This window comes from Streptomyces cellostaticus, from assembly GCF_023630175.1.
Lineage (GTDB): Bacteria > Actinomycetota > Actinomycetes > Streptomycetales > Streptomycetaceae > Streptomyces > Streptomyces cellostaticus_A.
In genome coordinates, this window is the sequence record NZ_JALLIN010000012.1 from 57,672 (window position 1) to 115,342 (window position 57,671).

General features: G+C 74.0%; 48 protein-coding genes (2 of these 48 cut by a window edge). 25 read left to right on the forward strand and 23 right to left on the reverse strand.

Annotation, left to right across the window (positions count from 1 at the left end; translation table 11 throughout):
* From glgX to MXD57_RS10185, 3 genes are all read left to right on the forward strand, one after another.
* On the forward strand, positions 1 to 925 hold the 3' end of the coding sequence (glgX, locus tag MXD57_RS10175; protein WP_250401012.1) for a glycogen debranching protein GlgX. The gene continues 1,262 nt to the left of window position 1, outside the view; only the last 925 of its 2,187 coding nucleotides appear in the window; its start codon lies off the left edge, out of view; it ends in the stop codon at positions 923 to 925.
* 105 nt (positions 926 to 1,030) lie between these two features.
* Entirely contained in the window at positions 1,031 to 3,412 is a 2,382-nt protein-coding gene (gene treY, locus MXD57_RS10180) for a malto-oligosyltrehalose synthase (RefSeq protein WP_250401013.1), read from the forward strand.
* A gap of 100 nt (positions 3,413 to 3,512) precedes the next feature.
* Complete coding sequence (locus MXD57_RS10185; protein WP_250401014.1) at positions 3,513 to 4,763, forward strand: M14 family zinc carboxypeptidase; 1,251 nt, start codon at positions 3,513 to 3,515, stop codon at positions 4,761 to 4,763.
* Between the two features lie 83 nt (positions 4,764 to 4,846).
* Here the strand turns inward: MXD57_RS10185 and MXD57_RS10190 are convergent, their stop codons facing one another.
* Positions 4,847 to 5,407, reverse strand: coding sequence for an FHA domain-containing protein (locus MXD57_RS10190; protein WP_250401015.1), 561 nt, complete (start codon positions 5,405 to 5,407; stop codon positions 4,847 to 4,849).
* 176 nt (positions 5,408 to 5,583) lie between these two features.
* Between MXD57_RS10190 and treZ the strand changes: the two genes are divergently transcribed.
* Positions 5,584 to 7,329: a malto-oligosyltrehalose trehalohydrolase gene (gene treZ / locus MXD57_RS10195; protein WP_250401016.1), complete on the forward strand. Its 1,746-nt coding sequence runs from the start codon at positions 5,584 to 5,586 to the stop codon at positions 7,327 to 7,329.
* Positions 7,330 to 7,486: 157 nt separating this feature from the next.
* Here the strand turns inward: treZ and MXD57_RS10200 are convergent, their stop codons facing one another.
* The 6 genes from MXD57_RS10200 to MXD57_RS10225 all read right to left on the reverse strand — a co-directional run bounded on the left by MXD57_RS10200 (position 7,487) and on the right by MXD57_RS10225 (position 14,984).
* Complete coding sequence (locus MXD57_RS10200; RefSeq protein ID WP_250401017.1) at positions 7,487 to 8,428, reverse strand: aminoglycoside phosphotransferase family protein; 942 nt, start codon at positions 8,426 to 8,428, stop codon at positions 7,487 to 7,489.
* A gap of 53 nt (positions 8,429 to 8,481) precedes the next feature.
* The gene (locus MXD57_RS10205) at positions 8,482 to 9,609 is read right to left on the reverse strand and encodes an aminopeptidase P family protein (protein WP_250401018.1); all 1,128 of its coding nucleotides are present in this window, start codon (positions 9,607 to 9,609) and stop codon (positions 8,482 to 8,484) included.
* 274 nt (positions 9,610 to 9,883) lie between these two features.
* A complete protein-coding gene (locus MXD57_RS10210) occupies positions 9,884 to 10,474 on the reverse strand; it encodes a PDZ domain-containing protein (protein WP_250401019.1) in 591 nt (196 codons plus the stop codon).
* A gap of 201 nt (positions 10,475 to 10,675) precedes the next feature.
* Positions 10,676 to 12,838, reverse strand: a complete 2,163-nt coding sequence (gene cyc2 / locus MXD57_RS10215) for a germacradienol/geosmin synthase Cyc2 (protein WP_250401020.1) — start codon at positions 12,836 to 12,838, stop codon at positions 10,676 to 10,678.
* A gap of 291 nt (positions 12,839 to 13,129) precedes the next feature.
* Entirely contained in the window at positions 13,130 to 14,314 is a 1,185-nt protein-coding gene (locus tag MXD57_RS10220; protein WP_250401021.1) for a damage-control phosphatase ARMT1 family protein, read from the reverse strand.
* Positions 14,315 to 14,336: 22 nt separating this feature from the next.
* The gene (locus MXD57_RS10225; protein ID WP_250401022.1) at positions 14,337 to 14,984 is read right to left on the reverse strand and encodes a ScbR family autoregulator-binding transcription factor; all 648 of its coding nucleotides are present in this window, start codon (positions 14,982 to 14,984) and stop codon (positions 14,337 to 14,339) included.
* 395 nt (positions 14,985 to 15,379) lie between these two features.
* On the opposite strand from MXD57_RS10225, the gene MXD57_RS10230 reads away from it, so the two are divergent.
* Positions 15,380 to 16,354 (forward strand): lytic polysaccharide monooxygenase, encoded by a 975-nt coding sequence (locus MXD57_RS10230; RefSeq protein WP_250401023.1) that lies wholly within the window; start codon positions 15,380 to 15,382, stop codon positions 16,352 to 16,354.
* Here MXD57_RS10230 and MXD57_RS10235 read toward each other — a convergent pair whose 3' ends face one another.
* Entirely contained in the window at positions 16,355 to 17,008 is a 654-nt protein-coding gene (locus MXD57_RS10235; protein ID WP_250401024.1) for a Tat pathway signal sequence domain protein, read from the reverse strand.
* Between the two features lie 642 nt (positions 17,009 to 17,650).
* Here MXD57_RS10235 and MXD57_RS10240 point away from each other — a divergent pair.
* Entirely contained in the window at positions 17,651 to 18,343 is a 693-nt protein-coding gene (locus MXD57_RS10240) for a DUF6230 family protein (RefSeq protein ID WP_250401025.1), read from the forward strand.
* A complete protein-coding gene (locus MXD57_RS10245; RefSeq protein WP_250401026.1) occupies positions 18,340 to 18,768 on the forward strand; it encodes a DUF6114 domain-containing protein in 429 nt (142 codons plus the stop codon). The genes MXD57_RS10240 and MXD57_RS10245 overlap by 4 nt, the downstream gene beginning before the upstream one ends.
* A 28-nt stretch (positions 18,769 to 18,796) precedes the next feature.
* Here the strand turns inward: MXD57_RS10245 and MXD57_RS10250 are convergent, their stop codons facing one another.
* The 4 genes from MXD57_RS10250 to MXD57_RS10265 all read right to left on the reverse strand — a co-directional run bounded on the left by MXD57_RS10250 (position 18,797) and on the right by MXD57_RS10265 (position 22,303).
* Entirely contained in the window at positions 18,797 to 19,756 is a 960-nt protein-coding gene (locus MXD57_RS10250; protein WP_250401027.1) for an ABC transporter substrate-binding protein, read from the reverse strand.
* Between the two features lie 104 nt (positions 19,757 to 19,860).
* Entirely contained in the window at positions 19,861 to 20,529 is a 669-nt protein-coding gene (locus MXD57_RS10255) for an ABC transporter permease (RefSeq protein ID WP_250401028.1), read from the reverse strand.
* Positions 20,526 to 21,179: an ABC transporter permease gene (locus tag MXD57_RS10260; protein ID WP_250401029.1), complete on the reverse strand. Its 654-nt coding sequence runs from the start codon at positions 21,177 to 21,179 to the stop codon at positions 20,526 to 20,528. Before MXD57_RS10260 ends, MXD57_RS10255 begins: the two co-directional genes overlap by 4 nt.
* A complete protein-coding gene (locus MXD57_RS10265; protein WP_250401030.1) occupies positions 21,176 to 22,303 on the reverse strand; it encodes an ABC transporter ATP-binding protein in 1,128 nt (375 codons plus the stop codon). The genes MXD57_RS10260 and MXD57_RS10265 overlap by 4 nt, the downstream gene beginning before the upstream one ends.
* Before the next feature lie 164 nt (positions 22,304 to 22,467).
* Here MXD57_RS10265 and MXD57_RS10270 point away from each other — a divergent pair, with 164 nt between their 5' ends.
* From MXD57_RS10270 to fxsT, 4 genes are all read left to right on the forward strand, one after another.
* Positions 22,468 to 23,526, forward strand: coding sequence for a 5'-methylthioadenosine/S-adenosylhomocysteine nucleosidase family protein (locus MXD57_RS10270; RefSeq protein WP_250401031.1), 1,059 nt, complete (start codon positions 22,468 to 22,470; stop codon positions 23,524 to 23,526).
* Positions 23,527 to 23,630: 104 nt separating this feature from the next.
* The gene (locus MXD57_RS10275) at positions 23,631 to 25,121 is read left to right on the forward strand and encodes a VMAP-C domain-containing protein (RefSeq protein ID WP_250401032.1); all 1,491 of its coding nucleotides are present in this window, start codon (positions 23,631 to 23,633) and stop codon (positions 25,119 to 25,121) included.
* The gene (locus MXD57_RS10280) at positions 25,118 to 26,278 is read left to right on the forward strand and encodes an AAA family ATPase (RefSeq protein ID WP_250401033.1); all 1,161 of its coding nucleotides are present in this window, start codon (positions 25,118 to 25,120) and stop codon (positions 26,276 to 26,278) included. The genes MXD57_RS10275 and MXD57_RS10280 overlap by 4 nt, the downstream gene beginning before the upstream one ends.
* Positions 26,275 to 30,648 (forward strand): FxSxx-COOH system tetratricopeptide repeat protein, encoded by a 4,374-nt coding sequence (fxsT, locus tag MXD57_RS10285; protein WP_250401034.1) that lies wholly within the window; start codon positions 26,275 to 26,277, stop codon positions 30,646 to 30,648. Before MXD57_RS10280 ends, fxsT begins: the two co-directional genes overlap by 4 nt.
* 162 nt (positions 30,649 to 30,810) lie before the next feature.
* On the opposite strand, the gene MXD57_RS10290 is transcribed toward fxsT, so the two are convergent.
* The 8 genes from MXD57_RS10290 to MXD57_RS10325 all read right to left on the reverse strand — a co-directional run bounded on the left by MXD57_RS10290 (position 30,811) and on the right by MXD57_RS10325 (position 39,586).
* Positions 30,811 to 32,691, reverse strand: coding sequence for an HEXXH motif domain-containing protein (locus MXD57_RS10290; RefSeq protein WP_250401035.1), 1,881 nt, complete (start codon positions 32,689 to 32,691; stop codon positions 30,811 to 30,813).
* Positions 32,692 to 32,986: 295 nt separating this feature from the next.
* Positions 32,987 to 33,157: a hypothetical protein gene (locus MXD57_RS10295; RefSeq protein ID WP_250401036.1), complete on the reverse strand. Its 171-nt coding sequence runs from the start codon at positions 33,155 to 33,157 to the stop codon at positions 32,987 to 32,989.
* Positions 33,158 to 33,283: 126 nt separating this feature from the next.
* Positions 33,284 to 34,825, reverse strand: a complete 1,542-nt coding sequence (locus MXD57_RS10300) for a PP2C family protein-serine/threonine phosphatase (protein ID WP_250401037.1) — start codon at positions 34,823 to 34,825, stop codon at positions 33,284 to 33,286.
* Positions 34,826 to 35,002: 177 nt separating this feature from the next.
* Complete coding sequence (locus MXD57_RS10305; protein ID WP_250401038.1) at positions 35,003 to 35,656, reverse strand: SLATT domain-containing protein; 654 nt, start codon at positions 35,654 to 35,656, stop codon at positions 35,003 to 35,005.
* Between the two features lie 442 nt (positions 35,657 to 36,098).
* Positions 36,099 to 36,506 carry a peptide-methionine (R)-S-oxide reductase MsrB gene (gene msrB / locus MXD57_RS10310; RefSeq protein WP_250401039.1) on the reverse strand — a complete coding sequence of 136 codons (408 nt, stop codon included), beginning with the start codon at positions 36,504 to 36,506 and terminating at the stop codon, positions 36,099 to 36,101.
* Positions 36,507 to 36,520: 14 nt separating this feature from the next.
* Positions 36,521 to 37,912: a UDP-N-acetylmuramate--L-alanine ligase gene (gene murC, locus MXD57_RS10315; RefSeq protein ID WP_250401040.1), complete on the reverse strand. Its 1,392-nt coding sequence runs from the start codon at positions 37,910 to 37,912 to the stop codon at positions 36,521 to 36,523.
* Positions 37,913 to 38,179: 267 nt separating this feature from the next.
* Positions 38,180 to 38,650: an indole-3-glycerol phosphate synthase gene (locus tag MXD57_RS10320; protein WP_250401041.1), complete on the reverse strand. Its 471-nt coding sequence runs from the start codon at positions 38,648 to 38,650 to the stop codon at positions 38,180 to 38,182.
* Positions 38,651 to 38,812: 162 nt separating this feature from the next.
* The gene (locus MXD57_RS10325; RefSeq protein ID WP_250401042.1) at positions 38,813 to 39,586 is read right to left on the reverse strand and encodes a pyrimidine reductase family protein; all 774 of its coding nucleotides are present in this window, start codon (positions 39,584 to 39,586) and stop codon (positions 38,813 to 38,815) included.
* 37 nt (positions 39,587 to 39,623) lie between these two features.
* On the opposite strand from MXD57_RS10325, the gene zapE reads away from it, so the two are divergent.
* The 11 genes from zapE to MXD57_RS10380 all read left to right on the forward strand — a co-directional run bounded on the left by zapE (position 39,624) and on the right by MXD57_RS10380 (position 51,525).
* Complete coding sequence (gene zapE, locus MXD57_RS10330) at positions 39,624 to 40,727, forward strand: cell division protein ZapE (protein WP_250401043.1); 1,104 nt, start codon at positions 39,624 to 39,626, stop codon at positions 40,725 to 40,727.
* A gap of 340 nt (positions 40,728 to 41,067) precedes the next feature.
* On the forward strand, positions 41,068 to 41,463 hold the full coding sequence (locus tag MXD57_RS10335; protein WP_250401044.1) for a hypothetical protein: 396 nt from the start codon (positions 41,068 to 41,070) through the stop codon (positions 41,461 to 41,463).
* A 75-nt stretch (positions 41,464 to 41,538) separates the two neighbouring features.
* Entirely contained in the window at positions 41,539 to 42,117 is a 579-nt protein-coding gene (locus tag MXD57_RS10340) for a carbonic anhydrase (protein WP_250401045.1), read from the forward strand.
* 8 nt (positions 42,118 to 42,125) lie between these two features.
* Positions 42,126 to 43,652, forward strand: a complete 1,527-nt coding sequence (locus MXD57_RS10345; protein WP_250401046.1) for a SulP family inorganic anion transporter — start codon at positions 42,126 to 42,128, stop codon at positions 43,650 to 43,652.
* A gap of 145 nt (positions 43,653 to 43,797) precedes the next feature.
* On the forward strand, positions 43,798 to 44,628 hold the full coding sequence (locus MXD57_RS10350) for a slipin family protein (protein WP_250401047.1): 831 nt from the start codon (positions 43,798 to 43,800) through the stop codon (positions 44,626 to 44,628).
* Between the two features lie 109 nt (positions 44,629 to 44,737).
* Positions 44,738 to 45,592 (forward strand): polysaccharide deacetylase family protein, encoded by an 855-nt coding sequence (locus MXD57_RS10355; RefSeq protein ID WP_250401048.1) that lies wholly within the window; start codon positions 44,738 to 44,740, stop codon positions 45,590 to 45,592.
* A 240-nt stretch (positions 45,593 to 45,832) separates the two neighbouring features.
* Positions 45,833 to 46,552, forward strand: coding sequence for an aminoacyl-tRNA hydrolase (locus tag MXD57_RS10360; RefSeq protein WP_250401049.1), 720 nt, complete (start codon positions 45,833 to 45,835; stop codon positions 46,550 to 46,552).
* A 100-nt stretch (positions 46,553 to 46,652) separates the two neighbouring features.
* Positions 46,653 to 47,960: a DUF692 domain-containing protein gene (locus MXD57_RS10365; protein ID WP_250401050.1), complete on the forward strand. Its 1,308-nt coding sequence runs from the start codon at positions 46,653 to 46,655 to the stop codon at positions 47,958 to 47,960.
* 102 nt (positions 47,961 to 48,062) lie between these two features.
* Complete coding sequence (locus tag MXD57_RS10370; RefSeq protein WP_250401051.1) at positions 48,063 to 48,833, forward strand: DUF4142 domain-containing protein; 771 nt, start codon at positions 48,063 to 48,065, stop codon at positions 48,831 to 48,833.
* Positions 48,834 to 48,929: 96 nt separating this feature from the next.
* Positions 48,930 to 49,745 carry a TIGR04222 domain-containing membrane protein gene (locus MXD57_RS10375; protein ID WP_250401052.1) on the forward strand — a complete coding sequence of 272 codons (816 nt, stop codon included), beginning with the start codon at positions 48,930 to 48,932 and terminating at the stop codon, positions 49,743 to 49,745.
* Positions 49,746 to 49,893: 148 nt separating this feature from the next.
* Positions 49,894 to 51,525, forward strand: a complete 1,632-nt coding sequence (locus MXD57_RS10380) for an alpha/beta hydrolase (RefSeq protein WP_250401053.1) — start codon at positions 49,894 to 49,896, stop codon at positions 51,523 to 51,525.
* Positions 51,526 to 51,782: 257 nt separating this feature from the next.
* Here MXD57_RS10380 and hemQ read toward each other — a convergent pair whose 3' ends face one another.
* Both hemQ and hemG read right to left on the reverse strand, forming a co-directional pair.
* Entirely contained in the window at positions 51,783 to 52,514 is a 732-nt protein-coding gene (gene hemQ / locus MXD57_RS10385; protein ID WP_250401054.1) for a hydrogen peroxide-dependent heme synthase, read from the reverse strand.
* A 4-nt stretch (positions 52,515 to 52,518) separates the two neighbouring features.
* Positions 52,519 to 53,973 carry a protoporphyrinogen oxidase gene (gene hemG / locus MXD57_RS10390; protein ID WP_250401055.1) on the reverse strand — a complete coding sequence of 485 codons (1,455 nt, stop codon included), beginning with the start codon at positions 53,971 to 53,973 and terminating at the stop codon, positions 52,519 to 52,521.
* Positions 53,974 to 54,146: 173 nt separating this feature from the next.
* On the opposite strand from hemG, the gene MXD57_RS10395 reads away from it, so the two are divergent.
* Positions 54,147 to 55,115, forward strand: coding sequence for a DUF4349 domain-containing protein (locus MXD57_RS10395; RefSeq protein WP_250401056.1), 969 nt, complete (start codon positions 54,147 to 54,149; stop codon positions 55,113 to 55,115).
* Between the two features lie 49 nt (positions 55,116 to 55,164).
* Positions 55,165 to 56,565, forward strand: coding sequence for an FAD-dependent oxidoreductase (locus tag MXD57_RS10400; protein WP_250401057.1), 1,401 nt, complete (start codon positions 55,165 to 55,167; stop codon positions 56,563 to 56,565).
* A gap of 12 nt (positions 56,566 to 56,577) precedes the next feature.
* Here MXD57_RS10400 and MXD57_RS10405 read toward each other — a convergent pair whose 3' ends face one another.
* Positions 56,578 to 56,868, reverse strand: a complete 291-nt coding sequence (locus MXD57_RS10405) for a hypothetical protein (RefSeq protein ID WP_374114675.1) — start codon at positions 56,866 to 56,868, stop codon at positions 56,578 to 56,580.
* Between the two features lie 92 nt (positions 56,869 to 56,960).
* On the opposite strand from MXD57_RS10405, the gene MXD57_RS10410 reads away from it, so the two are divergent.
* Positions 56,961 to 57,671 carry the 5' portion of a rhomboid family intramembrane serine protease gene (locus MXD57_RS10410; protein WP_250401058.1) on the forward strand. It continues 111 nt past the right edge of the window, so the window shows 711 of its 822 coding nt (coding positions 1-711); its start codon is at positions 56,961 to 56,963; its stop codon lies beyond the right edge, outside the window.

Genomic DNA, 57,671 nt, shown 5'->3' on the forward strand with positions numbered 1-57,671 from the left:
CGCGTCCCGGCTGACCGGCTCCTCCGACCTCTACCAGGACGACGGCCGCCGTCCGCTGGCCTCGATCAACTTCGTGACCTGCCACGACGGGTTCACCCTGCACGACCTCGTCGGCTACAACGACAAGCACAACGAGGCCAACGGGGAGGAGAACCGGGACGGCGAGAGCCACAACCGGTCCTGGAACTGCGGGGCGGAGGGCGGGACCGGGGACCCGGAGGTGCTGGGCCTGCGCGCCCGCCAGATGCGGAACTTCTTCGCCACGCTGATGCTGTCCCAGGGTGTGCCGATGATCAGCCACGGGGACGAGTTCGCCCGCACCCAGCTCGGCAACAACAACGCCTACTGCCAGGACAACGAGGTGTCCTGGCTCCGGTGGCCCGGGTCCACCGAGGGGGCGCCCGCAGAGGGGCCGTCCGCCGCGGGGGTCTCCGCGGACGGGGTCTCCGCGGAGGGTACGCCCAGCGACGGGAGCCTGCCGGAGTTCGTCCGCGCGATGGTGTGGCTGCGCCGGGACCACCCGGTGTTCCGGCGGCGGCGCTTCTTCCACGGACGGCCGGTGGAGGGCACCCACGACGAGCTGTCCGACATCGCCTGGTTCACCCCCGAGGGCAGCGAGATGACCCAGCGGGACTGGGACTCGGCGCCCGCCTCGGCGCTGACGGTGTTCCTGAACGGCAACGCCATCTCCGAGCCCGGGCCGCGCGGGGAGCGGATCGCCGACGACTCCTTCCTGCTGATGTTCAACGCCTCCCCGGGACCGCTGGACTTCCGGGTGCCGGTCGACCACGGCCGGCAGTGGCAGGTGGTCGTCGACACGGCCCGCCCGGACGGGGTGCCGCCGGGCACGGGCCCGAAGGTGGCGGCCGGCGACCGCATCACCCTGCCGGACCGCAGTCTGACGGTGCTGCAGCGGCCCGCTTAGGAACGCATGCGGGGTCGCACGATGGGGGCGCGCGCACTCCGGCGTGCGCCCCCCGCGTGCGACGGGGATGACACGAAATCCGGTGCGCTGGGTACGTAGGGTCCCATGACTGCGACGCGCCCCGGCCCCGAGGCACCCACCGCCACCTACCGGCTGCAACTGCAACCCTCGTTCCCGTTCGCCGCCGCCGCCGCGGCGGTCCCGTACCTGGCGTCGCTGGGCGTCTCGCACCTGCACCTGTCCCCCGTCCTGGAGTCCGTCCCCGGGTCCACGCACGGCTACGACGTCGTGGACCACGCGCGGGTGCGCGCGGAACTGGGCGGCGAGGACGGGCTGCGCGCGCTGGCGCGGACCGCGCATGAGCACGACCTGGGCCTGGTGGTGGACATCGTGCCGAACCACATGGCCATGGCGCCCCGGCACAACCGGGCCCTGTGGGAGGTGCTGCGCGAGGGGCCCGAGTCGCCCTACGCGCGCTGGTTCGACATCGACTGGGCGGCGCAGGACGGCCGGGTGCTGCTGCCGGTGCTCGGCGGGCCGGTCGGCTCCGTGCTGGACGAGCTGGTGGTCGACGGGGACGTACTGCGCCACCACGACCACGTCCTCCCGCTCCGCGAGGGCACCGCGGACCTCCCGCTGCCCCGGCTGCTGGACGCGCAGTGGTACCGCCCGGTGTGGTGGCGGCTGGCCCGCACCGAGCTGAACTACCGGCGCTTCTTCAGCATCTCCGAGCTGATCGGGGTGCGGGTGGAGGACCCGGCGGTGTTCGACGCCACGCACGCCAAGATTCTCGAGCTGCTCCACGAGGGCGTGGTCGACGGGCTGCGGATCGACCACCCCGACGGACTCGCGGACCCCGACGCCTATCTGCGGCGGCTGCACGAAGCCACCGGCGGGCGCTGGACCGTGGTGGAGAAGATCCTCGCCGACGGCGAGCACCTGCCCGCCTCCTGGCCGGTCGCCGGCACCACGGGCTACGACGCCCTGCGCCACGTCGACGGCCTGTTCACCGACCGCACCGGGGCCGACGAGCTGCTCGGCCGCTACCGGGCGTTCGCGGCCCCGCAGGCGGACCGGGGCGGCGACTGGGACGCCACCGTCCGGCGGGCCGCCTACAAGGTGCTCACGCACGAACTGGCCACCGAGGCCGACCGGCTCACCCGGGTGGCGGCCCGGCTGTGCGCCGCCTCCCCGGACCTGTCGCTGCGCGACCGGGCGCCGTGGGCGCTGCGCACGGCCGTGGAGGAACTGCTGGTGCGGATGCGGGTGTACCGGCCCTACACCTCCCAGGACGCCTCGGCCGTACTCACCGAGCAGGCCGCCGAGGAGGCCCGCCTGGCCTTCGTGGTGCCCGAGGAGGCGGAGGCCGTCGGCATCGTGCGGCGGCTGCTGACCGGGGACCCGGGCGATCCCTCGGCCCCGGACCACGCCGACCGGTCGGAGTTCCGCACCCGGTTCGCCCAGACCGCGTCGGCGCTGCGCGCCAAGGCCGTGGAGGACACCGCGTTCTACCGGTACGTGCCGCTGCTGCCGGCGGCCGAGGTGGGCGGCGATCCGGGTTCGCCGGGAGTGTCCCCGCAGGACTTCCACGCGTACTGCGCGCGCGTGCAGCGCGACTGGCCCGCAACCGGCACGGTCGTCACCACCCATGACACCAAGCGCAGCGCGGACGTGCGTGCCGCGCTGGCCGTGCTCACCGAGTGCCCGGACCGCTGGGCGAAGGTGCTCGCCGAGGTGACCCGCGCCGGGGAGGGCGCCCCCGACGGGCAGCTCGCCTGGGCCGCCTGGCAGACGGTGTTCGGGCTCGGCCCGGCCGAGGAGGAGCGGGTCCGGGAGGCGCTGCTCAAGCACGTCCGCGAGGCGGGGATGTACACGAGCTGGACCGAGCGGGAGCCGCGCTACGAGGAGGCGGTGGCCGCCTTCCTCACGGCGGGGCCGTGCGGGCCGCCCGGCGAGCGGGTGGCCGCCCTGCGCAAGGCACTGGAGCCGCACGTCCGGGCGAACGTCCTGGGGACCGCCCTGGTCCAGCTCACGATGCCGGGGGTGCCGGACCTGTACCAGGGCACGGAGAGCGAGTACCGGGCGCTCGTCGATCCCGACAACCGGCGCCCCGTGCCCTTCCCGCCGCCGGTACCCGGTGAGAAGGACGCGGTGACGGCGGCGGCCCTGCGGCTGCGCGCCCGCAGGCCCGGCGCGTTCGGCACGGCGGCGACGTACGCCCCGCTGACGGCGGACGGGCCGGCCGCGGAGCACTGCCTGGCGTTCACACGATCGGGTGAGGTGGTCACGGCGGTGACCCGGCTGTCGCTGCGGCTGGCGGAGGCGGGCGGCTGGCGGGAGACCCGCCTGGAGCTGCCCCCCGGGCGGTGGGCGGACGCGCTCGGCCCGGGCCGTGAGTTCACCGGGCGCGCGCGTGTGGCGGACCTCTTCGGCCCGTACCCGGTGGTCCTGCTGGAGCGGACCGGCGAGGGCCGGGGGCCCCGGTGAACGCGACCGGGAGCCTCCCGCGAGGCTCCCGGCGCTGTTCTTGACAGTTCCCCCACGCCGTGCGGCACTGGGAGGGCGAAGCCGGTTGGACAAGTCGGGGGTGAGTCTCCTGCCGGAGCTGCGCTATCCCAGCGTTCCCCAATTGGTCGCCTCCGCCCGGGCGCTGGCCGCCGCGGAGCCCCGGCTGTGTGCGCTCAGGCAGGTGGGCGCCTCGCGGGCCGGCCGGCCCCTGCACCTGCTGTCGGTGGGGCACGCCCGCCGGGCGGTGCTGGTGGTGGCGGGCGCCCACGCCAACGAGCCGACGGGCGGCTGCACCCTGCGGTCGCTGGCCGAACGGGTGCTGGCCGTAACCGAGTTGCGGGCGGACGTCTCCTGGCACTTCCTGCTGTGCGCGGACCCGGACGGCGCGAGCCTCCATGTGACCCCGGCGCCGCGCGACCTGCTCGACTACCACCGGGGCTTCTACCGGCCCACGGGTGCGGAGCAGCCCGAGTGGTCGCCCGCGGTGCTGCCCCCGGACCGGCTGCCGCCCGAGACGCGGGCCCTGACCGGAGTGATCGACGAGGTGCGCCCGTACCTCCAGGTGACGCTGCACGGCACCGATCTGGGCGGTACCTGGGTGCAGTTGACGAAGGACGTGCCGGGCCTCGCCGAACCCTTCGCCAAGTCGGCGGCCGAGCTGCACATTCCGGTGGAGACGGGCGCCTCGGACGCGGCGGGCTGGCCTGCGTCGGGGCCCGGGGTGCATGTGATGCCCGGTCCCGACGGCGGCGTCGCCTACCCGAGCCTGCCGGACGACGCCCGGCGCAGCACCTGGTACCACACCCACCGCTACGGCGGGCTGACGGCGGTGGTGGAGGTGCCGATGTGGGCCAGCGACCTGGTGGGCGACCCCGCGCCGCACCCGGCGCCGACGGCGGCCATGGGGCGGCTGGCGGCGCGACTGCTGCGCGACGCCCTGGAGGTCGAGCGGGTGTTCGAAGACGCGCTGCCCCGGCTCGGGGACACGGACGGGCCGCTGCTGCGCGCCGCGCGCTGGGTGCTCGAGCTGATACCCGGCCTGGCCCGGGACTGGGTCCAGACTCCGCCGGCCGCCACGACCATGGCCTACGTCGGCAGTGTGGACGCCTTCGGGCGGCGGCTGCCGCTGCGTGCGGCGGCGATGCTGCTGCGGGTGCTCCGGGAGAGCGACGACCGGGCGGTTCCCGGTCTGGAGCGGCTCGTCGCCTTCTGGTGCGAGGCCTACGCGGCGCGTTTCCGGGCCCGCTGGGTGCCGGTGGAGGACCAGGTGGAGCACCAGTCCCGGACGGTACTGGTGGCGGCCCGGCTGACCCGGGACCGGGCGGGGTGAGCCAGGGCCGGGACGCGGCCCGCGTTCCCCGCCCCCGGCACCCGAACGGCACCACGCGGGCGGGCGGCGGTGCGCGGGTCCGCTCAGGTGTCCCGGTGCGCCGCGAGCCGGAAGGCGGCCCGGCCGAAGGCGACCTGGTCGCCCTCGCGGACCACGACGGCGCCGGTGGTCCGGCGGCCGTTGACGGTGGTGCCGTTGGTGGAGCCGAGGTCCCTGAGGATCCACATGCCGCCCTGGTGGCGCAGTTCGGCGTGCACGCGGGAGACGCTGTCGTGGTTCAGGCGCAGCCCCATGGCGGGATCGCGGCCTATGCGCAGCGGGTGGCCGCCGGCCGGGTGCGGCAGCAGCAGCTTGGGCAGCCGCTCGGCCTGCCAGGCCCGCCGCAACCGTACGGTGAAGCCGGATACGGCCCCCACGGTGCCGAACACCGCGCGCGAGAAGCGGTTCTCGCGGGGCAGGTCGGCGATGAGGGCGGCCAGTTCGTCCGCGCCGCGGGCGGCGAGCGCCAGTTCCATGCGGTGCACGAACGTGTCGTGCGAGAGCCGTCCCGCGGCGACGCCTTCCCGCAGCACCCGCAGCGCCTTGTCGCGCTCCGCGTCGGACAGCCGCGCGGGAAGCAGGGGGAACTCGAAGGACGACGTCACGCTGGTGATTGTCAGGGGTGTGAACCCCCGGTGTCCAGAATCGGGGGGAACGGTGCCGGGAGACGCGCAACGGCGCGACACCCGGCGGGAAAGCCCGGATTCGAAAGCGGATTGATCGCTTTCGCGGCACGATGGACGTGACTACATCACGGTGAGCAGACGAAGGGGAACCGTCCGTGCAGTTCGAGGTGTGGGCACCGCAGGCAGACCGTGTGACGCTCCATTGCGACGGCGTGGCAGGCGCGTTGGAGCGCGATCCGCAGCGGGCCGGCTGGTGGCGGGGAGAGGCCCCGGCACGGGACGGCTCGCGGTACGGGTTCGCGCTGGACGACGGTCCGGTGCTGCCGGACCCGCGCTCGCGCCGCCAGCCCGACGGCCCGGACGGCCTGAGCGCGGTCGTCGACCACGGGCGGTACGCGTGGCGTGCCGCGTGGGCGGGACGCGGGCTGCCCGGAGCGGTGCTCTACGAGCTGCACGTGGGCACGTTCACCCGCGAGGGCACCCTGGACGCGGCCGCGGCCCGGCTGGAGCACCTGGTCGAACTGGGCGTCAGCCATGTGGAGTTGATGCCGCTGTGCCCGTTCCCCGGTCGGCACGGCTGGGGGTACGAGGGGGTGTCGCCGTGGGCGGTGCACGAGCCCTACGGCGGGCCCGAGGCGCTGAAGCGGTTCGTGGACCGGGCGCACGAACTCCGTCTGGCCGTGGTCCTGGATGTCGTGCACAACCACCTGGGCCCGTCGGGCAACCACCTGCCCCGGTTCGGGCCGTACTTCACCGACACGCACCACACGCCGTGGGGCTCGGCGGTCAACCTGGACGCGCCCGGCTCGGACGAGGTGCGCGCGTTCCTGGTGGGCAGCGCGCTGGCGTGGCTGCGGGACTACCGGCTCGACGGGCTGCGGCTGGACGCCGTGCACGCGCTGCACGACACGCGCGCCCGTCACTTCCTGGAGGAGCTGTCCGCCGCGGTCGACGGACTCGCGGGCGAACTGGGCCGCCCCCTCTCACTGATCGCCGAGTCGGATCTGAACGACCCGCGGTTCATCACCCCGCGGGCGGCGAACGGCCTCGGGCTGCACGCGCAGTGGAACGACGACTTCCACCACGCCGTGCACACCGCCCTCACCGGCGAGTCCCAGGCGTACTACGCCGACTTCGCGCGGGACCCCTTCGACGCGCTGGCCAAGACGCTCACCGGGGGCTACTTCCACGACGGGACGTACTCGAGCTTCCGCGGGCGGGAGCACGGCCGGCCGCTGGACCGGGCCAGAGTGGCCGGGCACCGGCTGCTGGGCTACAGCCAGACCCATGACCAGGTCGGCAACCGGGCGCAGGGGGACCGGCTCGCCGCGCACCTCTCCCCCGGCCTGCTGGCCTGCGCGGCGGCCCTCACGCTGACCGCGCCCTTCACGCCGATGCTGTTCATGGGTGAGGAGTGGGCGGCGGGCACCCCCTGGCAGTTCTTCACCGACCACACGGACCCGGAGCTGGCCGACGCCGTGCGGCGGGGCAGGCGCCGGGAGTTCGCGCAGCACGGCTGGGCCGAGGAGGACGTTCCGGATCCGCAGGACCCGGCGACCCGGGACCGGTCCTGCCTCGACTGGTCGGAGCCGGAACGCGAGCCGCACGCGCGCGTGCTGGCCTGGTACCGGCGGCTGATCGCGCTGCGCCGGGAGCAGCCGGACCTGACCGACCCGGACCTCGCCGACACCAAGGTGGCCCACGACGCCGAGGCCCGCTGGCTGGCGTTCCGGCGCGGCGACGTCCGGGTGGCGGTGAACCTGGGCAAGGAGCCGGCCGCGATCCCGCTGGGCACCGGCCGGGTGGAGGTCCTGGCCGCATGGGACCCGGTCCGGGCCCCCGGCCCGGACGGACTGCTGCAGGTGCCCGGGGAGTCGTGCGTGGTGCTGATCCAGCCCTGACCGTCCCGTGGTCCCCGGTGGGTCGGCGCACGGCGTCGGATGCGGTGCGTCGCACGGCGGAGGGTCGTCCTCGTACGGGGCGTGTCCGGGCGATCCGCCGGCGCGGCGGGGTGCCGTGGCCGTCGTCGTGCGCCCGCCGGGGACTACGGGACAGCCCTCAGGGGGTGTCGTCCTCCTTGAAGTCGGTCACCCGCTCCAGCAGGATCGGCTCCCAGGCGCGCCGCAGCCGGCTGCGCAGCAACGGCAGGGATCCGGGGGCGCGGCCCTCGATGCGGCCGGCGAGCTGCAGCACGGTGTCGCAGCGGGCGAGCCACAGGCCGCGCAGGCAGGGGCGGGGGCCGTACCCGGCGAGGGTGGCGGCGCGCACGGCGGCCGGGGAGCCGACGGCCGCGGCGAGTCCGGCGATGTCCTCGGCGGGGTCGCCGAGGGCCGCCTCGGTCCAGTCCAGGACACCGCGCACCCGGCCGTCGGCGCTGACCACCACATGCTCACCGTCGAGGCCGTGGTGGGTCAGCACGGCGGCGCCGTGCCGCGCGGCGAGCTGAGCGGCGCCGGACGCGGTGAGATGCAGCCGGGTGGCGTCGAACTCGTCGGCGGCGGCGAGCCGTTCGGCGGCCTGGACGGCCATGCGGCGCAGCGCGTCCAGGGAGCGGGGGGCGGTGTGCGGCACCCCGAGCGCCTCGGCCTGCCGCACCGGCACCGCGAGCAGCCCGCCGAGCAGCCCGGCGATGTCGGCCTCGCCGACGGCGGAGACCTCGTGCTCGTCGGCGGTGCCGCCGGGCACCGCGGTGTCCAGGGTGTACGCGAGCCCGGGCGCCCAGTCGCCGTGGGCGACGCTGACCGGGACGGTGACGGGCAGGTGGGGGCGGACGAGGTCGCGCAGGCGCAGTTCCCGGCGGCGGCGCGCGGAGGCGTCGCGGTCGGGGGCGAGGCGCAGCACCTGCTCGGTGCCCACCCACCAGGTGTACTCGTGGCCCTCGCGGACGGGGCGGACGTCCGGTCCCGCGGCCCGGCCGGTGGCGTGGCCCGTGCTCTGCGGGTGCAGCGGGCGGACCAGTCGGCGGACGGTGTCCGCGGTGGGTGTCGGTGCCTGGGTCATGGGTCGCGCGCAGCCGTTCCGATCCGTGGTCGAAGGTGTGTCTCCCGGTCCCCTCAGTCCACCACGACCATCTCACGGGTGGTGTTGTTGAGGCGGCGGCCGCCGTCCCCCGTCACGGTGACGATGTCCTCGATGCGCACGCCGAAGCGGCCGGGCAGATAGACGCCGGGTTCCACCGAGAAGCACATGCCGGGCACCATGGGCTGCTCCTCGCCCTCGATCATGTACGGCGGCTCGTGCGTGGTGACGCCGATGCCGTGCCCGGTGCGGTGGATGAAGTACTCGCCGTATCCGGCGTCGGTGATGACCGCGCGGGCGGCGCGGTCGACCTCCTGGCAGGCGACGCCCGGCCGGACGGCCCGGAAGCCCGCCTCCTGGGCGGCCCGGACGACGTCGTGGACCCGGCGCTCCTCCTCGGTCGGCTCACCGACGTGCACCGTGCGCGTGGTGTCCGAGCCGTAGCCGTCCTTGAGGCCGCCGAAGTCGAGGACGACCATGTCGCCGGGCCGGATGACGCGGTCGCCGACCTCGTGGTGCGGGTTGGCGCCGTTGGGGCCGGAGCCGACGATGGTGAAGTCGACCTGGGAGTGCCCGAAGCGGCGCAGCAGGTCGGCGAGGTCGTGGCCGACGTCGGACTCGCGGCGGCCCGCGAAGGGCACCTTCCGGATCTCCTCGAACGTCTGGTCGGCGGCGGCTCCGGCGGCCGCCAGGAGTTCCAGTTCGGCGGCGTCCTTGACGCCGCGCAGCATGGGCAGGGCGTCGGTGAGGGCGGCGTAGGAGGTGCCGGGCAGGGCACGCTGGAGTCCCAGCAGGTGCATCGCCCAGGTGTTGTCGCTGATTCCGAGGCGTCCTCGCTCGTCGAGAAGGCCGGCGGTGACGGCGTAGGGGTCCTTGGCGTCGGTCCAGTCACGCAGGGTGAGTACCGATGCGGCGGGCGACCGTTCGGCGTCCGGGGCCTCCAGGGTGGGGACGACGAGCACGGGGTCCTGTCCGGGCGCCAGGACCAGCACGGTGAGGCGCTCGGTGACGGCGGTGGGCGTGTAGCCGGTCAGCCAGACCATGTCCGGTCCCGGTGCCACGAGCAGTCCGGCGAGACCGGCGTCGGCCGCGGAGCGCGCGGCACGCTCCATGCGGGCCCGGTAGTCGTCGGCGGTGAAGGGCGCGGGCGTGCTGCCGGTCATCCGGGGCCTCCGAGCGCGGTCGAGTGACGGAGTGAAGCGCTTCCGGGCAGCATCCTGCCCGGCCGGGCCCGGCGGCGCGAGCCGATGCCGAAGTCCCGCGCGGCGCGGTCGGCGGGTGCGGGGCGCGGCCCGGGACCGTCATGGGCCCCGGGAGGGGGCTGACCGGCGGCTTCCGTGCGCCCCTGCCGGGCGACGCGACCCGGGCAGGGCACCACGAAGCCCGCGGGACGCCACGAAGAGGGCGCCCCGACGCCGGCAGGGCGGCAGTGCCCGGTCAGGTCACGACGCCCGGGACGACGGTGAGCTGCTGGTAGCCGCCGCCGCTGTGGCGGACGGTGACGGTCACCGTGGCGCCGGGCCTGGCACCGGCCACGGCGCGGGCCAGGCCCGCGGCGGTGTCCACACGGGCGGAGCCGAACCGCAGGAGGACGTCGCCACGGACCAGGCCCGCCGTGTAGCCGGGGCCGGGCACGTGGACACCGGTCACGAGCGCGCCCGCGTTCCGGGCGTCCACGGCCTCCACGCCCAGCGTCGCACCGGTGGTCCCGGGGGCGGCGGGTCCCGGGAGGGCCGTGGGCGCGGTCCCGGCGCCGGAGACGGGGAGCGTCGCGGCCGGGTGGCCCCGCTGCGGGGCCTGCCCGCGCACCTCGGCCGACCGGCTCATGCCGATCACGGTGGCGCCCACCGCGCCGACACCCACCCCGCAGAGCAGTACGACGGTGCCGCTCAGCACGAGCAGCAGGGTCCTGGGCCGCCGGCCGCGCCGTTCCGCGGCGGGCGGCCTGCCGCCGGTGGGTCCCGCCGCGGTCTCCTCGCGTCGGTCCCGGCCGGGCATCGGCTTGGGCCGCAACGCTGTCTGTTCCAAGGTTCGCTCCTCCGGATGGTGCCTACCCGGGAAACCGGGCCGTGACGAGACACGAACGAGTGAGACTGGCCGGCGGCTGGCACCGGGTCGCCGCGGGGGCGGTGCCCGGACGCCGGAACCGCGTGAGCCGTGGGCCGTCCGGTCCGCCGGACGCCGGCCGTGCGACGCGGACCGTCCGGGGCGCGTCGCACGGCCGGTCCGTCAGCCCGGGGACGGCACCGGCACTCCGGGCGCGCGGTCCGGCAGGAAGCCGTGGGCCCGGCGCCCGAGCCACTCGGCCTTGTAACGATCGACCTCCCGGTGCCAGTTGAGGATGCCCGCCATCCAGTTCTGCAGGTCCAGGACATAGCCGTCCATCGCCGTGCGCGCCTCACCCGACAGCCCGAAGTCCTCGTAGAGCACCGGGAGTTCGTGTGCGACGACATGCTCGAACTGCTGCATCCGCTGGGTCGTCAGGTCATGGACGACACCGAGGGCGGCCGGGTAGTCGACGCCGAAGAAGTTCTGCACGACGAGCACGGCGTTGTGGATCTCGCCCTCGTACTCGATCTCCTTCTGGTACGAGAAGACGTCGTTGAGGAGGCAGGCGTAGTCGACGGCGGCGTTCTCCAGGGAACGTACCGGGCCGCTGCGGTAGACCTCGGGCGGGATCGCCGGACCGTGTCCCACGCGGCACATGCTCAGGGTGAGGTCGGAGCCGAAGGTCGAGCGCCGCATCTCCAGGTAGTCGACCGGGTCGGGGACGCGGTGCTGCATCTGGTTGGACAGTTCCCACACCCAGCTCTCGGTCATGGTGTCCACGGCCGCCTTGAGAGTGCGCCGCTGGTCGGGTGTCATCCCGGCCGTCGTGCGCGCCCACAGGTCGGTCAGGCCGCGCTCCATGGCGCTCGCCGGGACGACGGACGCTTCGCCCTCGACCGGCATGCAGCCGGAGAGCCTCGCCGTGGTCAGCCGGGCGGCGGCCAGGTCCCGGCGGTGGCCGTAGACCAGGGGGTAGTAGTCGTCGCCGTACGTACCCCAGGCGAGCCACTGGGCGCTGAGGTCGAGGGCTTCCGGGGTGGCGTCCGGGTCGAGGCCCGCGGAGCAGAGCGCGAGGTCGTACGCGGCGAGCTTGTCCTCGTCCCAGACGCCCTCCCCCAGGATGCCCGTGCGGTGCGACCAGGTGACGAGATGGCCGCGGGCGGTGTCCAGATGGGGGCTCAGCGCGAGTTCGTACGGCATGCGGAAGTCGGGCAGCCGGGACGGGCCGACCTTCTGGAACGGCACGTGCGAGTGGGCGCGCAGACGTTCCGCGGCCGCCGTGGCGAGCAGCGCGCCGACGTCGGCGGCGGAGGTGCCCGGGCCGCTCGGCACCTGCCAGGGGGAGGCGGGGCGGGCCCCCTCGTTCATGTAGCGGCTGGAGCGCAGGTGCCATTCGTGGCCGCCGGACTGCCAGTCCTGGAGTCCCTTGGCGTAGGCGGCGACCGCGGCGACCTCGCCGGGCGAGAGTCCCTTCTCCAGGGCGACGGCGGGGACTTCGGTGAGCGCGGTGTGCTCGAACTGCTGCAGACGCGAGGTGAGGATGTCGTTGACGGTCTCGGCCGCCTCCTGGGTGGTGCAGCCGAAGAAGGTCTCCAGCACGAGCACGCCGTTGCTGTTCTCGCCCTCGTCCTCCACCTCGCGCTGGTAGGAGAAGAGGTCGTTGCGCAGGTGGACGGCGTCGGAGAACGTCTCCGTGAGCACCCTGAGCGGCCGGGTGCCGGCGACGGCGGCGGGCACCTCGGCGGTGGCGTACTCCACCAGACCCGCCGACCAGGGGGCACCGCCCACCTTGCGGCGCATCTCGATGTACTCGACCGGGTTGGCGATCCGCCCCTCGTTGATGTTGGACAGCTCCCACAGGGACTCGTTGAGCAGGTGTTCGGTGGCGACGGAGAAGCGCCTGCGCCAGTCGACGGACATGGCGGGCACGGTGCGCCGCCACAGGTCGGCGAGGCCCGCCTCGACCGGGTTCTCCGGCTCCGGCACGGACGTGGCGGGATCCAGCGGCATGAACAGGGGCAGGCGGTCCAGATGCGCCTTCCCGGCGGCGCGGTCCTGGGTGCGTTTGAACATGTCCAGGAAGTGGTCGTCGAAGAAGAACACCCACACGTACCAGTCGGTGATCAGGGAGAGGGCCGGTCCGTCGCAGTCGGGGTGGGTGTACGCGCACAGGAGCCCGTAGTCGTGCGCCTCCAGGTCGGCCTGCTCCCAGATCCCGGAGCCCTCCAGCATGCCCATCTCGCGCGCCCACGCCGTCGAGTGGGCCCGTGCCTCGTCGAGGTGCGGATTGAGCCGCGCGGGATACGGCATGTAGAAGTGCGGGAGTTCGAACGGCTGCGTCATGGCGGGGCCCTACCCGGCGCCCGGCGGAGCCATCCGGTGCGCGGTGCATGATCACACCATCGCGTGAAATGCCCTGGAAAGTGGCAACTGGCCCGGACGAAGGTGTCGTTGGCCGCCCGGGGGTCCGTGCGGGCGCCGCGTACCGGTCGGCGGTCTTGCCGGGTGGTCCCGGCGCGGGCCGCGGTGGAGGGGAGCCCCGCCCCCGCGTACCGGAGGTGCTCCGGCGGCGCGACAACGCGGGGAGGCGCCGTAGCGGTCGTCGCGCGCCCGCCGGGGATCACGGGACAGCCCTCACCTTGACGTATTCACCTGGATGAGCGCGTGGGTGCCGGCGGTGCGCCACCGCTGTCCCTCGGCGGCGACCAGCGCCGCCTCGGTGGTGGCGGAGAGACCGGTGATCACATCGGACTTGAGGGTGCGCAGGGCGGCGACCGGGCTGGGGAAACCGGCGGTCACCTCCTGGAAGGACGTGGTCGGCGGCCACCGCCGGTCGCCCACCAGACGCCGGTAGTTGAGGTCGCCCTTGACGACGGTCAGGGTCGCCGGGGCGAACTCGGCCCGCAGGTCGTCCGGCAGGTCGGCGTACGGCAGCGGGGCGCTGGAGAACGGGTGGGCGCGCACCGTGACCCGCCCGTCGGCCATGGCCGCCCAGAGCAGCCGCCCGTACTCCCCCGCCGCACCGGGCGCCGCGACGAGCCGGCGCAGGGCGTCGACCACGTCGGCGGTGGTGGCGTCGGAGACGTAGTACGGGTACGGCTTGACGTGCAGCACCGCCCGGCCGATCCGCCCCGCGTCGAGGAGGTGGGCGATCAGCAGCAGATCGGGGACCAGTTCGCGGCCCGCGTTGTCGGCTACCAGGCAGAGCGTGCCGGCGCCGGAGGGCGGCAGCAGCGACCACAGGGTCTCGCTGTCGTCCGCGACCAGGGCGGCCACCGGTCCGGCGTCCCCTGCGTCCCCGGCGGCGAGACGGAATCCCAGGTCGGCGCGGTTGCCCCAGAGCGAGCCGTGCAGCAGGGCATGGGCCCGGTCCGGTTCCGGGCGGTCGCGGAGCGCGTCCAGCGCGGCCAGTTCCGCGTCGGTCTCCGGGGCGTCGAGTTCGGCGCGCTTGAAGGGGCGGAAGGGATCGACGCCGCGCCAGGCGCCGGGGCCGAAGTAGCCGACGGCTTCGAGCAGCAGGCGGTAGAAGTAGCTCTCGGACCACAGCCACGGCACGTCGAACCAGGACCGGCCCACGTGGTCGTCCAGACCCCAGGCACGCCACCGCTCGATGTCGACGGCGTCCTCGGGCAGCGGCCCGAGGACGCCGTCGCCGCAGCTCTCCAGCAGTTCGTCCAGCGCCCGGTGCTGCCCGGGACCGTAGGGGAAGGCGTCCCGTACCCGTCCGATGATCGCGGGGTGCCGCTCCGCCAGCACGGCGTGCGGGAACGAGCCGGGTTCGTTCGCGAGGAGCACGGAGGCGGCGGGGGGCTGTGGCATGCCCGCCACCGTACCGCGCCGGTCAGCCGGTTCTGATCTCCCGCTCGAGCTGCGTGGCGAGAGTGAGGTAGCGGGGGCGGCGGTGCACCGGCACCACGCCCCGGATCATGAGGTGCCACATCTCGGCCACGCGCCGGGGCAGCCGTCCGACCGGTTCGAGCGACCGGCCGGCGACCCGGGTGCCGATGAAGAAGCAGACGAGGGAGTGCGCGACGACACCCACGTCCGTATCGGGGTGCAGATCGGCCTCCCGGACGGCACCGGTGAACTTGCGGCCGGCGAACTCCACCCACTCCGTGAACGGATGCCGCATCGGCGGCCGTACGGGGACGTCCGTGGTGGCGAGGCGCAGCCCGGCGCGCGGCACCGGGTCCTCGACGGCGAGCCGGGCGACGGTGAAGGTGGCGCGCATCAGGGACTCCAGCGAGGAGCAGCCGCGGCGCTCGACGTCGTCGACCACCTTCCGCGCGGCCCTGGACTGGAGGTCGAGGATGGCGTGGGCGAGGTCCTCCTTGGCGGCGAAGTGGAAGTACAGCGCACCCTTGGTGACCTTCGCATGCCCGACGATGTCACTCAGACTGGTGCATTCGTAGCCCTGCCGGTCGAACAGGTCGGCGGCGGCCGTGATGATCGTCGCCCGGGTCTGCTCCGCCCGTAACTGCCTCGCCATCGAATGCCCCCTCCTCGCGCCTCGATCGAACGGGACACGCGGTTTGTTTTGACCTCATGCACACGATAACTCACGGAGTGCCGACGGGAGTCGGGCGGGCGGAACTTTCCCGGGGGCAGTTTTCACCCAGCCGCACCGCCCGCGGGCGGATCTTGCGTTCCGCAAACGACTTCCGCCAGGAAGCGCCTGTTCCGCTACTCCCGTACTTTCCGGGAGCCAAGTGCCGTCACCGGCGACGAGGTTGAACCGAAGAGAACCGGCCGAACGGCTTGCCGGCCGCCCACCGGGCGAGGGAGTACCCGAAAACAGCCGACGCGGTATGTGCTGAACGCGGGGAGCGCGCCTCCCGTACTGGATGCGGCAGACCCCTCCCCCGCGCCCGCCGAGGAGCCCGGATGACCCGGATGACCGCCCGCCTGAGCGTCACGGCGGCCGCCGCGACGGCCCCGCTCCTGCTCCTGCCGTGGATGGCGGGGCCCGCCCTGGCCCACGGCGCCCCCACGGACCCGGTCAGCCGGGTCTACGCCTGCTCGCCCGAGGGCGGCGCCGCGAACCGGTCCGCGGCCTGCCGGGCGGCGGTGTCCGCCAACGGCGCCCCGTTCACCGCGTGGGACGACCTGCGCGTGGCGGGAGTGGCGGGCCGGGACCGGCAGGTCATCCCCGACGGCAGGCTGTGCAGCGCGGACCTGCCCGGCTACCGGGGCCTCGACCTGCCCCGGGCGGACTGGCCGGCGACCCGGCTGGCCCCGGGCGGCCGGCTGGCGATGACGTACGCGTCGACCATCGCGCACCAGGGCACGTTCCGGCTGTACCTCACCCGGCCCGGCTACGATCCGGCGAAGCCGCTGCACTGGTCCGACCTGCCCACGCGCCCCTTCGCGGAGGTCAAGGACCCGCCGCTGACGAACGGGGCGTACCACCTGAGCGCCACCCTGCCGAAGGACCGGACGGGACGCCAGATGCTCTACACGATCTGGCAGAACAGCAGCACTCCGGACACCTACTACTCGTGCTCCGACGTGGTGTTCCCGGCGAAGGCCGACGGCACGGCGAGGGCCGCGGAGTCGGCCCGGGCCACGGAGTCCGCCGGAGCCCCGGAGGCGCCGGCGGGCGGGCGGCCCGCACGGACCCCGGTCGCCGGCTCCTCGGCACCGGCCGCAGCCGCTGCCGCGACTCCCGCGTCCGACGGAACGCCGGGCACCCCTGCTCCCGACGCCGGTGACGGCACGCCGGTGGCCGAGGCGACCCGCCCGGACGCGGGCCCCTCGGCCCCGTTGGTTGCGGGCGGCGCCGCCGCGGTGCTGGCGGTCGTCGCGGGCGCGGTCCTCGTCCCGCGGCTGCGGCGGCGCCGTCCGCCGTCCACCGGGTGATCAGTTGACGTAGACCGGGGCTCCGGCGTCGGTCACGGGAGCGTACTTCGCGGTGAAGTAGCCGTTGGCGAAGCACAGGGACGAACCGGAGTACCTGGTGAACCGCTGGTTGGTGAAGTTGATGCTGCTGTCGCCGTTGTCCGCCGTGCCGGTCAGGCTCTCCGCCCGGTAGACGCATGTGATGGTGCCGAGCAGGGTGCGCAGCTTGACCGTGGTCTGGATGGTGGAGCCACCGGGCGGCGAGACGGTGAGGACACCGGCGGAGGCGACCGTCGCGGTGTAGGGCAGGTTGTCGATCACGATGCTGCTGACGCCCAGCACACCGGTGACGTTGCTGGTGCAGCCACCGGCGTCGAAGCTGTGGCCGGTGACCGACTCGGTGGCCGTGCCGGGGGCGGCCGGGTTGTCCGCGACCGTGGCGGTGAACTGCGAGGTCCTGCAGCTCACACCGCTGGTGCCGGTCGCGCTCGAGTAGAGGGTGGCGGAGGTGCCGGCGGCCAGCGGCGCGGTCAGGGTGTCGCCGACCGCGGCGGCGGTGCCGCCGGCGCCGCCCGTGGTCAGGACGGCGCCGCCGGTCGCGGAGGACGGTACGGCGGCGGCGACGGTGAGCGCGGTGGCGGCTCCGGCCAGGGCGAGGAGGGTGCGCGTACGCATGCGGGTGCCTCTCTTCGGAGTGGGGGGGACGTGGAGCGGGGTGGGGGATCGGGGGTGCCGTCGGAAGGAACGGGGCCGGTGGTGCACCCGGATACGGCGCCCCGCCGGGTCACCGCCGCCGGTCCGTGACGTCTTCTCCGTACGCGGCGGACCGGCGGCGGCCGATCGGGGAACCGGCGCCGGACCGGGAAAGGGCCCCGGCCGGACCGGACGGGCCGGTCCCGGCAGGGCGGGGGGGCGGTGCGCGAAGGGCGGTGGAACGTACCGGGCCGGTGCGATGCCGGGCGGAGCGCTGATCGGAAGGGGCCGGGAACGCGGCCAATGCCGCCCGGCGGATCCGGCGCCACGGATCCAGGGGGAACCAGGCAGAGTTGTAGACCTGATGGACCGTCAACGTCAAGGCTGGCAACAACAGTTGGTGGTCACTGCCGACATCGGCACGCTATTTTCACAACTCTCTTGACCCTTCAAAGTAACCGGCGGTAACTTCCGAGCGGGCTACTGACGCGTAACGAGAAGGCCCTCGCATCCGCCGGGAGTGCGAGGAGGCGTACGCGTGACGGCCCCGTCCGCGCCAGGACACCGCACCACTGGAGCCCGATCCGCACCGATCCGCACCGATCCATGCCCATGGGAGCAGACATGGCCTCGTCACCGGACCCCTCGTCCGCCGGAAACACCCCAGAAGACACCCCCGGGAGCACCGCGAGCGGTTCCCCCGGAGCACCGCGGATCCCCGGACGGGGACGGGTCCGGGCACGCAGGGCCGCGATGATGGCGGTGCCGGCGACCCTGGTCGCCGCCGGACTCGCGATCCTGACCGCGCAGGGCGCGCTGGGCGTCCAGTTCGCCATCTCCGGCATGCCGTTCGTGGTCACCGCGGACAAGCTGGAGGGCACCGGATTCGAGCAGTTCGGCGCCCTGGACAACATGATCGAGAACAGTCCCAACCAGGGGGACACGGGCGGCCAGGAGCTGGTCGTGACCTCGGTGGTGAAGGACGGCACCCTGACCAACCTCTGCCAGAGCGTCGACCTCGGCGGCATCCAGCTCGTGCTCACCGCCGGCGGCGGCTCCAGGCCGGTCGGCGTGTCGCACCTGGCCATCGACTCCGACGACATCAAGGGCAACGCCAGGTTCGACGGCATGGAGATCGGCCGGGACGCCAGCACCTTCGACAAGGGCGGGGTCCAGGGCCCCGAGGGAGTCTACGGGCAGCAGGCCGACAAGGTCGTGATCAGCGACCTGTACCAGCACAACTACGCGGCCACCGCCGCCGTGTTCAAGCTGCCGAACCTGCACATGCGGTTCGACGGCGACGGCTGCCCCCGGTGAACCGCTTCCGGCAGTGGAGCGGGCGCCGGCCGTTCGCGGGCGGTCTGCTGCTGGTGCTCGGCGGTGCCGAGATCCTGGCGACCATGAAGGCGCCGCTCCCGGTGATCCTGCACATCGGGATGCAGGGCCTGGCGGGCTATCTGCTGCCGGCGCTGATGACCATCTGCGGTCTGCTGATCCTCTTCAGCCCGGGCCAGCGGCTCTTCTACTCCCTCACCGGAATCCTGCTGTCCCTGGGGACCTGGCTCACCTCGAACCTGGGCGGCTTCCTGCTCGGCCTGCTGCTCGGCGCCGTCGGGAGCTGCCTCACCTTCGGCTGGCTGCCCGACCAGCCGCCCCGGGTGGGCCGCCGGCGCCGCGCGCGGGCGCGGGCGGCGGCCCAGGACCCCGGAGAGCCGGTGCGGGTCTCCGGGGAAGCGGTGTAGCCGCCCCGGTTCACGGCCCGGTACGGGGTCAGCTCAGTCCGGCGGAGTCCAGCCAGGCCTTGGCGACGTCCAGCGGGTCCTTGTTCTGCGACTGCACCTGGGTGTCCAGGTCCAGCAGCGTCGCCGTGTCCAGCTCGGCGGAGACGGCGTTGAGCGCGTCGACGCCCTTCTGGGAGAGTTCGCCCTCGCGGACGAGCGGCTGGACGTTCTCGAAGCCGAAGAGGTTCTCCGGGTCCTGCAGGACGACGAACTTCTCCTTGGCGATGGTCGGGTCCGTGGTGAAGATGTCCGCGGCCTGCACGGCGTTCTTCTTCAGCGCGGCCTGGGTGAGCGGACCACCCGCGTCCAGCGCCTTGAAGGACTTGAACTGGAGGCCGTAGACGGACTTGAGGCCGACCAGGCCCTGCCGGCGGGTCTGGAACTCCGGCGAGGCGCCGATGCTCAGGTCCTCGGCCACGTCCTTCAGGTCGGCGATCGAGGACTTCGCGTCGAGGCCGTACTTCTCGGCGGTGGCCGCGTTGACCGTGATCGAGTCCTTGTCCTCGGCGGGCGAGGGCTTCAGCAGGGTCAGCTTCGCGTGCAGCTTCGCCTCGATCGCCGAAGTGGTCGCCTCCAGCGTCTTCGGGGCGGCCTTCGGGTCCAGGTAGGCCAGCAGGGCGCCGTTGTACTCGGGCAGCACGGTGACGGAGCCGTTCTTCAGCAGACCGTAGGTGGTCTCCCGGCTGCCGATGTTCGGCTTGTAGGTGACCTTGATGCCCTTGGCCTTCAGGGCTTCGCCGTAGATGTCCGCGAGCAGGATGCTCTCGGCGAAGTTGTTGGATCCGACGACGACGCCGTCGCCACTGGCGTTGCCGTCCGCGAGGGGGTTGTCGGCCTTGCCGCCGGAGGAGTTGCAGCCCGCCAGCAGCGCCGTCGCCGCCGCGAGGGCGACGACGGCCGCGCCTCGGTTCTGCCGGATGGACCTGCTGATGCGGTTGGTGGAAGTCACCCACCGATCCAATCCAGCCGGTTCTTCATCAGTCAAGTGATCCCGGGTCACCGATTGGCTTCGATCCGCGACCGGTTGAGGGCGCATGGTGACGGGCCGCCGGCTCATCCGCTCCGGCGCACCCCGGGGGACACCGCGACGCGGGACACGGACCAGAACACTCCCAGGGTCGCCAGCGCCATCCCGACGACCAGGGTGGCACCGCCGACGACCTTCTCGTAGTCCTTCTGTGCCAGGCCGTCGATGATGTACCGGCCGAGGCCGCCGAAGCTGACGTAGGCGGCGATGGTGGCCGTGGACACGACCTGGATGGCCGCCGTCCGCAGACCACCGAGCATCAGCGGCAGCGCCACCGGGAGTTCCACCTGGAACAGGATCCGCGCCTCGGGCATCCCCATGCCCCGCGCGGCGTCCACCGGAGGCGGGTCGACGGAGCGGACCGCCTCGTAGGAGGTGACGAGGATCGGCGGTACCGCGAGCGCCACCAGTGGGATCATCACCGGCAGCAGACCGAAGCCGAACCAGGTGAACATCAGCACCAGCAGGCCGAAGGTGGGCAGCGCCCGGGCCGCGGTGGCGATGGACGCCAGGGCGTTGCCGCCGCGGCCGTGGTGGCCGGTCACGAGTCCGACGGGCAACCCGATCAGGGCGGCGATCCCGACGGCCTCCAGGGAGTACAGGAAGTGCTCGCCGACCCGGGTGGGGATGCCGTCCTGGCCGTGCCAGTGGGCGGTGTCGGCGAAGAAGGCGTGGGCGAAGTCGAATACGTTCACCGGACGGCACCCTTCCGCGGCATCCAGGGGGTCAGCAGGGTACGGACCAGGACCAGCGCGGCGTCCACGAGGATGCCCAGCACCGCGGTGGTCAGCACGGAGTTCACCGCGAGCGGCGGCCGGTGGTAGATCTGGGCGTCGTTGAGCAGGTTGCCCAGCGCGCCCTGGTTGCCGATCAGCATGCCGATGCTGACGAGGGAGATGCTCGACACGGCCGCGACCCGCAGGCCCGCGATGATGGTCGGGACCGCGATGGGCAGTTGCACCTGGAGATAGCGCCGTACGGGGCCCAGCCCCATGGCGGTGGCGGCGGCCAGGGTCTCCGGCGGCACCGAGCGGACGCCGTCCACGATCGCGGGGACCAGCACCACCAGGCTGTACACCGCCAGCGGGATCATCACCGTGGTCTCGGTCATGCCGGTGTAGTCGATGAGGAGCACGAAGAACGCCAGCGACGGGACGGCGTAGAGCACCGTGGTCACGCCGAACACGGGGGCGTACAGCCAGCGGAACCGCACGCAGAGCTGGGCGACGGGCAGCGCGACGAGGAGTCCGGCCAGCACCGGCAGCAGCGCCTCGCGCAGGTGCAGGCCGATCAGGCCGAAGTAGCCGTACTGGAGGTCGCTCGGGATGTCGAAGAAGCCGTTCACCGCTCGGCCTTCGCGTCCTGGCGGTCCTCGCCGTGCGCCGCGCGGATCGCCTCGCCGATGACCTGCTGCGAGACCACGCCGACGGCACGGCCCTCGCCGTCCACCGCCACGGCCCAGCCGGACGGTGACAGCACGGCCCCGTCGAGCGCCGTGCGCAGCGAGTCGGTACCGGGCAGGAACGGCCGCCCGTACGGCAGCAGCCGGTCCCGGTCGATCCGCCCCCCGGTGAGCTCGTCCGGCGCGCCCCACCAGCCCAGCGGTCTGCCGTCGGCGTCCGTCACGAGGCGGTAGGGGGCCGGGGCACCCGCGGCCAGCCGCTCGGCGTCGGCGTCGAGCGGGACGACGGGGCCGGTCTGCAACTCGAGTCCGGTGGAGGAGAAGAAGGACAGCCGTCGGATGCCCCGGTCGGCGCCGAGGAAGTCCTCCACGAACGGGTCGGCGGGGGCGCTCAGCAGTTCGGCGGGCGGCGCGAACTGGGCGAGCCTGCCCCCGGTGCGCAGTACGGCGACCGTCGTACCCAGTTTGATCGCCTCGTCGATGTCGTGGGTGACGAAGACGATGGTCTTGCCCAGTTCGTTCTGGATGCGCAGGAGTTCGTCCTGCAGTCCCTTGCGCACGACCGGGTCGACCGCGGAGAAGGGCTCGTCCATCAGCAGCACCGGCGGGTCGGCGGCGAGGGCCCGGGCCACGCCGACCCGCTGCTGCTGGCCGCCGGAGAGCTGGTACGGGTACCGCTTGGCCAGCGAGGTGTCGAGCCCGACCCGCTCCATCAGCTCCGCCGCCCGGGTCCGGGCCTTCTGCCTGCCCCAGCCCAGCAGGCGGGGCACGGTGGCGATGTTGTCCACGATGGTGCGGTGCTGGAAGAGGCCGGCGTTCTGGATGACGTACCCCATCGAGCGGCGCAGGGCGTTGACCGGCTGCTGCCGGATGTCCCGGCCGTCGAGGAGGATGCTGCCCTCGGTGGGCTCGACCATCCGGTTGATCATCCGCAGCGTCGTGGTCTTGCCGCAGCCGGAGGGGCCGACGAGGACGGTGATCGCGCGGTCCGGGATGTCGAGGGAGAGCCGGTCCACGGCCACCGTGCCGTCCGGGTATCGCTTGGTGACTGCGTCGATCCGTATCAAGACGTTGCGTGCCCTTCGGTTTCTGGCGGAGCCTCGGCCGTTGCCGGGAAAGTCTAGACGTCGCAGGTTGCGGCCCGTCGGCGGCCGAGTGCCGCCTCCCGCACGGTTCCCCCGGCCACGCCGATCCCTCACCATGGAGGTCCGGGCACGGGAGGGGGCGGTCGGTGCGGGCGGAGAGGGTCGACGCGTTCGTGCTGACGGCGATCGAGTGCGAGTACCTGGCCGTCGTCGGCCATCTGGAACCCGGCCGCGACAGGCGCACGGTGGAGGGCGCGGTCCACGAGGTCGGCCGGTTCGCCGGGCGGCACGGCCGGCTCACCGTCGGTGTGCAGCTCGCGGGGCCGGGGAACGAGTTGGCGGGGGTGCTGGCCGAGCGCGCGATGGCCCGGCTGCGCCCCTCGGTCCTGCTCCTGGTGGGGGTCGCGGGCGGCCGCAAGGACGCGCGGCTCGGGGACGTGGTGGTGGCGGACACCGTCTACGGCTACGAGGGCGGCCGGGACGAGCGGGACGCCTTCCGGCCCCGGATCAAATCCTGGCCGTCGGCGTTCGCCCTGGTCCAGCGGGCCCGGCTGGTCGCGGCCGACCGGCACTGGCAGCGGCGCATCGTGCCCCCGCCCGATCGGCCGCCCGACGCGTACGTCGGTGCCCTGGCCGCCGGTTCGAAGGTGGTCGCGCACGCCGAGTCGGCGTCCGGCAGACTGCTCGCCGAGGTGGCGGGCGACACGCTGGCCGTGGAGACGGAGGGCCTCGGCCTGCTCACGGCCGCCCGGGCCAACCCGCGGGTGCAGGCCCTGGTCGTCCGGGGCGTGTCCGACCTGCTGGGCGACAAGGACGCGGCCCACGACAGCCACTGGCAGCCGGTCGCCGCGCGTCACGCGGCCGCGTTCGCGTTCGAGCTGCTGGCCGCCCTGGACACCCCGGCGCCGGCGCCCCGGGCCGCGGCCCTGTCCACCCGGCAACTGGGCGAGCTGGCGACGCTGCTGCTCGACGTGCCGGGCATCGGCGCGCCGGCCGCCTGGCAGCAGCTCCTGGACGCCCTGCCCGGCATCGGCGTCCTCACCGGCCGCCAGCTCAGCGTGCGGCTGGAGGCGCTGTCGCTGCTGCGGACCTGCGAGTCGATGCGGGGGTGGGAGTCGCTGATGGAGGCACTGGACGCGCTGTGGCCCGGCACCCCGGCGGTCGAGGAGGTGCGGAGCTATTTGACGGACCATCAACTCATGTGAATGACGAGTGAGTCGGGAAAGTGAACAGTTGCCCGGCGTTCACCCGAATCGCTTGGCCCGGGCCGAGGGCTGTGGAAGAGTGCACGGCCACGAAGGGATGGGAGATGACTGCCTACGGGGGCGGCGGTCTCGGACTCGTACGGGAGTTCGCGGAAGCCTTGGGCAGGTGTGCGAGCTTGCAGGAGCGCGGCTCGAGGGCACTGTGCCTGCGGCTCATGGCCAAGGATCTCGGCGCGCCTCCGCCGGTCCGGGAGTACGACGTGGCGCACTACTTCCTGCTGGAACTGGCCTCGGTGTGCCTGGAGAACCCGAGGACGATGCGGGCGCTGCTGGAGGCGCTCAGGGCGTTCAACGAGGACGTCGACGAGATCCGGGCACTGACCGACGACCTGCTCGCCGACCCCGCCCTCCCGGTCGACGAGGTCCTCTCGCTGCGGCCGCTGCTCGACGGGCTGGCCCCGCCCAACCTGCCCGCCCTGTGCCGCAGAGCCGTCGCGGACCTGCGGCCGGTGCCGCCCTATCCGGACGCCTGGAGCGCCTTCGAGGGGCTGAGCAGGCTCAACGCCCGTCCGGACGGGCTGCCTCCCACCCTGGCCCTCGTCGAGTACGTGGCCGCCGAGGCCCCGCACGACCGCGGCTTCACGCTGCGGGCCTGGAACGACGCGCAGGCCCAGGCCCTGTCCCTGCTCACCGAGCTGCGCAGCCTGCGGCAGCAGGCCGCGTACGCGTCCAGCCCCGAGCCGGGCAACGCCTACCTGGTGGTCCGGCTGCTGCGCCGGGAGGAACCGGGGCGCTATCTGCTCACGTCGTGGCGCCACTACGACCCGGACGCCCCGGACTCCTGGCGTCCACGCCAGGAGGAGAGCGTGGAGGTGACGGCGGCCGAGGCGGAACGCGAGGTCGAGCGGCTGGTGTTCGCAGCCGACGAGGACTGGGCCCGGGACGCCGACCGCATCCACGTGGAGTTCCTGCTGGGCGCGGACGACCTGACACTGCCGGTGCACCGCTTCCGCACCGAGCTGGACAGCGATCCGGTGTCGTACCTGAGCGTGGGGTACTGCGTCGTCGTGCGCAGCCTGCAGCGCAGCCGGACACCCCGCTGGTACCGGCCCTGGCGGCAGCGCTGGGCGGCCGTCCGGGACACGCCCGAGCTGACCCGCCCCCTGGTGGTGGGCGGAGGGCGGGCCGAGGACCCGCGGCGCGGTGACGTCTCCGGGCTCGACGCCCGGCTGAAGGGGGACAGGTCGGTCGGCTGCCTCGTGCTGTCCCGGCCGCCGGAGGGTGCCGGCGAGGGGGCGCAGGAAGCACTCGTCGCCCTGCGATGCGGGGTTCCCGCCCTCCTCTGGGATTCACGGGACACACGTGACCTGAGTACACGGCAGGACGTTGTGCAGTACGACAACGCGTTGCTACGCGACCTTTCAGGGCTCCGCGAGGCCGTGACAGAATTGCGAACCGAAGCCCACGGGGGTTCCTTGAACGGCCGCGACGATCATCCGGGGCACCATCTGGTACTCCTGTGGGACGACCCGACGAGGCCGGTCGAGAGCTCTCAGCCGTTGACGGGACCGGACCAGGGGGTGGACGGTCGATGACCGGCGCTGCCCAATTCGAGGGGAACGGCACGGGGGCGGGTTCCGCGCGCCTTCCGCGGCCCTGGTGGATCTACCGGGGCACCGGCCTGCCGTTGCACGACATCGAGCTGGCCGACGTACTGCCCGGGGCCCCGCCCTGGCGCACCTTCACGGGTTCCTCCGCGTCCGTGGACGGGGACGGGACCGGCGGGGCGCAGGCGCCGGTGGAACCGCCCGCGCCGCCGCAGGACGAGGCCGAGCTGCGGCGCAGACTGGGGGCGGCCCGCGAGGGCATGGTGGCCGATCCCACCGAGGTCGACCTGGTGAACGCGGCGCTGATCCTGCGACGCCCCCTGCTGGTCACGGGGCGCCCCGGCACGGGCAAGTCGTCGCTGGCCTACCGGATCAGCCGCGAACTGGGGCTGGGACGGGTGCTGCGCTGGCCCGTCACCTCCCGGACGACCCTCTCCTCCGGTCTGTACCGCTACGACGCCGTGGGCCGGATCCACGCGGCGGCCACCTCGGACTCCCGCGCCGCGTCACCGGCCCCGGAGGGCGCGCCGTCCGGGGCCGGTGACGCGCCGTCGTCCGACATCGGCGCCTTCCTCGAACTCGGGCCGCTGGGCACGGCGTTGCTGCCCCACGCGCTCCCCCGGGTGCTGCTCGTCGACGAGTTCGACAAGAGCGACATGGACCTGCCGAACGACCTGCTCGACGTCTTCGAGGCGGGTGAGTTCACCGTCCCCGAGCTGGCCCGGCTGCGCGGCCACCGGCCGGTGGTGGAGGTGCGGTCCGACGATCCCGACCGCACGGTCCTGATCCGGGACGGCCGGGTCCGGTGCCGGGAGTTCCCGCTCGTCGTCATCACCAGCAACGACGAACGCGAGTTCCCGCCCGCCTTCCTGCGCCGGTGTCTGCACCTGCACGTCAGGGAACCCGAGCGGGACCGGCTGGCCGACATCGTGGCCGCGCACCTCGGGTCGCGGGACGACGACCCCCGGGTCGCCGAACTCATCCGCCTGTTCGCCGAGCGCAGCGCGCAGGAGAACGGCCTCGCCACCGACCAGTTGCTCAACTCCATCTGGCTCGCGACGTCCGGCGCCTATTCCCGCGGCGCCGACTGGGAGGCACTGCTGCGGGCCGTCTGGCACCGGCTCGACGGCGTGAGAGAGCCGTGACGCGAGACGGCGGCACCGAATCGGCCCCCGCGGACCCGGGTTCGTTCGGTGCCTCGTGGTCCGAGATCGCCGACGCGTTGGTCCTGCTGGCCGTCGGAGCGGGCGAGGGCTCCGGGGAACGCGGTGCGGACGGCCCGGAGCCGGCCCGGTCCGAGCCGGCTGCGGCCGAGCCGCCGCCGGCCGACACCCGGGGGGCGGAGGAGGAGCACGGCGCCCCACCCGCACCCGCGCCGCCGGAGCAGGGCGCGGGGGACGAGAGGGGCCCGCGGACGTACGCACCGGACCCGCACGGCACAGCGCGGGCCGACGCGCTGCTCGGCGCCCCGGCCGGGCCCGCCCCGGACGGCGCCGCGTCCGCCGGCGGTCCGCACGCGCCCGTGCACCGGGCGGCCTGGCCCGCGATCCGGGCCCGTGAGCTGGCCCGGGCGTTACGCCCCTTCAAACGAGCCACCGCGTCGGCCACCCGGACCGAGCTGGACGAGGAGGCGACCGCGGAGTCCACGGCGCTCAGCCTGCGCTGGATTCCGCAGTTCCGGCCGCTGCGGGAGCGGTGGATGGACGCCGTGCTGGTGGCCGACGTCAGTTCGTCGATGACCGTGTGGCGGCGCACGGTGGCCGAGTTCGAGCAGGTGCTGCGGCACACCGGCGCGTTCCGTGACATCCGGGTGCACACGCTCGACGGCGACCGGCTCGCGGAGTCCGATCCGCCCTGGCACGTCGGGCGTTCGCCCCTCACCGTGCGGCTGCCCGACCGGGGGCGCCAGGTGGTGTTCCTGGTGACCGACGGCGTCGGGCCCGGCTGGCGCGGCGGGCGGGCGGCGCGGCTGCTCGCGGAATGGGCCCGGCACGCCTCGGTGGCCGTGGTGAGCGTCCTGGGCGAGGCCGTCTGGCACCGCACCGGGCTGCCCGCGCACCTGGCCCGGGTCCGCGTCCCGGGACCCGGCGCGCCCAACAGCACCTGGCAGGTGCGCGGCGGCACGGACACGGCCGTCGTCCCGGTGCTGGAACTGGCCCCCTCGTGGCTCGGCCGCTGGGCCCGGCTGGCCACGGGTTCGGCGGCCGGTGCGCACGACGTGTGGGTGACCACCCCGGGCGCGGGCCGTCACCCGGACCCGGCCGCCGCCGCGGAGCCGCCGCCGGACCCGATGGAGCGGGTGTCACGGTTCCGGGCCGACGCCAGCCCGGCGGCCTGGGAACTGGCCGCGCGCCTGGCAGCCGTCCCGCTCAACATCCCCACGATGGAACACCTGCTCCGGGCCGGCGGTGCGCGGACCGGTCCCGGGGAACTGGCCGAGGTCATGCTGGGCGGCCTGCTCCGCAGGGTGGGTTCCGATCCGCTCGACGAACTGGACGTCGCCTACGAGTTCCACGACGGCGTACGGGAGTTGATGCTCTCGGCGGCCGGGTCGAGGGACGAGACCCGATATCTGCTGCGCAGCACCCTGGAGCGGCTGGGCCGCAAGTGGCAGCCGTTGCGGGACCTGGGAGCGCTGCTGGACGACCCGCGGGCCTCCCCGGGCGACGTCCCGTTACCCGAACGGCTGATCCCGTACGCCCACGTTCAGGTGAAGGTGACCAGGGCACTGAGCGGCCCCTACTTGGAATCTTCGCGCGTGCTCCGAAGCCGCTTGGAGCAGTCCGCTTCCGCCCTCCCGGCCCAGACCGACCAGTCTGAGGTGATAGACGTGACAAATAGCAGCAATTCGGGCACAGATCGACCCCAAGTCGGAACGGCGGGCGATCGCGCGGCGGATGCGCCGCCGACCGGCATACACGACTTACCCGATGTGTCAGATGATTCGATAAGAGGAGCACCAGTGTCAGTCCCCCTCGTCCGGAGCTCCCCGCCGACGGAGGAGCGCCGGGCCGGAGATCCCGCCGTGTGGAACGTCCAGCCCCGGAACCCGAGTTTCACCGGGCGGGCGAGAGAGCTCGCGGCGCTCCATCAGAGACTGACCACGGAGGGCGCGACCGCGGTGCTGCCCGAGGCGCTGCACGGTCTGGGCGGTGTCGGGAAGACGCAGATCGCCATCGAGTACGTGCACCAGCACGCGCCGGAGTACGACGTCATCTGGTGGATCTCCGCCGAGCGCCCGGAGCAGATCCGCCAGTCGCTCACCCAGCTCGGCGCGGCCCTCGGCCTGGAGACGGGCGGCGAGCAGGAGATCACCATCGCGACGGTGCTCTCCGCGCTCGGCGCCGGGCGCCCCTACCGCCGCTGGATGCTGGTCTTCGACAACGCCGAGGACCCCGATGTGGTACGGCGCTTCTTCCCCGCCCAGAACGCCGGCAGGATCCTGGTGACCTCGCGCAACGCGCAGTGGGGCCGCATCGCCCGGACGGTCGACATCGACGTGTTCACCACCGAGGAGAGCATCGAACTCCTGGCCCGGCGCGGACCGGAACTCCAGCCGGAGCAGGCGGCCCGGATCGCCCAGGCCCTCGGAAACCTCCCCCTCGCCCTGGAGCAGGCCGCCGCCTGGCTGTCGGAGACCGGCATGCCCGCGGACGAGTACCTGCACATCTTCGAGGACGAACGCGCGGATCTGGACTCCCAGCGCAGCGAACTCCTCGCCGCCGGCGTCCCCCTCGACTACCCGGAACCGGTCGCCGCCGCCTGGAACATGTCCCTGGGCCGGCTGGCCGAGCGGCACCCGGGTGCCCACCAGCTCCTCCAGGTCTGCTCCTTCTTCGCGCCCGAGGCGATCCCCCGCCGCATCTTCGCCGGTGTCCGCGGGGTCGAACTGCCCGCCGAACTCACTCAGGTGCTGCGCAGCCCGGTCAGACTCGGCGAGGCGATCCGGGAGATCAACCGGTACTCCCTGATCAGGATCAACCATCGGGACGGCACCGTCCAGATGCACCGCCTGGTGCGAGCCGTCCTCGTGGGCCGCATGTCCCTCCAGGAACAGGCCGACATGCGTCACGCCGCGCACATCCTGCTCGCCAACTACGACCCGGTGGACGTGGCGCCCGCCAACTGGCCCCGCTACGCGGAACTGCTCGTCCATGCCCGCTTCTCGCGCGCCCTGGAGTGCGATGACGGCTGGGTGCGGGACATGGTGGTCAACATCATCCGCTACCTGCACCGCTCGGGGGACAACCTGACCTGTGCGGAGTACGGCCGCGAGGTGGTCGAGGCCTGGACCGCCCGCCGCGGCGAGACCGACCTGCAGACGCTGAACGTGGCCGGGACGCTCGGGCACACCCTGCGTGCCCTGGGCCACTTCAGGGAGGCCTCGGAACTCAACGACAAGAGCCTGCGCCTGCTGCGCGACAGTGTCGGGGACGACCACCCCGACACGCTCGCCGCGATCGGCTCGGTGTCCCAGAGCACGCAGATCCGCGGCGACTTCGGCGCCTCGGTGGAACTGGAGGAGGACCGCTGGCGCCGCGCCGTCCGCGTGTTCGAGGACGGCGACCCCACGCTGCTGGCCGCCGCCAACGACTACGCCCTGGCACTGCGGCTGGTGGGGAAGTACACGCAGGCCCGGGACATCGACTCCCAGGCCCGGGACGCCGCCCTCAGGTCACTCGGGTACGACGCCCTGCTGACCCTGCTGATCACCAGCAACCTGTCCATCGACGTGCGGGAGTCCGGTGACTACCTGCGCAGCCGGGAGATGCAGGAGGAGACCCTGCAGCGGGTCCGGAACGTCATCAAGGACCGTGCCGCCCCGGTGAATCTGATCGCCGCCCGCACCCTCGCCGTGGCCCGCCGCAAGGCCGGGGACCACGCCGGTGCGCTGGAACTGAACGAGGAGACCCTGCGGCAGTACCGGAGCAAGTTCGGGGAACGGAACCTGAACGTGGCCGCGACCGTGCTCAACCTCTCGATGGACCTGCGGCAGAACGCGGACCTGGAGCAGGCCCGCGCCGTCGGCGAACAGTGCCTGAACACGCTGCGGGACCTCCTGGGACCACGGCATCCCTACACGCTCGCCGCCGCCGCCGACCTGTCGGTGACGCGGCGGCTGATCGGCGAGGTGGACGAGGCGCTCGCGGCGGACAGGGAGACGTACGAGGCGCACTGCGCCGCTCTCGGGGCCGAGCACCCGGGTTCGCTGGGCATCGCGATCAATCTGGCGAGCGACCACTACACGCTCGCCGACTACGCCGAGGCGCTCGCGCTCGACGAGCGCACGCTGCCACTCTGCCGGACGCAGCTGGGCGACGACCACCCGGCCACGCTCGCGTGCTCGATGAACCTGTCGCTCGACCTGCGAGCCCTCGGCCGCGGTGAGGAGGCCCAGCGCCTGCACGCCGACACGCTGGAGCGCTATCGCTCCGTCCTGGGCAACAGCCACCCGGCCACCGTGGGGTGCGGCCGCGGCATGCGCGCGGACTGCGATGTGGAGGTGCACCGCTGACGGCGGGCCGTCCGGCACATCGGGCGGTCCGGCACATCGGGCGGTCCGGCACATCGAGGGTCCGGCACATCGGGCCCGTCCCGCGGGCAGTGCCCGTCCCGCGGGCAGTGCCCGTCCCGCGGGCAGTGCCCGTCCGCCGGACCGGCCGGCCGGTCCGCCGGTTCAGTCCGCCGTCGCGCCCCGGGCGGCCGCCTCGGCGATCAGGGCGGCGAGGGTCTGCGGGGGCTGCGGGCGGCCTCGCAGCAGCAGCAGCCGGTACACGGCGGCCACCAGTTCCGGCCGGTGCAGGAGCATGCCGCGGGCCCGGCCCTCGGGCAGGCTGAGCGCCAGTCCGGCCCAGGCGGCGGGGTCGGCCGGGTTCTCGGCGATCAGCCGGCGGTATCCGGACAGTGCGGCGCCGCGGTCCCCCGCCGCCCACGCGTAGTCCGCCGGGGCGGCACCGACGCTGCCCGGATCGGCGCGCAGGCCCTCGAAGCGCTCGCGGTCGCCGATGCGGATCCGCACCAGCCGGGTGCGGACGTCGGACGTGAGCGGTCCCGTCCGCAGCGTCACGTCGGGAAACGCGGGCGGTGCCGGAGTGCCGTCGGCGAGGGCGGCGGCCCAGGCCTCGGCCTGAGCGCTGTCGCAGCTCAGCTGGGAGAGCCGGAAGACCATCCGGTGGTCGTCACGGGCCTCCTCGGCGGCCAGCGCCGCCGCCGCGGGCACCGTCTCCTTCAGCACGGCGGCGAGCGTGCCCTCCACGACGCGCAGGAACCGTTCACCGTCGTGGGTCAGGACCGCCTCGGCCCACAGCGTGCCCAGCCCTTCCTCCACCTGTCCCCTGCGCAGCGCGCCCTCGAAGTCCGCGACCGCACGCTCGGCGTCCGTGGTGCCGGGCCGCTCCCTGAGCGCGAACCAGAAGGCGGCCACGCCGAGGAACGCGTAGACACCGTGCAGCATCCCGCGCAGCGGTCTGGGATCCGCACGCCAAGGCGCGTAGTGCGTCTCCTCCCGCCCCCCGCGCAACAGCGTGACCAGGTCCATGAGCGTGCTGAGTTTGCTGTGCTGCGCCTCGTGGACCAGGGCGACGGCCAGGTCCACGGGCCTGGCCGGTCTGGTCAGCAGCAGCCCTCCGAACGCCTCGGGGTCGCTGCCGCTGAAGACCTCCGCGGGACTGCGGTCGGGCAGCGGGGTGACGGCCAGCAGGCAGTCCGCCAGGCCCTGGGGATCGATCCGGCGCTGTTCGGCCACCAGCGGCCAGGCGTCCTCGTAGAGTCGTCGCCACTCCCGCGTCTCGTCCTCGTCCAGCCGCGCGACCGGCAGCCTGCGCAGGAAGTGCCTCCAGGGGTCGAGATCGTCCAGCAGCGGTGCGCCGGCCGGCTCCGCACCGGGCGCCCGCAGCCGCCGCAGTGCCCACCAGCCGGGGGCGTCGCGGGTGAGGTCGGCGGGTAAGGGAACGGTTCCCGAGGAGCAGCGCACCCCGGAGCCGCCGTGGTCGCGGAAGACCTCGGCGACGGGGTCCGCGGGGTTGCCGGGAATCGTCGCGTATCCCAGGGAGGGAAGGAGTACGCCGTGCTCCGTGAGAGGGACGGCGGTGCGGAACGGCACGCGGGCCCGGAGGGCCGCCGCCGCGGCCAGGGCGTGCACCCGGGCAGCGTCCCGCAGCACCGCGGGCTCCGGCCCGGCGTCCCCCTCGCTGCGCAGCTCTCGCAGCGTGCGGGCCAGCCAACTGCCCACGCTGGGATGGAGCAGGACGGATTCCACGGCGTCACGGTCCGCGGTCTCGGCGCCGGCCAGCAGTTCCCAGGCCTTCTGCGCGGGGGGCAGCGACGCGTGCCACGGTACGTACCGGTCGGCGCTCTCCACCAGCGCACGCAGGAGCACCAGCCGGCGACTGCGCTGCGCGGAGCGAAGGGCGGCGACGGCGTCCCGCCCGCCACCGCCCCGAGCGAGTTGCAGGAAGTGCCCGCCCCGCAGCCGATGCCGTGCCCCGACGGGCGGCAGGCACGAGTCGGATCCGGCTGCGTTCTTCCCGCCGGGGAGGGTGGTGCCCGCGTCCGACATGGTTCTCCTCGCCATGGACCGGCTCAGGACAAGTGGGGTCCGGTGCCGTGGCCGGAAGGACTCAGCGGCTCGCGGTGCACGGCGCCGCGCCGCGCGGCCGTCCGGCACGGCATCACGGACCCGGCCCTAGTGCTGCGACCGGAAAGGTTCACCGGCTCGCGGCGCCCGGCACGGCACGGCACCTCGCCGCGTCGTCGCATCACCCGAGTACGTCCAGTACGCGGACGACGCTCCGCCTTGCGCTGCACCGCACCGGACGCCGCGAGCCTTCCGGCAAACCATTCCGGTCACGGCCCTAGCAGTCGGCGCTCGACGAATTCCCCAGCGTGGGAGGGTTGTCGACGAGCGCGAGCAGACGCCGGGCCTCCATGGTCAGACCCGCGGACGCCAGGGAGCCGACTGCCGCCAGCGGCACCTGAGAGAGATCCACCAACTCGGTCTCGACATCGGCTGCCGACAGATCCACGGCTCGTCCCCCTCTTTTTCACGACAGCACACGCGTCCCCTGTCATGGTTACCCAATCGATCGGGTTGCGAAAGATGGCCGCCCGCCGGGAGCACGACAAATGGCCATCCTCGCCGGGCCGCGCGTTCAGCCCGACGCCCTCGTCCCGTAAGGCGGTTCGCCGGCCGGGCGGCGCGGGCTCGGCCGGGCCGCGAGGACGGCGACGTCGTCCTCCGCGTGCCGGGCGTCCAGTGCGGACAGGATGGTGTCCAGTACGTCGCCGACGCCCTGACCGGCCGGGAAGCGCAGGCCGGCCAGACGGGCCAGGGAGCGGTCGATGTCCTCGCCGCGGCGTTCCACGAGACCGTCGGTGAACAGCACCAGGGTCTGCCCGGGGGACGCCGGGTGGGTGACCGAGTCGTATCCGCCCAGGCCGGTGCCGAGCGGTGGCCCGACCGGCACCGGCAGCAGCGCGGCCGCGCCGTCCGGGCCGATCAGCAGGGGCGGCAGATGGCCGGCGCCGGCCAGCGTGATCTGCCCCCGGCCGGGGTCGACGCGGGCCAGTAGACAGGTGGCCGGTCGTCGATCGGCCTCGCCGGAGGCGATGAAGTCCATCTGGCGCAGCACCCGGTGCGGCGGCAGGTCGGTGGCGGCGATGTAGCGCAGGGAGGAACGGTAGGCGTTCATGTCGACGGCGGCCTCCAGGCCGTGGCCCATGACGTCACCGACGACCAGCAGGGTGCGGCCGAAGTGCAGCCGTACGGTCTCGCACCAGTCCCCGCCGACCAGCGTCCGGCCGCCCGCCGGGAGGTGGCGGACGGCGATGTCCAGGTTCGGGTGCGGTCGGCCGGGCTCGGCCAGCAGCGCGCGCTGCAGGTCGCCGGTGGTCCGGCGGATCCGGTCATGGGTGCGGGCGTGCCTGATGTGCGAGGCGGCGCGCTCGGCGAGCAGGGCGAGCAGCTCGGCCTCGGCCCGGTCGTGGGGCGCGCCCCGACGGGCCGTGACCAGCAGGCCGTAATGGTCGCGGCCGCTGGTCACCGGCGTGACGAGGACGGAGCGGCCGGGGGTGCCGGGCGAGCCCCGGGCCCGGGTCCCGGGCGGCAGACCTCCCGCCGGCGATCCCGCCTCCCGGGCCGCGGCCAGGGCCCGGGAGGCATCGGGCAGCAGCTCCGCCTCACCACTGACCGCCCGGTATCCGGAGCGGTCGCCACCCCCGTGGCCGGCCCCGGGCTCGCCGCCGCGGCCCGCGCCGGAGCGGCCGCCATGTCCCGGAGCGGTGCCGCCGTCGTGGCCCGACCCGGGCCGGCCGCCGTGCCCCCGGCCGGAGTCGCCGCCGAGGCTCGCGCCTGGGTCGCCGCCGTACCCCGGCTCGGTGTCGCCCCCGTTCCCCGGGCCGGTACCGGCCCCGTCCTCCGGGCCGGCGCCACCGCCGTAGCCCCCGTGGCCACGGCCGATGTCGCCGCCGCGCAGGACGGCCGCCGTGCCGCCGGTCAGCCGCACGGCGGCCGCGGTCAGCTCGGCGCAGGTCTGCTCCTCGTCGAGCGTCGTGCCGATGCCGCCCAGCGCGGCCCGCAGGGCCGCCGACGGCGCCGCGCCGCCCTCCGGCCGGCCGGATCCGTCCGGCAGACGCCGGCCGCCGCCGGGCGCGGGCCCGCGGCGGGGCTGGATCCAGCGCGACACACCCCACACATGCACAGAATCTCAAATCGGGACAATCCAGCCAGCCGGCATTCCCGCTCCCCGGCGGGATCCGCACGGACCGCGGCCCGCCGTGACCGGGATCGCGGCGGCACCCGGCACGGCGGCCGAGCTCGGGCCGGCTCCCCCGGCACGAGGTCCGGGGCGACCGCGACGCGGTTCGAGCGGTCAGCGTTCGGCGGCGGCACCGGCGTCGCGTGGCGCGGGCAGCCCGGCGGCCGGGTCCTGGAAGTGCTGGAGCCCGGCGCGGAACTCGGCGGTCCAGTCTCCGGTCTCGGACTGCAGGTGGGTGCGGAGCTTGCCGGCCAGGTCACCGATCAGCAGCAGCCTGCGTTCGACCAGGGTCTGCTCCGGCACGCCGGTCGGGTCCCGCAGCAGTTCGGCCGACCAGGCCAGCCGGAAGGCGCTCAGCTCGCCGCGCAGCGCCTGCGCCGCCGTCATGTCCCGCATCCAGGCCGTGGACAGACCGAAGAAGTGGTCGAAGCCCTTGCAGCCCGCGGCGACGGCCAGGAAGACATAGCCCCAGCTCTGGATGTCGGTGCCGGTGGCGGCGCCGGCCAGCGGGATCACGGTGCCGGTCGTCGCGAGGACGATCATCAGAACGCGAACGAGGCGGGAGCCGCGCCGTTTGCGGCGCTTGTCCCGCAGGTACCACTCGATGGCGTCCTCGGCCTCCTGCTCGGCCCAGACGCGCAGCGACTCGACCGACCCCAGTCGCTCGTGCGGCGTACCGGTGGTGAGCGCCGGGAAGGCCCTGCCCCGCAGATCCCGCCCGCCCGTCGGACCACCACCCGACCGGCCGGCCCCCGTGCTCCCCGTCAACTCACCCTCCCCGGCAGGGTATTGCCAGCAGGGTAGCGGACACGGCCGTCACGGGCAGCCGTCGCAGCCGCCTCGGCGGAGACCTCTCCTCGACGGGCGGACATGTGCCGCGTCAGCCGGGGTTCGCCCCGTCGCGATGCCGGGCGGGCGAACCCCGGCTGACGCCGCACCGAGGGCTGTCCCGGAATCCCCGGTGGGTCGGCGCGCGGCGCCGGATGCGGCGCGTCGCACGGCGGAGGGCCGTCCTCGTACGGGGCGTGTCCGGGCGATCCGGAAACGCGGCGAGGTGCCGTGGCCGTCGTCGTGCGCCCGCCGGGGATCGCGGGACAGCCGTTAGGCGTAGGTGGACGCGCCGTGCCCACGGACCCGGAAAGCGGCCCTGTCCCGGAGATGGTCCCAGGTCAGGGCCGCAAAGGCAGACGAGCCGAGCCACCCGCCAGGATCAGCCCTCCGCCGGCGCCAGCCGCAGCGAGACGCTGTTGATGCAGTACCGCTGGTCGGTCGGGGTGGGATAGCCCTCGCCCTCGAAGACATGGCCGAGGTGGGAGCCGCAGCGGGCGCAGCGCACCTCGGTGCGGACCATGCCGTGCGAGCGGTCCTGGACCAGTTCGACGGCGTCGGTGTCCTTGGGGTCGTAGAAGGACGGCCAGCCGCAGTGCGACGCGAACTTGGTGTCCGAGGTGAACAGTTCGGCGCCGCAGGCACGGCAGGAGTAGACGCCCTCGGTCTTGGTGTCGGTGTACTCACCGGTGAAGGCCGGCTCGGTGCCGGCCTGGCGCAGCACGGCGTACTCGGCCGGAGTCAGCTCCGCCCGCCACTGCTCGTCCGGCTTCTCGACGCTGTACGACATGAGCCTCAGCCCCTTCACTGCTGCGACAGGCGGTCCAGGATCTTCGGGCCCAGGTCGGTCACGTCGCCCGCGCCCATGGTGAGAACGAGATCACCGGGCTTCGCCATTCCCGCGATCACGGCGGGGATCTCCGCCTTGTCGTGGACGGCGGTGACGTCGGCGCCGGCCGCGCGCGCGGCCTCGATGATCAGCTCGCTGGTCACCCCGGGGATCGGGTCCTCACGGGCCGGGTAGATGTCCAGTACGACGGAGGCGTCGGCGAGCGCCAGCGACTGGCCCATCTCCTTGCCCAGCTCCTGGGTGCGGGAGAACAGGTGCGGCTGGAAGACGACCAGGATGCGCGCGTCGCCGGCGGCGGCGCGCATGGCCTCCAGGTCGGCGGTCATCTCCGTGGGGTGGTGGGCGTAGGAGTCGATGACCTGCACCCCGGCCGCCTCACCCTTGAGCTGCAGGCGCCGCTTGACGCCGGTGTACGCGGCGAGCGCGGACGCGAGACCGGCGGGCGGGACGCCGAGGGCGGCGCCCGCGGCGAGCGCGGCGACGGCGTTGAGGGCGTAGTGCCGGCCGGGGACGGAGACGGTGAACGTCAGCTCCCGCCCGTCGAGCACCGCGGTCACCTGGCTGCGCAGCCCCTGCGGGACGATGGAGAGCACCCGCACGTCCGCGTCCTCGGCCTCGCCGTAGGTGACGCACCGCACCGCTCCGGCCAGCCGCCGAGTGAGTTCGCGGGCGCCCTCGTGGTCGGCGGAGACCACCAGTGTGCCGCCGGGCACGATCCGGCCGGCGAAGGTCTCGAAGGACTCGTAGATCTCTTCCATCGAGGCGTAGTTGGCGTGGTGGTCGAGCTCGACGTTGAGGACGATGGCGACCTCGGGCGCGTACTTGTGGAAGCTGCGGTCCGATTCGTCGGCCTCTGCGACGAAGATGTCGCCGTCGCCGTGCAGCGCGTTGGAGCCGGGCGCGTCCAGGTCGCCGCCGATGGCGTACGACGGCCGCAGGCCCAGCTCGCCGAGGGACACGGCCAGCATGGACGTGGTGGTGGTCTTGCCGTGGGTGCCCGCCACGGCGATCGGCCGCAGCCCCTCCATCAGCGCGGCGAGCGCGTCCGAGCGGTGCACCACCGGGATGCCCAGCTCGGCGGCGCGCACCAGTTCCGGGTTGTCCTCGCGGATGGCGGACGACACCACGACGCAGCTCGCGTCGTCGGCGAGGTGACCGGCGGCGTGCCCGATGTGCACGGTCGCGCCGAGGGCTCGCAGCGCGTCGGCGGTCGCCGACTCCCTGGCGTCGCTGCCGGCCACCGCGGCGCCGCGCTGGGCGAGGATCTTGGCGATCCCCGACATCCCGGCGCCGCCGATGCCGATGAAGTGCGGTCGGTCCATGGCGGCAGGAAGTCCGGGTGCCATGCGCGTTTCTCCCAAGATCCGGTACGGGCTGAGCGTGCCTGGTGCCGCGCCGGTCAGGGGCTGCCCGTCGAGGAGCGGCGTCCGGCGGGTGCTCTCGGTGCGCGGGCCGGTGGCCCTCGTACGGGATGTACTCGGGCCCTCGGCCGGTGCGGCGAGAGTGCCCGCCGGGCGTGGCGGCGGGGCGGACCCCGGCCGACGCGGCACTAGCCTATGCGCTCGCGCCCGGCCTCCTTCGCAACGGGCACGGCGCCTCCGGCCGCCGCCGCGTCAGTCCTCGCCGTGCGCGAAGAGCTTCAGCACCGGCACACCCACCTTGTGCCGGGCCCGGGAGGCCCAGTCCCGGTGGAAGAACTCCTCCACGTAGTGCGGAGCGGTCAGCACGATCACCTCGTCCGCGCCCGCCTCGCCGACGAGTGCCTTGAGCGCGTCCAGCGGATGGTCCTCGACGAGCCGCCCCTGCGCCTCGCTGCCCGCGGCGCGCAGCGCCCGCAGGGAGACCGCCAGGGCCTTCTCGGCGGGCTCCTTCGCGGCCTCGCCCTCCGGCATCCTGCCCTCGCGGACGGCGTCGTCCAGTTCGCCGAGCGCGATGTCGTCGATGGCCCGCAGCAGGCGGTCCTGGTCGCCGCGCGGCTGGAGAAGCACGTGGAACGAGACCGGCTCGTCCCCGTGCAGGGTGGTGACGAACTCCACGTCGACCGACGACAAGGCCTTCTCGATCATCAGAACGCTAGTGAACACCCGGCGCCTCTCTCCTCCCGTGGGCCCGGCAGGGCCCTGCGGAAACCATCCTGCCCCGTGATCGCACGGCTAGACCGGACTTGGGGGCTGTCCGGTGGATCACACCGGACAGCCCCAGTCTGCCCGCCCCGGAGCGGCACGGACCGACACATTCCATCGCTTTCAGGGCCGGCTGTACCGGCTGAACAGGAATCCCTCCTCCTCCAGCAGGGACACCAGGGCGAAACGGCACGGGACGGCGACGGACGGTCCCCCCGCGATGCGCTGCGCGTCCCCGGCGGTGAGCATCGGCGAGACGGTCAGGCACAGCTCGTCCAGCACCCCGGCGGCCACGAACCGGCCGAGCAGCCTGGGACCGCCCTCGGTGAGCAGCCGGGTGTACCCGAGGCCGGCGAGGGCGCTCACCGCGCGGGCCGGGTCGACGTCCACGCCCTCACCGGCGAAGACCACCCGGGCGCCGGCCTTCCGGGCGGCGGAGACCCGGTCCGGGGCCGCCGCCGCGCCGGTCACGATCACGGTCGGCACCAGGGGCGAGGTGAACAGCGGAAGGGAGAAGTCCAGCTCCAGGCCGGCGGTGACGACCGCGATCGCCGGGGCCGCACCCTGGCCGGCGGCCTGCCGGGCCGCCGCGAACTCGGCACGCGCGCGTGCGGGCCGGTAGCCCTCCTGCCGTACCGTCTCCGCGCCGACCACGATCACGTCCGCGAGCGCGCGCAGGGTGCCGAAGACGCGCATGTCGGCCGCGCTGGAGATGGGCTGGGAGCGCCCCTCGTGCTGGGCGGCACCGTCGAGGGTGGCGACCATGTTGGCGCGCAGCCACGGCCGCGGGGCGCCGGCGGCGGGCTTCGGGTAGGCGTAGGCGGCGGCCAGCTCGGCGAGGCTCCACTCCCGGGCCTGGTCTGGTGTTTCGTCGGTCACAGGGAACAGGCGTCGCATGTCGTGCAGTGTGACACGGCGCTTAGCATGGGTAACCGTGTCGTCCTCCACCGCAGCCCATGGTTCCAGTCCCCTGACCGACGCGGGTCCGCTGTCCCTCACCGCCCGCGAGCCGCACGTCCCCGCGGACCGGCTGGTCGCCGAGATGGTGCCGCCACCGCGCTTCGACTCGGTGCGCTTCGCCACCTACATCCCGGACCCGAACCAGCCGAGCCAGACCGAGGCCGTGCGGGTGCTGGAGGGGTTCGCGGCCGGGCTCGGCGGCGCGCACGCCACGGGCGCCGGCAGGCGGGGCTTCCTCGGTTTCGGCCGGGCCAAGGCGCCCAGGACCCCGGCGGGCCCCCGCGGGGTCTACCTGGACGGCGGCTACGGCGTCGGCAAGACCCACCTGCTCGCCTCCCTGTGGCACGCCACCCCGGCCGAGCCCTCGCTCAAGGCGTTCGGCACCTTCGTGGAGCTGACCAACCTGGTGGGCGCCCTCGGCTTCCAGCAGACGGTGCAGACGCTCAGCGGCCACCGGCTGCTGTGCATCGACGAGTTCGAGCTGGACGACCCGGGCGACACCGTGCTGGTCTCCACGCTGCTCGGCAGGCTGGTCGAGGCGGGCGTGGCGCTCGCCGCCACCTCCAACACGCTGCCCGGCAAGCTCGGCGAGGGCCGGTTCGCCGCCGCCGACTTCCTGCGTGAGATCCAGGGCCTGTCGGCCCACTTCCGCGCCCTGCGGATCGACGGCGAGGACTACCGCCACCGGGGTCTGCCCGAGGCGCCGGCGCCGTTCACGGACGAGCAGGTGACGAAGGCCGCGTACGCCACGGCGGGCGCCTCGCTGGACGACTTCCCGCATCTGCTGGAGCACCTGGCGAAGGTGCACCCGAGCCGGTACGGCGCGCTGACGGACGGGCTGAGCGCGGTGTGCCTCACCGATGTGACGCCGGTGCCGGACCAGTCGACGGCGCTGCGGCTGGTGGTGCTGGCGGACCGGCTGTACGACCGTGAGGTGCCCGTGCTGGCCTCGGGGCTGCCCTTCGACCGGCTGTTCAGTGAGGAGATGCTGAACGGCGGCTACCGCAAGAAGTACTTCCGCGCGATATCGCGGCTCACCGCGCTGGCCCGGGACGCGAAGGGCCTCGTCGTCTCATAGCCCATGGCCGCGCGGCCCACCGCCCCGCAGCCCCACGACTCGCGCTCCGTCACCTCGCGCCCCCGTCACCTCGCGCCCCCGTCACCTCGCGGCCCGGCGACTCGCGGCCCGATACCCCGCAGCCCAGCACCTGGCCGGCCAGTGCCGCGTCGATATTCGTTCGGGACCCGTCGGGTCAAGAGCCGGTTCGCGCCATGCGAACCGCACTTTTCACGCTCTTTTGCGCGCTTCACCCTCAGTTAACCCTGCAAAGGTCCTTGCGGGGTTAACGTGTTTCTTGACCATCCATTGACCAATGGTTGGTGCACGCAAGAGGTGTGAACTTCTGGGAGGGGGGCGCATGTTCCGAGGTGGGATGGCCCGGATCACGCTCACCTTCGTCACCACCGCCCTGCTCGCGCTTCAGTTCTTCGCGGTCGCGGGAACCTTCGCAGCCGCGCACACCGTCGGTGAGGCAGAGGCCAAGGCCTGGACCGGAATCACCTCCTCCGTGCAGCGACCGGCCGAGCAGGCGGACCCGCTCCGCGAACCGGGCCGCCCCAAGGAACCCGCCGGCACCCCGCACATCCGGGACCGGCACCGCGCACCCGCGGCCGGGTGCGCGCGGGAGCACCCGCTCACATCCCGGCAGACGGCCGCCCCGTGGTCACCGGCGCCGTCCGGTGATCCGCACCACCGCACCACGAGATCCTCCAGAGCCCACTCCCCGGCGGCGCTGCAGGTGTTCCGCCGCTGAGAGCCGGCCCTTCCCCCCACGACCGTCGTGCAAGCCCGACGCGCCGGTGCGGCGCGCCAGGAGGAATCCACACACATGCAGCCCCTCATCGACAACGCCCGTACGTTCGGACAGCGCCCTGAGGAGTTCGCCGAGCTCGCCGCGGGACAGTCTCCGCAGGTCCTGTTCATCACCTGCTCCGACTCCCGGGTCGTCCCGGCCCTGATCACGGGCGCCCGCCCCGGCGAGCTCTTCGAGCTGCGCACCGCGGGCAACATCGTCCCGCCCTACACCTCCGAGCGGCCCACCGGTGAGGCCGCCACCATCGAGTACGCCGTCGAGGTGCTCGGGGTCCGCGACATCGTCGTCTGCGGTCACTCGCACTGCGGTGCCGTCGGCGCGCTGGTGCGCGGCGACGACCTGACCGCCGTTCCCGCCGTGCGCGACTGGCTGGCGCACGCCGCCGCCCGCCCGGCCGGCGGCGCCGCGGATCCGGAGGTCGCCGAGGGCGTGCAGAGCCACGTCCTCACCCAGCTCCTGCGGCTGCGCTCGTACCCGTGCGTCGAGCGGAGGCTGGCTGAGGGCCGGATCGACCTGCACGCCTGGTACTACGAGGTGCACACCGGCGCCGTGCGGACGCACCGCCCGCAGACCGACACCTTCGAAGCCCTGTGAGCGCGCCGATGACGACCTCACGACTCATATCCCGCTTCCCCCACCTGCGGCAGGACTTCACCGCCTCCCTCGTCGTCTTCCTGGTCGCGCTGCCGCTGTGCGTGGGCGTGGCCGTGGCGTCCGGGGCGCCGGCCGAGCTCGGGCTCGTCACCGGCATCGTGGGCGGCCTCGTCGCCGGGGCGATGCGCGGCAGCAGCCTGCAGGTCTCGGGGCCGGCCGCCGGACTGACGGTGCTCGTCTTCGAGGCGGTCAAGGAGTTCGGGCTGCCGGCGCTCGGTGTGATCGTGCTCGCCACCGGCCTGCTCCAGGTACTCATGGGCGCGCTCCGGCTCGGCCGGTACTTCCGGGCCATCTCGGTCTCCGTGGTCGAGGGCATGCTGGCCGGAATCGGGCTGGTCCTGATAGCCGGCCAGCTCTATCCGGCCCTGGCGGCCAAGGCCCCCGACTCGGGCCTGGGCAAGATGGCCGGGCTCCCCGGGGCGTTCCTGGACGCCCTCGGCGACGGACCGGCGCTCGCCTCACTCGCCCTGTGCGCGGGCACCGTCGCGGTCCTGGTGCTGTGGCGGCTCGCGCCGGCCGGGGTGCGCACCGTGCCCGGTCCGCTGGCCGCGGTCGGCCTGGCCACGGCCGCCGCGGCGGTGCTGGGCCTGCCGGTGGCGACCGTCGAGGTGAAGGGGCTGCTGGGCTCGGTGCAGCCGCCGCCGCTGAGCGAGTTCGCCGGCCTGGCTGGCCCCGGGCTGCTCGGCACGATCGTCGCGTTCACGCTGATCGCGTCCGCCGAGTCACTGTTCAGCGCGGCTGCCGTGGACCGGCTGCACGCCGGGCCGCGCACCGCGTACGACAAGGAGCTGATCGCCCAGGGCGCCGGCAACACGGTGTGCGGGCTGCTCGGCGCGCTGCCGATGACCGCGGTGATCGTGCGCAGCGCGGCCAATGTCGCTGCGGGCGCCCGCACCAAGGCGTCCCGGGTGCTGCACGGGGTGTGGCTGCTGCTGTTCGCCGCGCTGCTGCCGGGCGTGCTCGCCCTCATCCCGGTCCCGGCCCTCGCCGGGGTCCTGATACACGCCGGCGCCAAGCTGGTCCCCGTCCGGGCGCTGGCCGCGCTGTGGCGCGAGCACCGGGGCGAGGCGCTGATCCTGGGCGTCACGGCGGTGTCGATCGTGACGGTCAGCATGTTCGAGGGCGTGCTCATCGGACTGGCACTGGCGGTGGTCAAGACGGCCTGGGAGGCCTCGCACCTCCGGCTGGAGGTCGTCGACAAGGGCGCGGGCCCGGTCGAGGCGCACCTGTCGGGCAACGCGACCTTCCTGCGGCTGCCGAAGATCCTGGACAGTCTGGAGTCACTCCCCCAGGACCGTCCGGTGCGACTGGACCTGTCCGGCCTGCACCACCTGGACCACGCCTGCCGCAAGGCCCTGGAGAACTGGGCCGAGCGGCACAGCGCGGCGGGCACCGAGCCGGTCCGGGTCACCGAGCCGGCCGTCCCGGCCGCGCGGTCCGCGCCGGGCGAACCGGCCGGCGCGCCGGCGGCCTGAGGCCCCGGCACCTCGGACCGGGACGCCGACGCCCCTCGGTGTCCCGGTCCGGACCACGGCCGTTCGGCCCATGGCTTCTCCCTCAAACCCGGGCATATGGTTGCAGTAGCGGACAAAAGGCCGACCTCTCGGTGAGGAGGTCATCATGCTCCAGGAGCTGCTGGGAGCGGTCGCGGCCGCGGCAACCGTCGGCGTCGTCTACTTCGCGATGGCCGCGCGTGTGGTCAAGCAGTACGAGCGGGGTGTGCTCTTCCGGCTCGGACGGGTGATGGGCGACGTGCGCGACCCGGGCCTGACCCTGGTGATCCCGTTCGTGGACCGGCTGCACAAGGTCAACATGCAGATCGTGACCATGCCGGTCCCCGGTCAGGAGGGCATCACCCGGGACAACGTCACCGTGCGGGTGGACGCCGTCGTGTACTTCCGGGTGGTGGATGCGGCGAGCGCGCTGGTGAAGGTCGAGGACTACAAGTTCGCGGTGTCCCAGATGGCGCAGACCTCGCTGCGTTCGATCATCGGCAAGAGCGACCTGGACGACCTGCTCTCCAACCGGGAGAAGCTCAACCAGGGCCTGGAGCTGATGATCGACAGCCCGGCCGTCGGCTGGGGCGTCCAGGTCGACCGGGTGGAGATCAAGGACGTGTCCCTGCCGGACACGATGAAGCGGTCGATGGCCCGCCAGGCCGAGGCCGACCGGGAGCGCCGGGCCCGGATCATCAACGCGGACGCCGAGCTGCAGGCCTCCAGGAAGCTCGCCGAGGCCGCGGAGCAGATGTCCGAGACCCCGGCCGCGCTCCAGCTGAGGCTGCTGCAGACGGTGATGGCGGTGGCGGCCGAGAAGAACTCCACCCTGGTGCTGCCCATCCCGGTGGAGCTGCTGCACTTCCTGGAGAGGGGCCACCAGCTCGGGCAACTGCCCACGCCCAACGGCGACGCGGGCCAGCGTCAGGCACCGCGCCGGCCGGAGGAGACCTGAGCGGAGGACGGCGCAGGGCCGCCAGGGGCTCCCGCCGCCCGGGTGATCCCAGGGCCGCGTCAGTTGTCATATAAACCGATAACTGATTGTTCAGTACTATTTTCATGCGGTGATCGCTTCCCTACGCCGTCTCACCGCCCTCTGCGCCCTCGGCGCCGCCCTCGCCGCCTGCGGTACCGCGGGCAACCCCGGGCCCGCCCGTCCGGCCCACGCCAACCCGGCCCCCTCCGCCTCCCCGTCCGTCTCCCGGCCCCCGACCCTCGCGCCGGGCCCGGGCGGCCTGACCCCGGTGTTCGAACACGGCCCGCGCGATCTCGGCAAGACCGTCGCGCTGACCTTCGACGCCGACATGACCGCCGACGAGGGGCCCCGCGCCGCCTCCGGCGAGCACTTCGACAACCCTGACCTCATCGCCACGCTGCGCCTGCTGAAGGTGCCGGCCACCGTCTTCATGACCGGCCGCTGGGCCGAGCAGTACCCGGCCCAGGCCCGCTCCCTCGGGCGCGATCCGCAGTTCGAGGTGGCCAACCACTCCTACAGCCACTACGCGTTCACCGGCGACTGCTACGGCCTGCCGACGGTCGGCCCGGCCGGCATGCGCAAGGAGGTGGAGCGGGCCTACGCGTCCCTGCGTACGGCGGGTGTGCCGCACCCGCTGCCGTACTTCCGCTTCCCGGGCGGCTGCTACGACCGCCAGGCCCTGCGCGCGCTCGGCGCCACCGGGGTCACCGCGGTGCAGTGGGACGTGGTGAGCGGTGACGCGTTCGCCACCGACGCCGACGCCGTCGTCCAGCAGGTTCTGGACGGCGTCAAGCCGGGCTCGGTGGTCGTCATGCACTGCACCCGCAGCGCCGCTCCCACGACCGCGCGCGTGGTCCGCGCGGTCGTCCCGGAGCTGCGCCGGCAGGGCTACCGGTTCGTGAAGGTCTCCGAGCTGATCGGAGGGACGAACGGCCACCGGTGACGCCCGCGCCGAGACCGGGCCCGACTTACGACGGGTCGTACGGCGTGACCGCCGACGCCGCCGGGCCCCGGATGCGAAGGGGCCGCCGTCCGCATCCGGGAACCCTCGCCGAGCGCCCGCCCGGCGAGCGGCGGGGCGACCCCGGCGCGCCGCCGCTCCGGCTGAGCGGCCGGCGGCGGGCCGGGGCCGGACCAGGGGCTCGGCGGGGGCCCGGTCGGGCCCCTCGTAAGCTGGGCCCTTGTGAGTCAAGCCCCCGCCACCCCCGGCCACAGTCCCTTCCAGACCGAGTGCAATCCGCGTGACGAGGCGCCGCAGTTCGTGCTGCCGCTCGTCGTGCGGATCGAGAAGAGCGCCCCGCCCGCCCGTACCGACGCCCTGGAGACCGCCGCCCGCGCCGTGCTGCTGATGCTGGGCGACGACCGGGCCACCGGGGACGGCGAGTGGGCGCAGGCCGTACGGAACTGGGAGGACGCCCGGATCCGCAAGGTCGTGCGACGTGCCCGGGGCGCCGAGTGGCGGCGGGCCGAGGCGCTGCCCGGGATCACGGTGACCGGCAGGTCCGCGCAGGTACGGGTCTTCCCGCCGGTCCCGCTGGACGGCTGGCCCAAGGACCTGGCGAAGCTCCAGGTGTCGGGCACGGAACTGGACGACCCGGAGCCGCCGGCCGGCGCCGACCTCGCCCTGCCGGTGCTGTGGCTCAACCCGGGGCTGGAGATGTCGGCGGGCAAGGCGATGGCCCAGGCCGGGCACGGCGCCCAGCTCGCCTGGTGGGCCCTGTCTCCCGAGGCGCGTGCCACCTGGCACGACGAGGGCTTCCCGCTGTCCGTACGGACCGCCGCGCCCGGCGACTGGCCCGGGCTGACCACCAGCGGCCTCCCCCTGGTCCGCGACGCGGGTTTCACGGAGATCGCCCCCGGTTCCTGCACGGTCGTCGCCGACCACCCCGCGCTGCGCCGGTAGCGGCCCCGAACCTCAAATGTTGCTCTGAACGCGGGACGGTCAGGATTCGGGGCCGTCCGGCGGGGCCATACCCCCGTCATTCCAAGGAGGGGGTGGGGGCATGCTGCGACTGGGGACGGGGATCGGCTGGCGGCCGGAGATCGCGGACGCCGTGGAGGCCATGCCGGGCATCGACTGGGTGGAGGTCGTGGCGGAGAACGTCTGCCCCGGCCACCTGCCGGAGTCGCTGCTGCGGCTGCGCGAGCGCGGCGTGACCGTGATCCCGCACGGCGTCTCCCTCGGCCTGGGCGGAGCCGGGCGGCCCGATCCGGGACGGCTGGCGGCACTCGCCGAACGGGTGGCGGCACTCGGCGCGCCCCTGGTCACCGAGCACATCGCGTTCGTCCGGGCGGGTGGCGCGCTCACCGCCTCCCCGCCCCTGGAGGCGGGCCATCTGCTGCCCGTGCCGCGCACCCGGGACGCGCTCGACGTGCTGTGCGAGAACGTGCGGATCGCACAGGACGCGCTGCCGGTGCCGCTGGCCCTGGAGAACATCGCCGCGCTGTTCTCCTGGCCGGGCGAGGAGCTCACCGAGGGACAGTTCCTGTCGGAACTGGTCGAACGCACCGGCGTACGGCTGCTCGTCGACGTGGCCAACCTCCACACCAACCACGTCAACCGGGGCGAGGACCCGTCGGCCGCGCTCGCCGCGCTGCCGGTGGAGGCCATCGCGTACGTGCATGTCGCGGGCGGGTTCGAACGCGACGGCATCTGGCACGACAGCCACGCGCACCCCGTGCCGCGTGCGGTGCTCGACATCCTGACCGCCCTCGCCTCCCGCGTCGCGCCGCCTGGGGTACTGCTGGAGCGGGACGACGACTTCCCCGAGCCGGCCGAGCTCGAGCGGGAGCTGGGCGCCGTCCGGACCGCCGTGACGGCCGGGGCGGCGCGCCCGGCGGGCGGAGCGGAGAAGCCGCGCCGCGCCGCCGGTGGCCCGGCCGTGGGCGCGCCGGCTCCGGCCGGGCCCGGGGTGCGGCAGCGGCTCGGTGTCGCACAGACGGCGGTGCTGTCGTCGCTGGTGGCCGGGACACCGGTACCGGAGGGGTTCGACCGGGTGCGGATGGGCGTGCAGGGGCGGGCGCTCGCCGCGAAGCGGGCCGACGTGGTGGCGAGGGTGGCGCCCGAGCTGCCGGTGATCCTCGGGGACGGATACCGGCGGGCGTTCCTCGACTACGCCCGGAGCCTGCCGATGAGCGGCGGCTACCGCCGGGACGCGCTGGACTTCGCCGGCCACCTGCTGAAGCTGGGCCACCCGCGGGATCCGCGGGCCCGGCGTGAGCTGCGGGAGTGGTGGCTGCACCGCTCGGGCCCGGCGCCCCGCCCCCGCGGGCTGGCGGCACGGGCACGGGTGCTGCTGCGCGGGACCTGATCGGCCGGTCCGCCCCGGCCCACCGCTGACCGGTCGCCCCGCGGGCCGCAGTAATATGCCAGATCCGCACCCAGCACACCGGAGTGCGGTGCAGGAGGCACCATGCGACCGCGACCCCCCGTCAAGGGCCGAGGCATCTTCAGCGGCACCGGGCTGATCATCACGGCCCTCGCGGCGACCGCCGCGGCGCTGCTCTTCCCGCTCTGGTCGTACGCCGACCGGCCGGGCGGCACCGCCGGAGCACAGGTGCTCGGCGCTCGGACCGTGACGACGCCGTACGGTCCGCTCTCCGAGCGGGACCGGGACTTCGTGACCAAGGTGCGGCTCGCGGGGCTGTGGGAACTGCCGGCCGGTCAACTGGCCCTGGAGAGGGGCACCACCCAGGCCGTACGGGACGCCGGACAGCATCTGGTGGACGGCCACACCTCGCTCGACGCACACGACCGCACCGTCGCCTCCAGGCTCGGCGTGCCCCTGCCCGACCAGCCCAACGCACAGCAGAGACAGTGGCTCGCCACGCTGCGGAGCGCACGCGGCCAGGAGTTCGACCGGCAGTTCGCCTGCCTGCTGCGCCTGGCGCACGGCCGGGTGTTCTCGCTGATCGCCGACGTCCGCGCCGGCACCCAGAACTCACTGGTCCGCGATCTGGCCGACGACGCCAACACGACCGTGCTGGACCACATCAAGGTCCTGGAGGCGACCGGGTACGTCGACTTCTCCACGCTGGCCCGGGACCTCGCGGCCACCCCCTCCCCCGTGCCCACGCCGCCGGTCACCGACGCCGGTTCCGCCGCCCCGGTGGCGCCCGCGCCGTCGGAGTCGTACTCCTTGCCGCCCGCAGCCTCGAGCCCGCTCCCGGCGGATGCCCCCTGACCTGCGGCGAAAACGGAACGTCACGTACCGGCGACACTCGGTCCGGATGCTGGACCGGCCATGGCGCTTCCGCGGCGCCTGGCATAGAAACACGTCATGTTCTGGGTCCTTCTGCTGCTTGTGGCCTGGGTGTTCGCGGGGGTCGCGTGCACCCGGCTGTGCCTGGCCGCGGTCCGCTCGGCGGACCTCGACGCCGAGACCGTCCCCACGGACCGGGAGGGCGACCTGACGCTGTACGAGGCGGCGTTCCTGTCCGGCGGCCCCGCCCGGGTCGCCGACGTGACCATGGTCTCCATGGCCCGGCAGCGGCGGCTGCTGCTGGCCCACACCGGCTGGGCCACCGTGGTGGACCCGCGGGGCCGCGACGCCATGGAGCGGTCCGTCATAGGCGCGATAGGGCCCGAGGGCCAGTCGAGGATCGCCCCGGTGCGGGCCGCGGCGGCCGGCGCGGAGGCCGTACGGCGGCTCGCCGACGGGCTGGTGCGCTCGGGACTCGCGGTGCCGGACGGGGCGCGGACGACCGTCGCCGACGGCGTCCACCAGGTGCGGGCCGCCGCGGCGGCGGTCTGCGCGCTGGCCCTGGCCGCCCTGCTGATGCCCGCTCAGGCCGGAACGCCCCGGTTCCTCGTGGCACTGTGGTTCGCGCTGCCGCTCACGCTGACCCTGAGCTGTCTCGCCATCGCCCGGGTCGAGGCGCACCCCGGCTCGCGCTGGGCCTCCCCGGCCGGACAGCGGCTGCTGGGCGCCCTGCCCCGGCAGCCGGCCCCGGGCGGCGACGAGCGGTACTTCCTGACCTGCGTCGCCGTGCGGGGCGTCCGGGCGGTCGCGGAGCCGGAGCTGCGCGCCGCCTTCGCCCACCGCGACCGGCCCCACCCCGACCGGCCCCAGGGGGAGTGGCCCGAGGGGGAGTGAGAACGTCCTTCGGGGGCGCGCCGGGGGCATTCCCGGCGACACCGCCGTGCGGTGCTTGCCTTCACCCGGAGCCGGACCAAACATCCCTCCTGTGACCGTCGGGGCGTGGCAGCCGTGCCATCGCCGCCGCGCACCGGAGGGATACGCGATGAGAGCTGCCGCCCTGTACTCGGCCGCCGGGTCCCTGCTCCTCGCGGCCCTGACGGCGGCTCCGGCGGACGGCGCCGCGGGCGCCCCGGGCACGGCGGAGACGCGCGGGACGGCGGTGGCCGCCCAGCGGGCGCGCGAGACGGGCATCGAGTTCGCCGGGTGCGACGGGAAGGACGCGCCGCGGAGCCTGGAGTGCGGCACGGTACGCGTCCCGCTGGACTACGCGCGGCCCGACGGCGAGCAGATCGAGCTGACCGTCAGCCGGGCCCGGGCCACCCACGAGGACCCGCGCGACAGCAGGCGGAAGGTGCCCCGGCAGGGCGCCCTGGTCTACAACCCGGGCGGCCCCGGCGCCTCCGGGATGTACTTCCCGATGGCCCGCACCCTGCCCGTGTGGCAGCGGATCGCCGCCGCGTACGACCTCGTCGGCTACGCCCCGCGCGGGGTGGGCCGTTCGGCGCCGCTGTCCTGCGTCGAGCCGAGGCTCTTCCTCCACGCGCCCACCGAGTCACCCACCCACCCCACGGAGCGGTACAAGCGGCAGCGCGTCGACCGGGCGAAGGCGTACGCGCGCGGCTGCGCCGCACGGTCCGGGAGCGGGCTGCGGTTCTACAACTCCCTGAACAACGCCCGTGACCTCGACGTCCTGCGGGCCGCTCTGGGCGAGGACCGGCTGACGTACCTGGGCGCGTCGTACGGCACCTACTTCGGCGCGCTGTACGCGACGCTGTTCCCCTCGCACGTCCGGCGGATGGTGCTGGACTCCGCGGTGGACCCGTCCCCGCAGAAGGTCTGGTACCGCGCCAACCTCGACCAGTCCGCCGCGTTCGAGGACCGCTGGACGGACTTCCGCGAGTGGATCGCCCGGCACGACGACGTGTACCGGCTCGGTGACACCGCCGCGAAGGTGCGGCGGAGTTTCGCCACCGCGCGCGGCCGGCTGGCGCGGAGGGCGGCGGGCGGCACGGTGGGCCCGGGTCAGTTGCAGAACGCGTTCCTGCAGGCCGGGTACTCCGACGACCTCTGGCCGAGCCGGGCCGCCGCGCTGTCGGCCTATCTGAGGGGCGACGCCGGGGCGCTGGTCGAGCTGGCCGCGCCGGACGCGGGCAGGGCCGCCGAGGCGGAGAACGCCGCCGCGGTCTACACGGCGGTCGAGTGCAACGACGCGGCCTGGCCGACGGACTGGATGGTGTGGGACCGCGACAACACCCGGCTCGCGCGCAGCGCTCCGTTCGAGACCTGGGACAACGTGTGGACGAACCTGCCCTGTGCCTACTGGCCGGTCCCCCCGCAGCGGCCGCTGGACGTGCGGACGGGGCCGGGTGAGCTGCCGCCGGTGCTGATCCTGGCCGCCGAACGGGACGCGGCCACCCCCTACTCGGGTGCGCTGGAGATGAACCGGCGGCTGGCCGGATCGGCGCTGGTCACCGAGCGGGACGCCGGTACGCACGGCATCGGGGGCGGCCCCAACGGGTGCGTGAACCGCCACCTGGACGGCTACCTGCTCGAGGGCCGCGTCCCGGCGCGGCACGCCGCCTGCGCACCGCGCCCGGAGCCGCGGCCCGGGCCCGCGGTCTCCCCCACCGCTGAGCGCCCCGAACGCGACGCCGTCAAGGGCGAGGCGGGCTGAGGGCCGTCCCGCGATCCCCGGCCGATCGGCGCACGGCGTCGGACGCGGTGCGTCGCGAGGCGGAGGGCCGTCCCGCTACCGGGCCGGTTCGGGTGATCCGACGACGCGGCGGGGGCCGTGGCCGTCGCCGCGCGCCAGCCGGGGACCGCGGGGTGGCCCTTCAGGGCCTGTTGCGCCCCGGCCCGGCCCCGCCACCGGACCGGTGACGTCCCTCCGGCGCCCGTACCGCATCCCCGGGGACACCCCCCGGCCCACCCTCAGGCCAGGCCCGCCACGAGATCGGCGATGTCCTTGCGGCGCCCGGTGAAGAAGGGGACTTCCTCGCGGACGTGCCTGCGGGCCTCGGAGCCGCGCAGGTGGCGCATGAGGTCGACGATGCGGTACAGCTCGTCGGCCTCGAAGGCCAGCATCCACTCGTAGTCGCCGAGCGAGAACGAGGCGACCGTGTTGGCGCGGACGTCCGGGTAGCCGCGGGCCATCTTGCCGTGGTCGGCGAGCATGCGGCGCCGGTCCTCGTCGGGCAGCAGGTACCAGTCGTAGGAGCGCACGAAGGGGTAGACGCTCACGTAGTCGCGGGGCGTCTCGTCGGCCAGGAACGCCGGGATGTGCGAGCGGTTGAACTCCGCGGGGCGGTGCAGCGCCATGTTCGACCACACCGGCTCCAGCGCGCGGCCCAGCCTGGTGCGCCGGAAGAGGTTGTACGCCTCCTGGAGCTGGTCGCTGGTCTCGGCGTGCCACCAGATCATCAGGTCGGCGTCGGCTCGCAGCCCGGAGACGTCGTACGTGCCGCGGATCGTCACGTCCTTCGCGGCGAGCTGGTCGAACAGCTCCTGGACCTCGTCGGCGTAGCCCGCGCGGTCCTCCGGGAGCACGTCCTTCAGCTTGAAGACGGACCACAGCGTGTAGCGGATGACCTCGTTGAGGTCCTTGGCCAGCTTGCCCTTGTTCGGGATCCTGCCGGTCTCGGTGGTGGGGACGTCGTCACTCATGTTCCTATTCTCCCGCTCCGCCGTGCAGGCTCTGCACCGGGTCGGCCGTCAGCCTCCACACGCCGCCGAGGTCGCCGCCGAGCTGGTCGACGGCCGCGTGGGCGCTCGCGACGCAGGCCGGGATGCCGACGCCGTCGTACTGGGCGCCGCACACCGCGAGGCCCGGCAGCCCGGCGACGTGCTCGCGGATACGGGTCACGCGCGCGTGGTGGCCCACCGGGTACTGGGGCAGCCCCTCGGTCCAGCGGGTCACGCGGGTCTCCAGGGGTGCGGCGTCCAGGCCGGTGGCCTCGCGCAGGTCGCTGCGGGAGACGGCGACCAGTTCGGCGTCCTCGCGCTCGAGCACCTCGGTCTCCTCGTGCCGTCCGACCGAGGTGCGCAGCACGACCACGTCCGGGTCCTCCTCGGCGATCCAGTCCCACTTCTGCGAGGCGAAGGTGGACGCCTTGATCGTGCGGCCGTCGACGGGCGGCACCAGGAACCCGCTGCCCGCGGGCAGGGCGAGTCCGGTACGGCGGTAGGCGAGGGTGACCAGGGCCATGGAGGCGTACTCGACGGTGGCGAGTTCGGCCGCCGCCGCCGGGATCTCGGCGCTCAGCAACGCGGCCGCGGCCGCGGCGGGTACGGCGACGACCACCGCGTCCGCGTCCAGCACCCGCTCCCCCGCGATGACCCGCCAGCGGCCGGACGCCTCCCGGCGCAGCCCGGTCACCGGCGTGCGGCAGAGGATGTCGCCGCCGAGGGCGCGCACCGACTCGGCGACCGCGAGCGGCAGCCGGCCCACGCCGCCCTCGATGCCCATGAACACGGGCCCCGTCTGCCTGCTCGCCGCGGCCGCGGCCTGGATGTCGCGCACAGCCTCGGTGAGGGAGTCGTGGGTGTGGGCCGCCCGGAAGAGCTGCGGCACGGCCGAGCGCATCGAGATGCGGTACGCGTCGCCCGCGTACACCCCGCCCAGGAGCGGGTCCACCAGCCGGTCGACGACCTCCCGGCCGAGCCGTGCCGCCACGTACTCGCCGACCGCCACGTCGTCGCCGATCTCGGTGCGGGGCAGTTCGGCGTCGCGTCCGATCCGGGCGAGGCCCTCGTCGGACAGCACCCCGGCGAGGGCCGCGGCGGTCCCGGGGACGCCCATCACATGCCCCTTGGGCATGGGGCGCAGGGCGCCGCGGGTCCAGATCGAGGCGGTCGCGGTGGCCGGCGGCCGAAGCCGCCCGGCGAGGCCGACCTCGCGCGCGAGGGTCACCGCCTCGGGGCGGCGGGCCAGCATCGACTCGGCGCCCAGGTCCACCCGGACGCCCGCGATCTCGCCCGGGAGGAGCTTGCCGCCCACCCGGTCCGAGGCCTCCAGCACGGTCACCCGGGCGCCTCGCCGCAGCAGCCGGTGGGCGGCGGCCAGCCCCGAGATCCCGGCTCCGATGACGACGACATGCCCCGAATGCGTACCCGTTGCGCTCATGTTCCCCACTCTCTCAGACCCCTCCGGCGGTTCCGCCCCGGCCCGGTGTCCGGGACGAGTCCGGACCGTGACCGCATCGGAACCGGCGCACCCCAACGTCCCGGACCGTCCGTGCGTCGAAGGAGCGTCAGAGGTCACAGCCGTCGTGTCTCACCGCTCCCGGGGGTACCGCCATGCGCACACCACGTCCCGTCCGACCTGTCCGGGCCCTGGCCGGGGTCCTGCTCGCCGCCTGTCTGGCGCTCACCGGGTGCAGTGCCGCGGACGACTCGGACGGCGGTTCCGCCAAGTCCGCCGCGGACGGGGCGCAGCGGCGCGAGGGTGCCGCAGGCGGCGGGGCGCAGGACGCGAAGCAGGCCCGCCGGGCACCCGCGTCCGTCCCGAGCGCCGTCATCCGCACCGCCTCCCTCACCGTCGAGGTCAAGGACGTCTCCGAGGCGCTGGAGCGGGCCCGCACCACCGCGCAGGGCGCGGGTGGTTTCGTCGGCGGCGAGAACACCGGCCGGGACTCCGACGGCCACGAGTACACGCGCGTGGTGCTGCGGGTGCCGTCGGCCCGGTACGACGAGGTCCTCGGTGACCTCCAGGGCGCCGGCCGGCTCGTCGAGCGCACCGCGAAGGCGCAGGACGTCACGGACCAGGTCGTGGACGTGGACAGCCGGGTCAAGTCGCAGCGCGCGAGCGTGGCCCGGATCCGGACGCTGATGGACCGGGCGACCGAACTGAGCGACGTCGTCACCCTGGAGGGGGAGCTGAGCAGCCGGGAGGCGGACCTGGAGGCGCTGCTCGCCCGGCAGGCGTCCCTCAAGGACCGCACCAGCCTCGCGACCATCACCCTGTCGCTGTCCGAGACGCCCGCGAAGAAGGCCGCCGAGGACGGCACGCCGGGCTTCGTGGACGCTCTGTCGGGCGGCTGGCACGCGTTCGTCACGATGCTGCGCTGGATCGCCCTGCTCCTGGGCGCGCTGCTGCCCTTCGCCGCGCTCGCCGCCCTGCTGGCACTGGTGTGGGCGCGGGTCGTCCGGCCGCGGCTGCCGCGCCGCCCGGCGCGGGTCCCCGCACCGGCGCCGACCGCGCCGGGTCCGCTGCCGCACGCGCGCCCGGTGCCGGAGCCGGCGCGCGAGCCGGGCCGCCAGGACTGACACGCGGGCCCGGTCGGACCGAAGTGGCCGCGCACCGTAGCGTGTTCGCATGAGCGTGGACGGTGGGCGGGACGGCAGGCGACGGCTGGTGGTGATCGGCGGCGACGCCGCGGGGATGTCCGCGGCGTCGCAGGCGCGGCGGATGTCGGGTCCGGAGGAACTGGAGATCGTGGCCTTCGAACGGGGCCGCTTCACCTCCTACTCGGCGTGCGGGATCCCGTACTGGGTGGGCGGTGACGTGCCCGAACGCGATCAGCTCGTCGCACGCACCCCGGCGGAGCACCGCGCGCGCGGGATCGATGTGCGCACGCGCACCGAGGTCGTGGAGATCGACGTGGCCGGGCAGCGGGTACGCGCGCGCGACGTCGACTCCGGCGCGGAGTCGTGGACGTCGTACGACGGACTGGTCATCGGCACCGGCGCCCGTCCGGTCCGCCCCGACATGCCGGGCGTGGACGCGCCGGGCGTGCACGGGGTGCAGACCCTGGACGACGGCGAGGCGCTGCTGGACTCCCTGGAGCGGGCGCCAGGCCGTCGCGCGGTGGTGGTGGGCGCCGGCTACATCGGTGTCGAGATGGCCGAGGCGCTGATCAACCGGGGCTTCGAGGTGACGGTCGTCAACCGCGGCCGGGAGCCCATGTCGACCCTGGACCCGGACATGGGCCGCATGGTGCACGGGGCCATGGAGGGCCTCGGCATCACCATGGTGAACGACGCCGAGGTGACCAGGGTGCTCACCGGCGAGGACGGCCGGATCCGCGCGGTGGCCACCGAGGGCGCCGAGTACCCGGCGGACGTCGTGGTGCTGGGCATCGGTGTGCGCCCGGAGACCTCGCTCGCCCGCGCGGCGGGGCTGCCGGTCGGTGCGCACGGCGGTCTGCTCACCGATCTCGCGATGCGGGTACGCGGCCACGGGAACATCTGGGCGGGCGGCGACTGCGTCGAGGTGCTGAACCTGGTCTCCGGGCAGGAACAGTACGTTCCGCTGGGCACGCACGCCAACAAGCACGGCCAGGTCATCGGCACCAACGCGGGCGGTGGGTACGCCACCTTCCCGGGTGTGGTCGGCACGGCGGTCAGCAAGGTCTGCGACCTGGAGATCGCGCGCACCGGCCTGCGCGAGAAGGACGCCCACCGGGCGGGCCTGCGGTTCGAGACGGTCACCATCGAGTCGACCAGCCGGGCCGGCTACTACCCCGGGGCCTCCCCGATGACGGTGAAGATGCTCGCCGAGCGCGGTACGGGCCGGCTGCTCGGCGTCCAGATCGTCGGCAGGGAGGGCGCGGCCAAGCGGGTCGACATCGCGGCGGTGGCGCTGACCGCGCGGATGACGGTGCAGCAGATGACGTCCCTGGACCTCGGGTACGCCCCGCCCTTCTCGCCGGTGTGGGACCCGGTCCTGGTGGCGGCGAGAAAGGCGACGGCCAAGGTGCGGGCGGGCCGGCCGTAGGCGGCGGGCGGTTCAGGCGGTCGTGCTGATCCGCGGCAGGGAGGTGACGCCCCCGCCGGCCGGCGTGGCCGCGGGCTGCTCCCCCGCGGGTTTGGCGTGCGAGGCGGACGGACGGGTGGACCGCAGCCGGTAGCTCACCGCCTCGTCCAGCGTCACCGGCCGCTGCATCTGCGCCGCCAGCCGCCCGGCCTCCTGACCGAGCCGGGCGACGTCCTCCCAGGGGATGCGTATCACCAAGGACAGCTCGGCCTCGCCGTCGGGCAGCGCCTGCATCGCCGGCACCTGCGGAGCGTTCGCGTTCATCGCCTGATCCTCACGTCGGTTGAGGGGAGATACGCGACCGCGCGCGCCGGCGTTCACCGATTCACGCGCCGTTTCCCGGGCAGTACTCCTGTGTGGTCATCCCCGTCCATGACGTGAACCCGGCGCGCCGCACCCCGTACGTGACGTACGTCCTCGTGGCCGCCAACGTCCTCGTCTTCCTCCTCACTCCCGGCACCGTTTCGGTGCCGGGTTCGAGCGAACTGGCGCAGCTCTGCCACCTGCAGGCCTTCATGGACCACTACGCGGCGGTCCCCCAGGAGCTGATCCACCATCAGATGCCGCGGGCGGTCCCGACCGGCGGCGTGGGCGTGGGCCCGCACGGCCCGGGCTGCGTGGTGGCACCGCCCGCGTACGACAAGTCCCCGGCGCTGTCCGTGTTCACGGCGATGTTCCTGCACGGCGGCTGGCTGCACCTGCTGGGCAACATGCTGTTCCTGATGATCTTCGGCAACAACGTCGAGGACCGGATGGGACACATCCGCTACTTCCTCTTCTACGTCTTCTGCGGCTACGCGGCCGGCTACGGCTTCGCACTGCTCAACGCCGCCTCCGCCGACCCGCTGATCGGCGCGTCCGGGGCGATCGCCGGCGTGCTGGGCGCCTATCTGGTGCTGTATCCGAGGGCGCGGGTCTGGGTCCTGGTCCCGTTCCTGGTCTTCCTGCCGCTGCGGCTGCCGGCCTGGCTGGTGCTGGGCTTCTGGTTCGGGCTGCAGGCGGTGTACTCCTCCGGGCACGGGGTGTCCGGCGCCGGGACGGTGGCGTACGCGGCCCATGTGGTCGGT

Coding starts and splice junctions, on each gene's coding strand:
- treY (WP_250401013.1), top strand. CDS start 1,031: ATGACTGCGACGCGCCCCGGCCCCGAGGCACCCACCGCCACCTACCGG.
- MXD57_RS10200 (WP_250401017.1), bottom strand. CDS start 8,428: ATGACCCAGGCACCGACACCCACCGCGGACACCGTCCGCCGACTGGTC.
- MXD57_RS10205 (WP_250401018.1), bottom strand. CDS start 9,609: ATGACCGGCAGCACGCCCGCGCCCTTCACCGCCGACGACTACCGGGCC.
- cyc2 (WP_250401020.1), bottom strand. CDS start 12,838: ATGACGCAGCCGTTCGAACTCCCGCACTTCTACATGCCGTATCCCGCG.
- MXD57_RS10220 (WP_250401021.1), bottom strand. CDS start 14,314: ATGCCACAGCCCCCCGCCGCCTCCGTGCTCCTCGCGAACGAACCCGGC.
- MXD57_RS10225 (WP_250401022.1), bottom strand. CDS start 14,984: ATGGCGAGGCAGTTACGGGCGGAGCAGACCCGGGCGACGATCATCACG.
- MXD57_RS10230 (WP_250401023.1), top strand. CDS start 15,380: ATGACCCGGATGACCGCCCGCCTGAGCGTCACGGCGGCCGCCGCGACG.
- MXD57_RS10235 (WP_250401024.1), bottom strand. CDS start 17,008: ATGCGTACGCGCACCCTCCTCGCCCTGGCCGGAGCCGCCACCGCGCTC.
- MXD57_RS10240 (WP_250401025.1), top strand. CDS start 17,651: ATGGCCTCGTCACCGGACCCCTCGTCCGCCGGAAACACCCCAGAAGAC.
- MXD57_RS10275 (WP_250401032.1), top strand. CDS start 23,631: ATGACTGCCTACGGGGGCGGCGGTCTCGGACTCGTACGGGAGTTCGCG.
- MXD57_RS10280 (WP_250401033.1), top strand. CDS start 25,118: ATGACCGGCGCTGCCCAATTCGAGGGGAACGGCACGGGGGCGGGTTCC.
- MXD57_RS10290 (WP_250401035.1), bottom strand. CDS start 32,691: ATGTCGGACGCGGGCACCACCCTCCCCGGCGGGAAGAACGCAGCCGGA.
- msrB (WP_250401039.1), bottom strand. CDS start 36,506: ATGTCGTACAGCGTCGAGAAGCCGGACGAGCAGTGGCGGGCGGAGCTG.
- murC (WP_250401040.1), bottom strand. CDS start 37,912: ATGGCACCCGGACTTCCTGCCGCCATGGACCGACCGCACTTCATCGGC.
- MXD57_RS10325 (WP_250401042.1), bottom strand. CDS start 39,586: ATGCGACGCCTGTTCCCTGTGACCGACGAAACACCAGACCAGGCCCGG.
- MXD57_RS10335 (WP_250401044.1), top strand. CDS start 41,068: ATGTTCCGAGGTGGGATGGCCCGGATCACGCTCACCTTCGTCACCACC.
- MXD57_RS10340 (WP_250401045.1), top strand. CDS start 41,539: ATGCAGCCCCTCATCGACAACGCCCGTACGTTCGGACAGCGCCCTGAG.
- MXD57_RS10345 (WP_250401046.1), top strand. CDS start 42,126: ATGACGACCTCACGACTCATATCCCGCTTCCCCCACCTGCGGCAGGAC.
- MXD57_RS10350 (WP_250401047.1), top strand. CDS start 43,798: ATGCTCCAGGAGCTGCTGGGAGCGGTCGCGGCCGCGGCAACCGTCGGC.
- MXD57_RS10365 (WP_250401050.1), top strand. CDS start 46,653: ATGCTGCGACTGGGGACGGGGATCGGCTGGCGGCCGGAGATCGCGGAC.
- MXD57_RS10370 (WP_250401051.1), top strand. CDS start 48,063: ATGCGACCGCGACCCCCCGTCAAGGGCCGAGGCATCTTCAGCGGCACC.
- MXD57_RS10375 (WP_250401052.1), top strand. CDS start 48,930: ATGTTCTGGGTCCTTCTGCTGCTTGTGGCCTGGGTGTTCGCGGGGGTC.
- MXD57_RS10380 (WP_250401053.1), top strand. CDS start 49,894: ATGAGAGCTGCCGCCCTGTACTCGGCCGCCGGGTCCCTGCTCCTCGCG.
- hemQ (WP_250401054.1), bottom strand. CDS start 52,514: ATGAGTGACGACGTCCCCACCACCGAGACCGGCAGGATCCCGAACAAG.
- hemG (WP_250401055.1), bottom strand. CDS start 53,973: ATGAGCGCAACGGGTACGCATTCGGGGCATGTCGTCGTCATCGGAGCC.
- MXD57_RS10395 (WP_250401056.1), top strand. CDS start 54,147: ATGCGCACACCACGTCCCGTCCGACCTGTCCGGGCCCTGGCCGGGGTC.
- MXD57_RS10400 (WP_250401057.1), top strand. CDS start 55,165: ATGAGCGTGGACGGTGGGCGGGACGGCAGGCGACGGCTGGTGGTGATC.
- MXD57_RS10405 (WP_374114675.1), bottom strand. CDS start 56,868: ATGAACGCGAACGCTCCGCAGGTGCCGGCGATGCAGGCGCTGCCCGAC.